The sequence below is a fragment of the Shouchella lonarensis genome (assembly GCF_900096965.1).
Classification (GTDB): Bacteria; Bacillota; Bacilli; order Bacillales; family Bacillaceae_D; genus Shouchella; species Shouchella lonarensis.
Window position 1 is genome coordinate 1 of the sequence record NZ_FMYM01000012.1, and the last position, 57081, is coordinate 57081.

65 protein-coding genes and 3 pseudogenes (1 of these 68 only partly in view) are annotated in these 57081 nt (G+C 42.9%); 4 read left to right on the forward strand and 64 right to left on the reverse strand.

All coding sequences use genetic code 11. The features are described from left to right. Positions 1-721 precede the first annotated feature (721 nt). The 33 genes and pseudogenes from BLT29_RS11605 to BLT29_RS11755 form a co-directional block, all read right to left on the reverse strand. Positions 722-2458, reverse strand: coding sequence for an ABC transporter ATP-binding protein (locus BLT29_RS11605; RefSeq protein ID WP_090776488.1), 1737 nt, complete (start codon positions 2456-2458; stop codon positions 722-724). Then, on the reverse strand, positions 2455-4215 hold the full coding sequence (locus BLT29_RS11610) for an ABC transporter ATP-binding protein (RefSeq protein ID WP_090776489.1): 1761 nt from the start codon (positions 4213-4215) through the stop codon (positions 2455-2457). The genes BLT29_RS11605 and BLT29_RS11610 overlap by 4 nt, the downstream gene beginning before the upstream one ends. A gap of 43 nt (positions 4216-4258) precedes the next feature. Further along, complete coding sequence (locus tag BLT29_RS11615; protein ID WP_090776490.1) at positions 4259-4612, reverse strand: cupin domain-containing protein; 354 nt, start codon at positions 4610-4612, stop codon at positions 4259-4261. 181 nt (positions 4613-4793) lie between these two features. Continuing rightward, positions 4794-6044, reverse strand: coding sequence for an MFS transporter (locus tag BLT29_RS11620; RefSeq protein ID WP_090776491.1), 1251 nt, complete (start codon positions 6042-6044; stop codon positions 4794-4796). A 126-nt stretch (positions 6045-6170) separates the two neighbouring features. Continuing rightward, the gene (locus BLT29_RS11625; protein ID WP_090776492.1) at positions 6171-8036 is read right to left on the reverse strand and encodes a ThiF family adenylyltransferase; all 1866 of its coding nucleotides are present in this window, start codon (positions 8034-8036) and stop codon (positions 6171-6173) included. A gap of 614 nt (positions 8037-8650) precedes the next feature. Further along, on the reverse strand, positions 8651-9043 hold the full coding sequence (locus BLT29_RS11630; RefSeq protein WP_176763912.1) for a sigma factor-like helix-turn-helix DNA-binding protein: 393 nt from the start codon (positions 9041-9043) through the stop codon (positions 8651-8653). Between the two features lie 207 nt (positions 9044-9250). Continuing rightward, positions 9251-9835 carry a DUF302 domain-containing protein gene (locus BLT29_RS11635; protein WP_090776494.1) on the reverse strand — a complete coding sequence of 195 codons (585 nt, stop codon included), beginning with the start codon at positions 9833-9835 and terminating at the stop codon, positions 9251-9253. Between the two features lie 76 nt (positions 9836-9911). Further along, positions 9912-11540, reverse strand: a complete 1629-nt coding sequence (abc-f, locus tag BLT29_RS11640; RefSeq protein ID WP_090776495.1) for a ribosomal protection-like ABC-F family protein — start codon at positions 11538-11540, stop codon at positions 9912-9914. A 169-nt stretch (positions 11541-11709) separates the two neighbouring features. Continuing rightward, complete coding sequence (locus tag BLT29_RS13940; protein ID WP_281241424.1) at positions 11710-11832, reverse strand: hypothetical protein; 123 nt, start codon at positions 11830-11832, stop codon at positions 11710-11712. A gap of 104 nt (positions 11833-11936) precedes the next feature. Then, positions 11937-12287: a DUF4260 domain-containing protein gene (locus BLT29_RS11645; protein ID WP_090776496.1), complete on the reverse strand. Its 351-nt coding sequence runs from the start codon at positions 12285-12287 to the stop codon at positions 11937-11939. Between the two features lie 40 nt (positions 12288-12327). After that, the gene (locus tag BLT29_RS11650) at positions 12328-12906 is read right to left on the reverse strand and encodes a histidine phosphatase family protein (RefSeq protein ID WP_090776497.1); all 579 of its coding nucleotides are present in this window, start codon (positions 12904-12906) and stop codon (positions 12328-12330) included. A gap of 12 nt (positions 12907-12918) precedes the next feature. Beyond that, positions 12919-13670 (reverse strand): annotated as a pseudogene (locus BLT29_RS11655) (amidohydrolase family protein). A gap of 25 nt (positions 13671-13695) precedes the next feature. Beyond that, positions 13696-13914, reverse strand: coding sequence for an NUDIX hydrolase (locus tag BLT29_RS13160; protein WP_141769896.1), 219 nt, complete (start codon positions 13912-13914; stop codon positions 13696-13698). An 18-nt stretch (positions 13915-13932) separates the two neighbouring features. Continuing rightward, positions 13933-14103 carry an NUDIX domain-containing protein gene (locus tag BLT29_RS13165; RefSeq protein WP_141769897.1) on the reverse strand — a complete coding sequence of 57 codons (171 nt, stop codon included), beginning with the start codon at positions 14101-14103 and terminating at the stop codon, positions 13933-13935. Next, on the reverse strand, positions 14100-14570 hold the full coding sequence (locus tag BLT29_RS11665) for an NUDIX hydrolase (RefSeq protein ID WP_090776498.1): 471 nt from the start codon (positions 14568-14570) through the stop codon (positions 14100-14102). The genes BLT29_RS13165 and BLT29_RS11665 overlap by 4 nt, the downstream gene beginning before the upstream one ends. Before the next feature lie 28 nt (positions 14571-14598). Further along, positions 14599-15069 (reverse strand): NUDIX domain-containing protein, encoded by a 471-nt coding sequence (locus tag BLT29_RS11670; RefSeq protein ID WP_090776499.1) that lies wholly within the window; start codon positions 15067-15069, stop codon positions 14599-14601. Then, the gene (locus BLT29_RS11675; RefSeq protein WP_281241425.1) at positions 15066-15461 is read right to left on the reverse strand and encodes a GNAT family N-acetyltransferase; all 396 of its coding nucleotides are present in this window, start codon (positions 15459-15461) and stop codon (positions 15066-15068) included. The genes BLT29_RS11670 and BLT29_RS11675 overlap by 4 nt, the downstream gene beginning before the upstream one ends. A 69-nt stretch (positions 15462-15530) precedes the next feature. Beyond that, a complete protein-coding gene (locus BLT29_RS11680; RefSeq protein WP_090776501.1) occupies positions 15531-16295 on the reverse strand; it encodes a 2-phosphosulfolactate phosphatase in 765 nt (254 codons plus the stop codon). A 23-nt stretch (positions 16296-16318) separates the two neighbouring features. Further along, positions 16319-17164, reverse strand: coding sequence for a GNAT family N-acetyltransferase (locus tag BLT29_RS11685; RefSeq protein WP_090776502.1), 846 nt, complete (start codon positions 17162-17164; stop codon positions 16319-16321). 49 nt (positions 17165-17213) lie between these two features. Then, positions 17214-17411 (reverse strand): hypothetical protein, encoded by a 198-nt coding sequence (locus BLT29_RS11690; RefSeq protein WP_090776503.1) that lies wholly within the window; start codon positions 17409-17411, stop codon positions 17214-17216. An 82-nt stretch (positions 17412-17493) separates the two neighbouring features. Further along, positions 17494-18159, reverse strand: a complete 666-nt coding sequence (locus BLT29_RS11695) for an MBL fold metallo-hydrolase (protein WP_090776504.1) — start codon at positions 18157-18159, stop codon at positions 17494-17496. A gap of 79 nt (positions 18160-18238) precedes the next feature. Then, complete coding sequence (locus tag BLT29_RS11700; protein WP_245701256.1) at positions 18239-18625, reverse strand: NUDIX domain-containing protein; 387 nt, start codon at positions 18623-18625, stop codon at positions 18239-18241. Between the two features lie 49 nt (positions 18626-18674). Then, positions 18675-19262, reverse strand: coding sequence for an AAA family ATPase (locus BLT29_RS11705; protein WP_090776506.1), 588 nt, complete (start codon positions 19260-19262; stop codon positions 18675-18677). After that, positions 19262-20176 carry a phosphotransferase family protein gene (locus BLT29_RS11710; RefSeq protein ID WP_090776507.1) on the reverse strand — a complete coding sequence of 305 codons (915 nt, stop codon included), beginning with the start codon at positions 20174-20176 and terminating at the stop codon, positions 19262-19264. Before BLT29_RS11710 ends, BLT29_RS11705 begins: the two co-directional genes overlap by 1 nt. A 10-nt stretch (positions 20177-20186) precedes the next feature. Next, the gene (locus BLT29_RS11715) at positions 20187-20966 is read right to left on the reverse strand and encodes a class I SAM-dependent methyltransferase (protein ID WP_090776508.1); all 780 of its coding nucleotides are present in this window, start codon (positions 20964-20966) and stop codon (positions 20187-20189) included. A gap of 31 nt (positions 20967-20997) precedes the next feature. Continuing rightward, positions 20998-21669: a Type 1 glutamine amidotransferase-like domain-containing protein gene (locus BLT29_RS11720; protein WP_090776509.1), complete on the reverse strand. Its 672-nt coding sequence runs from the start codon at positions 21667-21669 to the stop codon at positions 20998-21000. Positions 21670-21720: 51 nt separating this feature from the next. Continuing rightward, a complete protein-coding gene (locus BLT29_RS11725) occupies positions 21721-22071 on the reverse strand; it encodes a nuclear transport factor 2 family protein (protein WP_176763913.1) in 351 nt (116 codons plus the stop codon). 21 nt (positions 22072-22092) lie between these two features. After that, on the reverse strand, positions 22093-22593 hold the full coding sequence (locus tag BLT29_RS11730; protein WP_090776511.1) for a GNAT family N-acetyltransferase: 501 nt from the start codon (positions 22591-22593) through the stop codon (positions 22093-22095). Between the two features lie 12 nt (positions 22594-22605). Then, entirely contained in the window at positions 22606-23385 is a 780-nt protein-coding gene (locus tag BLT29_RS11735) for a class I SAM-dependent methyltransferase (RefSeq protein WP_090776512.1), read from the reverse strand. Positions 23386-23523: 138 nt separating this feature from the next. Next, positions 23524-23814, reverse strand: coding sequence for a YfzA family protein (locus BLT29_RS11740; RefSeq protein WP_090776513.1), 291 nt, complete (start codon positions 23812-23814; stop codon positions 23524-23526). A gap of 33 nt (positions 23815-23847) precedes the next feature. Then, positions 23848-24126, reverse strand: coding sequence for a YfzA family protein (locus tag BLT29_RS11745; RefSeq protein ID WP_176763914.1), 279 nt, complete (start codon positions 24124-24126; stop codon positions 23848-23850). A 214-nt stretch (positions 24127-24340) separates the two neighbouring features. Beyond that, positions 24341-24685, reverse strand: coding sequence for a GNAT family N-acetyltransferase (locus BLT29_RS11750; protein WP_245701257.1), 345 nt, complete (start codon positions 24683-24685; stop codon positions 24341-24343). A 79-nt stretch (positions 24686-24764) separates the two neighbouring features. After that, the gene (locus BLT29_RS11755) at positions 24765-25478 is read right to left on the reverse strand and encodes a phosphotransferase family protein (protein ID WP_176763915.1); all 714 of its coding nucleotides are present in this window, start codon (positions 25476-25478) and stop codon (positions 24765-24767) included. Between the two features lie 75 nt (positions 25479-25553). Between BLT29_RS11755 and safA the strand changes: the two genes are divergently transcribed. Further along, entirely contained in the window at positions 25554-26177 is a 624-nt protein-coding gene (safA, locus tag BLT29_RS11760; RefSeq protein ID WP_090776517.1) for a SafA/ExsA family spore coat assembly protein, read from the forward strand. A gap of 32 nt (positions 26178-26209) precedes the next feature. Here safA and BLT29_RS11765 read toward each other — a convergent pair whose 3' ends face one another. The 20 genes and pseudogenes from BLT29_RS11765 to BLT29_RS11865 form a co-directional block, all read right to left on the reverse strand. Next, positions 26210-27100: a DMT family transporter gene (locus BLT29_RS11765; RefSeq protein WP_245701258.1), complete on the reverse strand. Its 891-nt coding sequence runs from the start codon at positions 27098-27100 to the stop codon at positions 26210-26212. Between the two features lie 16 nt (positions 27101-27116). Beyond that, complete coding sequence (locus BLT29_RS11770) at positions 27117-28097, reverse strand: NAD-dependent epimerase/dehydratase family protein (RefSeq protein WP_090776518.1); 981 nt, start codon at positions 28095-28097, stop codon at positions 27117-27119. 12 nt (positions 28098-28109) lie between these two features. Then, positions 28110-28862 carry a hypothetical protein gene (locus BLT29_RS11775; protein WP_090776519.1) on the reverse strand — a complete coding sequence of 251 codons (753 nt, stop codon included), beginning with the start codon at positions 28860-28862 and terminating at the stop codon, positions 28110-28112. Between the two features lie 7 nt (positions 28863-28869). Further along, on the reverse strand, positions 28870-29244 hold the full coding sequence (locus BLT29_RS11780) for a VOC family protein (RefSeq protein ID WP_090776520.1): 375 nt from the start codon (positions 29242-29244) through the stop codon (positions 28870-28872). Between the two features lie 1047 nt (positions 29245-30291). Beyond that, a complete protein-coding gene (locus BLT29_RS11790) occupies positions 30292-30849 on the reverse strand; it encodes a GNAT family N-acetyltransferase (protein WP_437182648.1) in 558 nt (185 codons plus the stop codon). Between the two features lie 117 nt (positions 30850-30966). Continuing rightward, the gene (locus BLT29_RS11795; RefSeq protein ID WP_090776523.1) at positions 30967-32859 is read right to left on the reverse strand and encodes an ABC transporter permease; all 1893 of its coding nucleotides are present in this window, start codon (positions 32857-32859) and stop codon (positions 30967-30969) included. Further along, a complete protein-coding gene (locus tag BLT29_RS11800) occupies positions 32834-33613 on the reverse strand; it encodes an ABC transporter ATP-binding protein (RefSeq protein WP_090776524.1) in 780 nt (259 codons plus the stop codon). The genes BLT29_RS11795 and BLT29_RS11800 overlap by 26 nt, the downstream gene beginning before the upstream one ends. 171 nt (positions 33614-33784) lie before the next feature. Continuing rightward, positions 33785-35695 carry an ABC transporter permease gene (locus BLT29_RS11805; RefSeq protein ID WP_090776525.1) on the reverse strand — a complete coding sequence of 637 codons (1911 nt, stop codon included), beginning with the start codon at positions 35693-35695 and terminating at the stop codon, positions 33785-33787. Then, the gene (locus tag BLT29_RS11810) at positions 35670-36449 is read right to left on the reverse strand and encodes an ABC transporter ATP-binding protein (RefSeq protein WP_090776526.1); all 780 of its coding nucleotides are present in this window, start codon (positions 36447-36449) and stop codon (positions 35670-35672) included. The genes BLT29_RS11805 and BLT29_RS11810 overlap by 26 nt, the downstream gene beginning before the upstream one ends. A 96-nt stretch (positions 36450-36545) precedes the next feature. Further along, on the reverse strand, positions 36546-37595 hold the full coding sequence (locus tag BLT29_RS11815) for a sensor histidine kinase (RefSeq protein WP_090776527.1): 1050 nt from the start codon (positions 37593-37595) through the stop codon (positions 36546-36548). Continuing rightward, entirely contained in the window at positions 37592-38296 is a 705-nt protein-coding gene (locus BLT29_RS11820) for a response regulator transcription factor (protein WP_090776528.1), read from the reverse strand. The genes BLT29_RS11815 and BLT29_RS11820 overlap by 4 nt, the downstream gene beginning before the upstream one ends. A 288-nt stretch (positions 38297-38584) precedes the next feature. After that, the gene (locus BLT29_RS11825) at positions 38585-39475 is read right to left on the reverse strand and encodes a permease (RefSeq protein ID WP_176763917.1); all 891 of its coding nucleotides are present in this window, start codon (positions 39473-39475) and stop codon (positions 38585-38587) included. A gap of 118 nt (positions 39476-39593) precedes the next feature. After that, on the reverse strand, positions 39594-40046 hold the full coding sequence (locus tag BLT29_RS11830) for a MarR family winged helix-turn-helix transcriptional regulator (RefSeq protein WP_245701260.1): 453 nt from the start codon (positions 40044-40046) through the stop codon (positions 39594-39596). 152 nt (positions 40047-40198) lie between these two features. Then, positions 40199-40735, reverse strand: a complete 537-nt coding sequence (locus tag BLT29_RS11835) for a nucleoside/nucleotide kinase family protein (RefSeq protein WP_090776530.1) — start codon at positions 40733-40735, stop codon at positions 40199-40201. Positions 40736-40755: 20 nt separating this feature from the next. Continuing rightward, positions 40756-41343, reverse strand: a complete 588-nt coding sequence (locus BLT29_RS11840; protein ID WP_141769898.1) for a hypothetical protein — start codon at positions 41341-41343, stop codon at positions 40756-40758. Further along, positions 41321-41521: a hypothetical protein gene (locus tag BLT29_RS11845; RefSeq protein WP_090776532.1), complete on the reverse strand. Its 201-nt coding sequence runs from the start codon at positions 41519-41521 to the stop codon at positions 41321-41323. Before BLT29_RS11845 ends, BLT29_RS11840 begins: the two co-directional genes overlap by 23 nt. Positions 41522-41592: 71 nt before the next feature. Beyond that, positions 41593-42348 (reverse strand): class I SAM-dependent methyltransferase, encoded by a 756-nt coding sequence (locus BLT29_RS11850; protein WP_090776533.1) that lies wholly within the window; start codon positions 42346-42348, stop codon positions 41593-41595. Between the two features lie 55 nt (positions 42349-42403). Beyond that, entirely contained in the window at positions 42404-43165 is a 762-nt protein-coding gene (locus tag BLT29_RS11855) for a class I SAM-dependent methyltransferase (protein WP_090776534.1), read from the reverse strand. Positions 43166-43296: 131 nt separating this feature from the next. After that, positions 43297-43902 (reverse strand): YgaN family protein, encoded by a 606-nt coding sequence (locus tag BLT29_RS11860; RefSeq protein WP_090776535.1) that lies wholly within the window; start codon positions 43900-43902, stop codon positions 43297-43299. 95 nt (positions 43903-43997) lie between these two features. Continuing rightward, positions 43998-44438 (reverse strand): annotated as a pseudogene (locus BLT29_RS11865) (Lrp/AsnC family transcriptional regulator). Between the two features lie 143 nt (positions 44439-44581). Between BLT29_RS11865 and BLT29_RS11870 the strand changes: the two are divergent. The 3 genes from BLT29_RS11870 to BLT29_RS11880 all read left to right on the forward strand — a co-directional run bounded on the left by BLT29_RS11870 (position 44582) and on the right by BLT29_RS11880 (position 45933). After that, positions 44582-45139 (forward strand): cysteine hydrolase family protein, encoded by a 558-nt coding sequence (locus tag BLT29_RS11870; RefSeq protein ID WP_176763916.1) that lies wholly within the window; start codon positions 44582-44584, stop codon positions 45137-45139. After that, positions 45130-45327 carry a DUF1272 domain-containing protein gene (locus tag BLT29_RS11875; protein ID WP_090776537.1) on the forward strand — a complete coding sequence of 66 codons (198 nt, stop codon included), beginning with the start codon at positions 45130-45132 and terminating at the stop codon, positions 45325-45327. Before BLT29_RS11870 ends, BLT29_RS11875 begins: the two co-directional genes overlap by 10 nt. Positions 45328-45441: 114 nt before the next feature. Beyond that, the gene (locus BLT29_RS11880; protein WP_090776538.1) at positions 45442-45933 is read left to right on the forward strand and encodes an AraC family transcriptional regulator; all 492 of its coding nucleotides are present in this window, start codon (positions 45442-45444) and stop codon (positions 45931-45933) included. 18 nt (positions 45934-45951) lie between these two features. Here the strand turns inward: BLT29_RS11880 and BLT29_RS11885 are convergent, their stop codons facing one another. The 11 genes and pseudogenes from BLT29_RS11885 to BLT29_RS11935 form a co-directional block, all read right to left on the reverse strand. Continuing rightward, the gene (locus BLT29_RS11885; protein WP_090776539.1) at positions 45952-46431 is read right to left on the reverse strand and encodes an NUDIX hydrolase; all 480 of its coding nucleotides are present in this window, start codon (positions 46429-46431) and stop codon (positions 45952-45954) included. A 194-nt stretch (positions 46432-46625) separates the two neighbouring features. Next, positions 46626-47141: a DUF7878 domain-containing protein gene (locus BLT29_RS11890; RefSeq protein WP_090776540.1), complete on the reverse strand. Its 516-nt coding sequence runs from the start codon at positions 47139-47141 to the stop codon at positions 46626-46628. A gap of 28 nt (positions 47142-47169) precedes the next feature. Continuing rightward, on the reverse strand, positions 47170-48195 hold the full coding sequence (locus tag BLT29_RS11895; protein ID WP_090776541.1) for a serine hydrolase domain-containing protein: 1026 nt from the start codon (positions 48193-48195) through the stop codon (positions 47170-47172). Between the two features lie 20 nt (positions 48196-48215). Beyond that, the gene (locus tag BLT29_RS11900; RefSeq protein WP_090776562.1) at positions 48216-49142 is read right to left on the reverse strand and encodes a GNAT family N-acetyltransferase; all 927 of its coding nucleotides are present in this window, start codon (positions 49140-49142) and stop codon (positions 48216-48218) included. A 50-nt stretch (positions 49143-49192) separates the two neighbouring features. Next, on the reverse strand, positions 49193-50116 hold the full coding sequence (locus tag BLT29_RS11905; protein ID WP_090776542.1) for a phosphotransferase family protein: 924 nt from the start codon (positions 50114-50116) through the stop codon (positions 49193-49195). Between the two features lie 18 nt (positions 50117-50134). Next, positions 50135-50648: pseudogene (locus BLT29_RS14080) on the reverse strand (histidine phosphatase family protein). A 1-nt stretch (position 50649) separates the two neighbouring features. Further along, positions 50650-51153 carry a GrpB family protein gene (locus BLT29_RS11915; RefSeq protein WP_090776543.1) on the reverse strand — a complete coding sequence of 168 codons (504 nt, stop codon included), beginning with the start codon at positions 51151-51153 and terminating at the stop codon, positions 50650-50652. A gap of 156 nt (positions 51154-51309) precedes the next feature. Further along, entirely contained in the window at positions 51310-51894 is a 585-nt protein-coding gene (locus BLT29_RS11920; RefSeq protein ID WP_090776544.1) for a histidine phosphatase family protein, read from the reverse strand. A 146-nt stretch (positions 51895-52040) separates the two neighbouring features. Beyond that, complete coding sequence (locus BLT29_RS11925; protein WP_245701266.1) at positions 52041-52817, reverse strand: arylamine N-acetyltransferase; 777 nt, start codon at positions 52815-52817, stop codon at positions 52041-52043. A 67-nt stretch (positions 52818-52884) separates the two neighbouring features. After that, on the reverse strand, positions 52885-53685 hold the full coding sequence (locus tag BLT29_RS11930) for an aminoglycoside adenylyltransferase domain-containing protein (protein WP_090776545.1): 801 nt from the start codon (positions 53683-53685) through the stop codon (positions 52885-52887). 158 nt (positions 53686-53843) lie between these two features. Next, positions 53844-57081, reverse strand: partial view of an nSTAND3 domain-containing NTPase gene (locus tag BLT29_RS11935; protein ID WP_090776546.1) — the 3' portion only. It continues 374 nt past the right edge of the window; the window shows 3238 of its 3612 coding nt (coding positions 375-3612); its start codon lies off the right edge, out of view; its stop codon occupies positions 53844-53846.

The window sequence follows — 57081 nt, forward strand, 5'->3', positions numbered from 1 at the left end:
GCACAAATGAAGGACGGGTGTACGAGCGTTTTTGCGTGTTAAACTAACTAAATGACCGAGCCATATAACTTGAAATGTCATCGGTCTATCGCTCGATCATTGGCGTTTTTAGTCACACGCAAAATGGCAGAGGGCAAGGGGGGAAGGGTGGAGATTTTTGAGTGGTTTTCTCAAAAATACAACCCGGCCCTTGCCCTCTGCCAAGCCTCACGGAGCTAAATTTCGAAATAATACACGGCAATTATCAGTGCACAATTGTAGAGTGGTGAAATCATTGGTCTTTTAAGGCGCTCGAGAAATTCTTGACACATACGTAGATTTGCGAGCCTTGACGTCTACTAACCCCACCATGTATACTAACAGTAAGCAAAGCATAAAATGAAGAAGACCACGGGTCTAGAGCGCCCGCGGTCTTATGATAGCAAGGTTCCCATTAAGAGGGACAGCTTTTAGGCGGAGTAACTCCACATTCCAGCTGTGGCGCTAGGGTGGAGTTACTCTTTTTTACTGAGAGTAACGATTGACACAACTAACATAAGCGTGGACACTAATAGGCCACAAAACATACCGATCAGTACCGCCGTCTGAAAGCAGGTCATGGCAACACCTCCCTTCTATCGGGAGAGTGCTGTCCGCCCTTGCGTCACCTACACCATCATATCTTCTATTCTAGTATAGTTGACGAGATGGTAAAAGAATGACTCCTTGCAAATGTCTTCCGTTATTTCTTCTCCCCCAACCACACATTTACATCCGCACAAGACTGCCGTACCTCTGCTAATGTTCCTTGCGCAACAATGCTTCCTTCATCCATCACAATCACATGATCCGCCCGTAGTAAACAGTCTTTCCGGTGCGATACGACCAAGTACGTACGATCACGCTTATTTGCGAGATTCTCCCATAAGCGCGCTTCCGTTTGTACATCGAGTGCACTCGACACATCATCTAGCACAAATACGTCCGCCTCACATGCCAGCATCCGCGCGATTGCCACGCGCTGCACTTGTCCACCTGATAGTTTCATCCCGCGCGTACCAATAATTGTTTCAATACCGTCGGGCATTTGCGCAATTGTCTCTGTTAAGACGGCCTCTTCAATAACCCGGGACAAATCAACGTCATCTTCAGACTTGCCAAGCAAAATATTCTCCTTGATTGAAGCGCTAAACAGCGTTGGCACTTGCGGTGTGTATGCGCTATAAGGAGGGCCAAAAAACGCCGCCCGGTCATCTACGCGTTGTCCACTCCAACAAACCTCACCCGCTTGCTTTGGCAATTGCCCAAGCAACGACCGTAGCAATGTTGTTTTCCCCGAACCAACGCGCCCGGTAATGACGGTGAAGCTCCCTTTTTTTATCGTAAGACTCGCGTCCTGCACGCCTAGCGTGGAACCTGGGAACTGATAAGTCAAGCCTGACACCCGTAACTGTTCGAAAGAAGAAACCCGAACCTTTTCCTCCTCATTTACCGGCAGCTGCTTCAACGGTAAAGGCGTGTGCCGGACGAGCGCCTGAGCTTGTTTCTCCCCAAATAACGCCGCCATTCGCTTGAAAGAAATGCTCGTTTGCCGGTAATGAGCCAGAAAGCGTCCGAAAAACTGGGTAAACTCCGTGACGTAGCCAAGATAAAAGACAAACAACACAAAGTCACCGATTTTAAAAGCACCGCTTTGCATCGCTCCTGCTGAGAGCAATAAAATGAGCCCGGTTCCGATCGTCACCGTGTTTGCAAAGACCGCCTCCAAGGCTTGCGTCAATGCGCGATCTTTCACCATCGTCTTTCGCCGCTCTTTGTTCAATGTGTCCATTCGCGCAAGCATCCGTGACTCTGCCCGCGCCAGTTGAATCGCTTGTGACATCGCTGTCATCTCACCAATCGTACTTACGACAGCAGCAGAAGCTTGCTTACTTTTCTCACGATGTGCGCCCAGTCGTTTCATCGCCATATTGGCAATCGCGACAACAACAATGAGTGGTACGAATACGAACAACGTTAATTGCACATCTATTGCTAATAAAAGAACGAGAGAGCACATCGCAAACAAAAACCGACCCACGAAATCTAACGTCCAACTAATCGCGTCTTCTGCTTGCGCTGCATCTTCGCGAAATTGGATGACCATTTGTCCTACTTCTAGCTTCACTGGCTGCGCTAGCACATGAGCAAATAAATTTTTCCGAATGAGCCCGCTCATCATGAACCGGTGCCACACATCAGTCAGCGCTCCCATAAAAATAAACGTGATCCGTCCGCACGCAACGCCCAGTAGTAGAAGCAACAAGCTCCACACACCGATTGTCAAGTTTGCGTCCCCTGTCAATGTATGAAGCAATTCTCGCGTCAACAAACCCGGCACAATCGGGAAAAGATGAATGACGAGCCAAATGAACCCATTTAACACATACAGCCACGGCCGGTACATGATGAGTGCCCACATAAACTGGAATGGCTTCATTGTAACAACTCCTTTCTTCCCCCGTGCAACAACTTGTAAAAATGTGTGTGCGGGGTTGATGCGAGTTGTTCGCGCTTGCCATATTCCAGCACACGCCCGTGGTTGAGAATGAGCACTTCATCAACATGGGCAATCGTCGCTAGGCGATGGGCAATAATGATCGCTGTTCGCCCGGCAAGAAGCCGACGCATTGCCTGGTCGAGCACCTGCTCCGTAGCTGGATCAAGACGCGCTGAGGCCTCATCTAAAATGATTAGCCCCGGGTTAGCTAAAAATACCCGTACCAACACGAGCAACTGCGCTTCCCCAGCCGATAGTTGCACGCCCTCTTCGCCTACATACGTATCTAATCCATGGGGAAGCGTGCGGTACCAAGATGCCAAACCGAGTTCATCAATCACCGTAATGATTTTTTCATCACTGACATGCGGATCAAAGAACGTCACATTGTCACGCACCGTTGCTTTCAGTAACTGTACATCTTGCGTCACAAAACCAACTCGCGCTCGCAAATCGGATTGAGCAACTTCAGAAACCGCCACATCTCCAAGTTTGATCGCCCCTTCATCCGGCTCATAAAAACGGAGCAACAATCGAGCGAGCGTTGTCTTCCCACTCCCGGTTTTTCCGAGTAAACCAAGGACCTTCGTTGCCCGAAGCTGTATATAAATATCCTCCAGTACTGGCGTATCCGCTGCATAACCGAACGACACATTGCGCATCGATACCGACAGCGCACCGTCCGGCAAACACTTCTCACCTTCGTTCCTTATCGTTGCTTGCAGTTGGAATAACGCTTTTACCCGTAAAATACTCGCATCTGCCTTTTGTAAATCCTCCAGCTGGTAACGAATGTGTTCAATCGGTTTGATGAGTAATTCAGTGAAATAAAACACCATCACCACTGTACCAATTGTAATGATCCCAGCTTGAAACAACCATGCACTGAGCCCGAAAGCGACCACATTCCCGAGTGTAAACACAAAGATCGTCGTCATCCACATCGCATAACCACGCACGTGCGCCTGCTTCGATACTGGATACCACTTGTGTAACAACTGTTCAAACTGCCACAACACGTACGTGCGCCCACCGTTGGCACGCGCTTCTTCACGAGCAGCAAGCTGCTCAGTTAAAAAACCGAAAAAATCGCCGATCACTGCACGCAATCGCTGCCAATACGGCACTGCGAGCAGACGCATTTTATCGATTGCCCAAAAGGCAATCATGATAAACATGGTCATCACAACACCAATTCGCCAATCTTCTACTACGAACACGATCAAAATCCCTACAATAAACGTCGTATTTCCTAGTAAGCTGATCACAAAATGCGAGAAGAAATTTTGCAGCACGTGCACATCGCCATCAATCCGCTCAATCATTTCTCCAGTAGAAAATGACTGTTGCTGGGCCCGATCTAATGTGAAATAATGGGCCATCAACTCCGCACGGAGCGCATTGGTTGCTCGCCAACCAACATTTTCGCCCATGTATACGACAAGTACATGGAGCGCTTGCCCAGCTAACGCCCATACGACGAACAAAATGGCCGCACCATACATTTGTGAGATCGAACCACCCGTCCTTGCGAGATCAATAAACTGACGCAACGCAAGTGGGCTAAGCAGTTGACAACCGATGCTAATTAACAAAAGTACAAATACTGCTACAACACGCCACCTCATTGGTCGCATGTACTGATAGAGTAACTGCCCATATGCTTTTATAGGCATTCGTTTTTTCTTATCTATCATGAGTCCCTGCTTTGAATGCTTTAACTTATCATCATTCCCCCTTTTATTTCACCTCGAGCGACGCATGAGGTTGTAACGTTTCTGATTCAACAACAAGCGCCGTTAATCCGACGGCTGTCTTCGTCTCATGTCCTTCACCTTTTTCCCAAAAAACCGCTTCACCGGCGGAGATAGGGAACGACGAGCCTGTCTCGCCGCGTACTTCTCCTTCTCCATCGATCACAAGTAACAGCTGATTCACAACTGTTTCGTGAAAACCGATCATATCGCCTGGCTCAAGATATACCATGCCAACATGCGTCGCACTGTCTGTCATAACCAACTTTGTCATTATAAAATGAGAGTCAAAGTGCGTGACTTTCTTTCCTGTTTCTCGCGAAAATTTAAAGCGTTTCATGTGTGATACCTCCCTCCATATTTTTATTGTTTCCCTACACTATCCTCCCCACTAAAGATAGTGCTTTTAAACATGAAATCCCCCGAATGAAATACTTTTTCAAGTATCTTCATTCAGGGAAGCCTGTTAGAGTACTAACTCTGCTAAAGTGTAAAGTAAGTTATTAATATCAACAACATTCTCAACTTGATTGTTGATAACTTTCTTGTTTCTCTAGCTCTAATTCACATTTTTCTGGCTGCGGGAGTTGCCGCAATAATGGTTGTGTTAACCAGTATAATGACACAAGTATCAGTGCGATCCCAGCGCTAATAAACGGATAGATAGAACCAAATTGTGCACCAATGATTCCACCAAGAAGTGCGCCAAGAGGGGCCGCTAGGGATGATGCACTCATCATAAGAGACATTACACGCCCAAGCAACCTTTCTTCAATACATCGTTGAAAAATGGCCGCTCCCATGACATTGCTAACGCCAATGATCGTTGTGCTAAATCCAGTAAGAATAATGGATACAATTGGGGAAGGGACAATGGCTGCTGCGATCCATGTCACCCCACAAATCATGAAGCCAACGATGGTCAAGTCACCAAATCTGAAGCGACTAAGCTGAGAAGCAGAAGCTGTACCAAGTAACATGCCAATTGATAACACGGCCATATAGACACCATATAAACTCGGTCCACCTTTTTGCTCAGCGATACTAGGTAAATTAACGATAAAAGCCATGAGAAAGGCATTAGCAACAACACCACTTACTAAGAGGCGAGGAATAATGGTTTTTCTTGCATATGTGACACCTTCTTTTAAATCAACCTTGTAATTCCGCATGGTGATTAATAGTGTTTCTTTTTGTGCAGCGTTGCTGACTGCTGGTGCCGTTTTGAGGCATGTAAACAATATCGTCGTCAGTAAATACAAAAAGGCATTGATAAATAGAAGAAGTGGTGCGTCAGTAAAAACTAATAAAGCACCTCCGATTCCCATAAACAAAATGTCCGTCCCTTGATAAGCAACCGACATGTACGAGTTTGCCTTTATCAATTCATTCTCCTTAACAACACGTGGCAACAACGCGCTTTCAGCAGGGTAAGCAAATTCACTGATACACGAAGTGATAAACATGATTAGTAGTAACCAATGAACCGTCAATACGTCAAAATAGTAAAACAAGGGTACTAACAGTAAAAATGCAAATTGCAGAAGCTGTGTCGTAATCAATATCGATTTTAAATTAGTGCGGTCAATATAAGGACCTGTTAAAAATTGAAACACTGAGGGAATCATCGTTAAAAAACCTGCAATACCAGTGTATAAGGTACTTCCTGTTAACTCAAAGGTGAGCCACATCGCGATAATTGCATAAAGACTATCACCAATATTGCTAAATAATCTTCCAGAAAATAATAACCAAAAGTTCGAACCCTTCATGTTATACCTCTTTTCCGTTTTATATCCTATGATCCACTCGGTATAAAGAAGAATTTATCTCCCAATCAATATGCACCAGCAGTTTTGGACTTATCCCAAAAAGAACGTCGGGCTTTAAAAAACCCTTCATTGCCCCAAATGACTTTTAGCAAACAAAGTAACTAGCTTATCAAATTCTGCAAAATTTTGATTCATCGCATACACATACCTATATGAAAACAACGGATCAGAGTTATTAATGTGGTGATTTAAAATTTGTAACAGTTCATCCTCGTGACCCTTAAATCCGTCCCACTTCTGAATAAAACCATTTATATCTCCGTTATAAGTATATTTTTCATATTCACATGCGACCATAGATGTAATATATTCATTTACATTGTGCAAAACAAACGCCCTTGACATCTCATAAATATCTTTTTCATAAAGGTGTTTTTTTAAAAAAGAAATTTGCTGCTTTAAAACAAACGATTCATGGACAAATACATTTTTCTCCCCTTGAATATAAAACAAAGCATGAAACACTTCATGAATAAGTGTATTGAAGGCATGTAAATCGTGTTCATTATTAATAACATTGTTAATAAAAATAAATCCATTGTCATTTACTGTCTGAGGCTTAGCAGACGAAAATAATGTTTTCTTATCTTGGATAAACCCATTATCGACGATCGCTTTTAGTTCAAGAAAATCTTTTTCCGAAAAGCGTTCCTTAATAAAGGTGAACAAACGCACTAAAAGCGCTTCCTTACTGACTTTTTGATCCACCCTCATCTCATCAGTGATCCTGTCTTTATAGTCCATAAACCTCTTAAAATGACTCATTTCATCCCCACGAAGAAAAGGTTCTAATTCTTTGTAAATCGCTTTTCGCTTAATTAGATTGTCATTAAAAAGATTATCTAATGTCAGATCCCTAATCCATTTGTCTTCTGAAACCATTTTGTTACCAACATCATAGAAAATCTGATTTACACTCGACCTCTCGCGTTCGAGTTTATCTTCCAATTGAATTTGAATCTCATTTCCCAAAAGATATTTATTTTTTAGGAAGTCCGCTGTGGAGATTTTCGCATTACTAATATTCAACATGTCATCAAAAATCATTTTTGATATTGTAAGCGCAGAAAATAGCGCATTAAAGATAACCCCATTGTTCTCCGCAATCTCTTGCTGATCACTCATAGATTGATTTTCTGACATCATCTCTTTCAAGACGAACTTATAATCATCCACGTTGATCATACGGGTATATTGCTGAAACACAGCATAACCTGTTAAAATGACCTTGATCTCTGAATTTACTTCAAATACATTTTTTAATAGGTTAATGGTCAGATCAATATCGTCTGCACACACTAATAAATAATTTGTCTTCTTGACATCTATAAGATGAGAAAGGTCATTAAAACCATTTACTTTATTTGCGAACACTTTTAATTGTTTATTTAATTGCCGATAACGCTTCTCTAAAGCTTGAACTTTATACTTTCCGACATCCTCTGGAAAGTAATTTTGCGCATATAAATTCTTCTCTTCTACTTTATCATGATCGATGAGCGTCAAATCATGAAGCCCTAATTTCAACAATCCTTCAGGAATATAGCTCCCACCTGTTCCTACTCCTAAAATACAAATAGACACCTCGTGTAATCGACAAAAATAATCTTCAAACTTAACATATGGAATGCTATCTGTATAAGAACGGAGTCTCATAACTATATGGTCGACCTCTTTAAACACTGAGATATACTTATTTTCAAGTAAATAGTTGAGTGTCATATCAAGGTCCTCTTCTTGATCAAACAAAGATAACTCAATCAATTCCTTACGGGTTTTCGGATCTTTGAGTTGCTTCAACAACTCAAAAAGCAGTTTATTATTCGAAGAACGTATTCCTGTTCTAAGATCTAAATTCGAAAAATAAAACATTATTTCATCTTCTTTTAATACCCAGTACATGCCAGCATGTAAATAATACTTAACTCCCATTAAATATCACCATTTCTTAGGCGGGCGTAAACAAAAGGTACCTCTACCCTCTGTACGCCCTCCTGACTTAATTTTAAAGTAAAAACTCTTCAAGAATCTGCACAAATTTTACTTAAATGTAAGTAAAGCGTCAAACGACTAGATTTAAACATACTTACACTTAACAATGATCTTAACGTTACCATACTGAACTGATTCATTACTCACTTTGTATTCATAGAACGTCATTATTCTCACCTCTTCCTCTATCATTTTAAAAGACTAACTAGCAATTTCGCTTATTTTTCCGCAAATCAATGCAACCGATTAGGTTTAGACATATTTACACTTAACAATGATTGTAACGTTACCATACTGGACTGATTCATTACTCACTTTGTACTCAAAAAATGTCACCACTTTCTCCTCCCCTCCTTTTATATTAGCTCTACGTTACTAACATAATTCAACTATTAAATATACTAATAGGTAATTCAAAAAATCAGCAAACCTAATGTTAAAGATGTATATAACCTAGAAGCTACTAGTAGTATAGCCCGAAAGATAATATATGACCACCCCAAAACGATCGCATTTCGATAAACAAACAGTTATTTCAAAGTCCTTTATCTCCATCAAAATAAACGCAACATAACAGCTAACTTATGTAGCGCCTCTCTTTTTACTCGGCGTCCATGGCTCTCACTTAATAGGGTTTGCTCATATACTTCCGTTGCCGTCAATTTCTCTACCTGCATATAACGCAAAATTAATAGCTTCCTTTCTCTCTCTGACAACTTATTTAAAGCTCTCACTATGCTGGTTATTTGATTTCTCTCTTCTTCACTCAACTTTAGCACACTTCCCCAGCATCCATTGCGTGTACATTCTGACCATTCAAACTGAAATGTTTCCGTTACTTGAAGCATGTCTTCTTCTAACATTGATATAGACCACCAAAAATTTTTTAATAACTCCTCTGTTTTTCTCCTTATTTGCCGATCTAGTTTTCCTTTCTCCCTTTTCACACATACTCCTCCTATCATACCATGATGAAAAATTGTGATAGAGACACCGCTTACAGTAAATTGCAACAATCACACGATGAATCAAGTACCCTCTACCTAACACTCATTTCTTCTCCTCAACAAATAAGGAAAGCCATTTAAGGGAATTAAGTAACTTATAAGTTAACTTTTTTTATCATATCACATTATTTGATGGGTCGTCTATACTTAAATGGCAAACAAACATACGAAGAGATGGTCATAGACAAGAACGTCCAATATAAAGCAGTCAGTCTTTTTATTTTTATCCTCCAATCGTAAAAGAATAAAAGCCCCACTTCCAGCGGTCACATCCACCTCGCACCCCATTGCGAGGGAAAAGATTTTGTTCGTGATCGCTTCGGTTTCTTGCCATGCACCCGGATGCGTCGCAAATGCGCGGGCCGTCCGACCAATGACCATATAATCGTGGGCGGCAATTTTCTCATGCACACATCGCCACTCCTCCGGCGACTGCATCGCCCACGTCACGAGGCGATCCAAATCACAATAATGATAAAAATCATGTCCATACGACTGGGCGAGCGCTGCCACTTTCCGACGCGCATGCGCCACGCCTTTTTTCTCAATGTCAAACACGGTAAAGTTGTGCGCTTTCAATGCATCACGCACACGCCGATCCGTCTGTTCGCTCAACGCCACATATTTTGCCCCTGGATACGTGGCAAGCACTGGCATTGCCGCTACTAAAGGTTGATAGAGCGCACCCGTTGGATCATGCATAATGGTGATGAGTGCGATATCATTTTTCATGTGCAATCACTCTCCACATACTCATCTAGTAACGGATTCTCGGGCTCCATTAATCGTTTTCTCCCCCTTTTTCCGTCTACGCATTTGCCTCTCGCTTCATGCGAGCATAAGCAAAGTTTCCTTCATACCGTGTCAATTTACCATCTTCCAACCAACACGTCACCGGAAACAACTTATTTAAAAAATAACGGTCATGCGAGACGACGACAACCGTCCCCGGGAATAGCACGAGTGCCTCTTCCAATGCTTCCTTTGAAGCAATATCAAGGTGATTCGTTGGTTCATCTAAAATGAGCACGTTATGCTTTTCATACATTAACTGGGCAAGACGTAACCGCATTTTCTCCCCACCACTTAATTGCGCAACTTTCTGGAACACATCATGACCATAAAAGAGAAATTGGGCGAGCTTCCCGCGCGCTTCTCCTTCTGTCACGGCACAGCTCGCGCGAAACGCTTCCAGCACTGTCTGCGTCTCATCCAGCTCTTGGTGATGTTGGGACAAGTACCCGCACGACACTCCTGAGCCGAGTTGTATGTCGCCCGCATCTGGCTCATCCTGCCCAAGCAAAAGACGCAGCAGCGTTGACTTTCCTGCACCATTGCCTCCTACAATGGCTAGCCGCTCGCGGTGGCGTACAGAGAGGGTAGTTCCTCGAAGAATGTGATTACCAGCGATCGTCTTCTCGACTCCATCTATACGCAATACATCTTGCCCACTTCGCTTCTGCTCGGCAAAGGACAATGCCATCGCTTTTTCTTGTGGTGGCCGTTCCAGTTGCTCGATTTTCGCGAGTGCCTTTTCCATACTTTTCGCTTGCCGATGCATTCCCGCATTTGGTGGATTCGCGCGATTGGCCCACTCCTTTAGCCGCTTAATCGTCGCCCGCATTTTTTTTATTTTCTTCTGTTGATCTTCGTATTGTTTAAATTGTAACAACACCCGCGCTTCTTTTTCCTCGACATAATACGAGTAGTTGCCATGATAATGATGCAGCTTTCCTTGTTCAATTTCTACAATCGACTGGACTGCTTCATCTAAAAAGGTGCGATCATGTGAAACAATGACGACCGTGCCCTCGTAGTGCCGCATCCAGTCTGTTAGCCATTCGATCGCCGGCAAATCCAAATGATTCGTTGGCTCGTCCAATAACAACAAATCTGGCTGTTGTAACAACAACTGTGCCAAGCCGACTTTCGTACGCTCTCCGCCACTTAACATGTGCCACTGTTTCCCTAGTAAATCATTTAACTGCAGACCATCCGTCACTCGCCGAATGACCGCATCTTGCTCATAACCACCTTGCGCCGCAAAACGCTCTTGTAATTTTCCGTACTCATTCAGCAATCGCGCTAAACGATTTTCATCTTTTTCTACCGCCAGTTGCTGCTCCAGCACTTGCATCCGCTCTGCCAAAGCCTGTACTTCCGCAAAGACGTCAGACAAAATGGCCAAAACCGATTTTTCCCCTGCGCGCACGGGACGCTGCTCAAGCAGCCCCACCCTAATGTCTTTTTTCCATGAGATGGTTCCTGCCTGCGGCGCTGTTCTTCCTGCTAACAAATGAAGCAACGTCGTCTTCCCTTCACCGTTACGTCCAATCAAACCAACGCGCTCACCTTGCTTCATTTCCCACGATACTTGTTCAAAAATCGTCTTGCCGCCCAACTGTTGTGTGCAAGCATGCATTTGACATACAATCATTTCATACTCCCCCTATACTAATGTCCACAGGAAGAGATTTCGCTGAGATTTTATGCGTACAAACCCTATCGTTCAACATTTTTATAACACAAAAAAGACGCCAGAGTTTACTCCGTCGCCTACTGTCTTTGTCCGTTTGCGAGTAAAAGTCTCTTCCCTGTGGTTTTTCCTATACTGTTGTCTCTTGAAAAAGGACAGACTGGTCCAATTTCGCAACAACTGTGGAAAAAAGAGCATGACAAATCCATAAGTATGCTAATATGGCTGCCTGGCTCCCACATGAAAGATTCATTTTACCCACCTCCTAAAATATGATTACACCGAGCATACACGATCTTGCGCGTGTTGTCTAGAGAAATCAGTGATTTTTTATTTTTGTGTGCTCTAGGTACCTGTTCACATTCGATCAATATGCGTATCCTTAAACTGCGTATCATACTTCAAACCAAATCCACAAAACCGATCCATTCCGATATGCGCCCCCCATATCAACCCGATCTCTAGTAACAATCGTTGCTCCAGCCACACCCCTATAGCGATCAGCATCACCGGAACGACATACGTATGAAATAAATTGTAAACGATGCTACCAACTTTTTGATTGTACATATAGGCAACCATCGATATGTCCGGTACCAGTGCGAGGACGAGAAGGAACCACCACGCACCACCGATGTAAAAATAGAGCCCAACCGCCAACAAAAAGACCGCTAATCCTTCTAATTGGATGATACGTTTGACATTCATTTTCACCCTCCCAATACCTAAAATCTATTCAGACAGATTGCTAACCCACTTCCCACAATCTCGTTACACTTATCATTCTTTCACCTTGAAAATTAAGCTTGTAAATATCCGGCTTGCTCGTATTCAACCAAAAATCGTAGTCATAGAAAGAATCATATGCATTTAAGATAATCGTCATAATATTCCCGTGAATGCCAATCGCAACTTTTTTACCTGCATATCTCGTCAACACATCAGTCATCCCTCGCATGCCACGTTGTTTCGCTTCCTCATTCGATTCGCCACCTGGAAATGTATACGTTGTCTCTTGAAAGACTTTTTTTATGGCTGGAAAAAGGTGCTCTCCAAAGATATAGTCTGGGCCACTCATCTCCCTTTCACGAAAATCTTCATTCGTTTCGATATTTATCCCTCGTTCACGCGACGCATCTTCCAGCGTCTGAATCGCCCGACGATATGGGCTAGAGATCAGCACATTTACACCCTCTTCTTTTAAAACGCGCGCCACTCTTTTCGCGTCAGAAAATCCTATGTCTGTCAGACCTCTCGTTCTTTCTTCCCGTTTAGAACCCCTCTCGGAGGATGCATGTCTGACAAAATAAATTGTTGTTTCTAACATACTGATGTCCCCCTATCTTGACTGTAAATACCACGCCCGCGCATTTTTATATAACACTTTTTCCGCAGCTTCTAGCGGAAGCGCTCTATATACGAGGTTAATATCATCATCACAATACGGTCTTTTCGCCCGCGTCGAAGGCAAATCTGTGCCAAACATGAGCGCATGCGGGTTGGCTTCATAGATTGTACGCAATGCTTCTTCAACGTCAAAATCGACCCTACCGAACCCAGTCGCTTTCACTTTGACTCCTTTATTAACCAAGGCAAGCAAGTGTGGAAGCCCTTCTTTCGATAAGCCGAGATGGTCAATGGACACAGCTGGCAAGCGCTCAAGTATCAATGCAATTTCGGGTAACGAGATTGCGTCGATGTACAATTCTGATGCCAGCCAGCTAAATTGTAGACTCTTCTTGCAAATGCATCTAACCGCGCAATATCTTCAGAACCACCTCGTTTCACGTTAAAACGCAGCGCCCGCACCCCACCATCATGCAATTTTAGGATATCAGCATCGCTTACTTCATATGGTAGTTGCGTCACACCGACAAAATTGTCACCCAGTTGTTTTAAGGAATGTAGCAAGTAAGTTTGGTCGTACCCTTGAAAAGATCCTGAAACAATCGCACCTCCTTCTAGCTGTATATCTTTCGTTCTCTCAAGATATTGTTCATGTGTAAATGCGTCCGGTAAGTAGCCTTGATTTTCGATTAACGGAAACTTCGGGTCAATAATATAAAAATGTGCATCAAATATTTTTGCCATTTTTCTGGTCCCCTCTCTTAATCTCTTACCGCTCCATATACTCCTCCACCAACGTCACAACAGCTGGTGCCATCCACTCTGTTTTCTTGACACTGATCCAATCGACTTCGCTAATTTCAGCACAAGGAGAAATTTCTCCATCCCAATTAGCAGCAAAACAAATTAACTCCACGAGTGCTTCTTCCCCGTAAGCCGGCCCCTTCACTGTGTACAAATAATGGACGCGCTCCTTTTGAATTGTCATATTCAATTCTTCTGCTAACTATACTTCCCTTGTCGCACATTGCACCGGGCTCTCCGGAAATTCTAATTTACCGCCCGGAGGAATAAACCCTTTAAAATCATCGTGTTGGCGGTCGAGTAACAGTACTTGGTTTCCGTCTTGTATAAGACATAATGTGTAGATTGTGTATTGAATCTGGGATTGGATCATCGTTTCAAGCCCTCATTATGAAAATTTTTCTTAAACGCTTGAAGATAACGCGTATCCCCTTTTGTTAAAGGAGATGGCAGCGAGTCTAACGAATAGAAAGACAGTGATCTTGTCTCATCATTATCATCGGATAACGTTCCAGAAAAGCTTTTACATACATACACTGCTGTTACCGAATACAGTTCATCGCCGTTTGGAGCTTTCAAATAATATTCGCGCCCAGAAAATACATTTAACAACTCAAGCTCGTGAACATCTAAACCCGTCTCTTCCTTCACTTCTCGTGTTGCCACTTCTTCAAAACTTTCACCAAGATTCATCAAACCGCCCGGCAACCCCCAGGGTCCATCATGTCGTTCTTGTAAAAGCACCTTTTGTTCTAATTCATCCCACAAAATGACAATCGCGCCTGGTAAAATCAATGGCTTCGTCCCGACATACTCTCGTAGTTCTTTGAAATATTCCATAGCAACGACACTTCCTTTGCAAGTTTGCTTATTGATTAAGATAAGATTGAACGCCAGCTTGATCGACCCAACTAAGTGAACCTTCTTCTAACAGTCTACGTAACTCCTTCTTGGTCACCCACTGGATATGATCAGAACCATCTCCTTTTTTCAATAGCTTTCCCTTCGCTCGGCATCTAAAATACACGCCCATAGAGTTTACAGGTCCTTCAAGCGTTTGATACACCGCATAAGGCGCCATGCATTCAACTGTAAATCCTTCTGTTGATGTCGTTTTCACTTCATGTAAAGGATCTATGATAGATTCAAGCGCAAGACCAGTCTCCTCCTTGATCTCTCGTCGCAGTCCATCAATAAATGATTCATACTCTTCCAGTCTACCACCCGGCAATTCTATCGGGGTTTCGCTTTCATTTTCCTTTACACGTCTTTGCACAAGGATTTCTTCCTCATCATCCACATTTCTTATAATCAACGCTCTTACATTGACATGGATCATGTGGTCACCTCCTTCTTAAACAACACCCGATCGAGCCCCGGTCCATCATAATCTTTGTGCACATAAACACCGTCTTCTAGCCATGGACTTTCTTCCACCTCAAAGCCCATATGTGTGTGGAAAGCAATGGACTGCTTGTTCACCGGAGAAGTGATGCACTTGATTGTCATCTTTTTACGCTTCCCTCGCACCGCTTCAAAAAAGTGTTCATACAACCTTTGCCCAATGTATCGTCCACGGTAATCTGGATGAACACCGACGAAATGAATATACGCCTCATCTGTTTGTGTTTGCGACAAAAAGCCGATGAGAAATGCAACCATGTCTCCATCCTTATCGATGGTGTAGCTTGTTGCGCAACGCTTGTAATTAATGACCGCCAGCGCCGGCAAATGTCTTGCTTAAATTCTCCACGGATAAAACAGTCTTTTGTTTTTTGTCATGATATCTTCCCTCACAATTTAGTTATCTCGTAAACCGTTTTCAAAATACGCGCCTCCCGGGTGCAACACAGGTACGACATTCGTCGTATTAAATTGAGCGCAGAAGGCAATATCATCTTCGTATCCTCTTGCAATCAGTTCTTGCCCACTCCCGCACGATGTGACGAGCTCAGACAGTTCACTTCTACAACCATTAAAAGACGCCATACATACTTGTGCTTCAGGAGACTTTGAGCCTACTAACCCTTTTAATATCGCACCAGCACCGAGGGCATCTTCTATTGCCGGCCTCATGTTGTTCTCATCTTCTCTTGCGTCATCCCAACGTTCACCGCAAGAGACCACCGTAATTGGTCTATTGATCTCTTCTTGTAATTTATTGCAATATCTAGCAACAGCCGCCGCATTTAATAATGAACCAATCACAAGCTTTGGAACTTGCTTGGCAATCCAAGCACAGTGCGCGCCGTTGAGCGAGCTCAACACAAATCGTCGCTCGCGATGTTCTCGTGCAAAAGAAACAGGCGACAACGTTGGCACACCTAATTTAGCCGCTTCGCTCCTACCAGGAAGACACGTTGCGCCAATGGACTGCGCATACATTTTGCCATCTTCATGCAAAGGATACGGGTAGATAACGGCCCCGTTGTGCAAGGCTGCAACGACCGTCGAGGAAAAACTGAGCACGTCGACAATGACAGTGATATCGCCTCTTTTTGCTGCTTCCCTTGCGCCTCTTATCCCCCAATCATGGCGACAGTCAAAGGATCGTTGATCAAACATCGATGCACCTCCAGCCAGTCACATCACAATTTAAAATAATGAACGTAATAAGTTCTGAGTCTCTTAAACCCTACCTTTTCCGCCACAGCCTGGGACGGAAGATTTCCCTTCATACAATCCCAATAAGGCGTCAGTCCTCTTTGGAAACATGCCTGCACGTATGCACAAGCGACGATTTGTGCCAGTTTTCTTCCTTCATATTCCTTTAATGTTTCTATCGCTGTCGAAGAAAACTTATCGGTGATGAAATCCGAGAAGCACACACTCACAACTTTTTGTTCATGAACGATACAATAACCGAAACCTTTTTCTAAGAACTGGTTGATACTCCCCCAATAACCCGTGATCTTCCCCTGTAAAAAGGATAGATTTTCAATCTCATTTGCGTTTAATAGAGAACTGGATATTTCGCATAACTCGTAACCGGATGGTAGCTGATGTGCTTGCAACGCTGCATGACCACTTTCACGCAAAGTATACACGAACTGCTCGTCAGTTTCGATACCCTTATGTTGAAAAATATCTTTCACAGCCTGATCCCACTGCGGAGACGTTCCACCGATTTCAAACCAATCCCAGCTGATCTTTTTTGCTTCAGATTTTATATATCCCTCAATGAAAGGACCAATCTCTCGCTGAAACGTTTGATTCCCACCATCGCCGACCAAACCAAAACCAATGTCATCGGATTTAAACCAAACTAAACCTGTAGATGGCTTGTCCTTGTCATCAACAAAGATTCTTCCCGGATTGTTACCTAAAATAACGGCAGTTGCTAACGGATCATTTTCATCAATTAAATGCGTACATTTGTTAAATTCATTTTTTTTTAGTTCGTAGATCATTTTTTCCTCTTCTTTCTCTCTCATATTATAAGCCTCTAATGAAGAATACAGCAACTGTCATTTTGTATGACCGTTACTGCTCACAAATAAAAGTATAGTCTAGGTATAAAAACGAACTTGAGATATTCACAGCCCCGTCATTCTTCAAACACTCTTCCGTCAATACTTGTACCTCTTGATAGTTAAAATAAACCTTTATCCCCAATAAAAGTCCAGCTAAGATGATCACCAATAATAGCACCAATACCCACGTCCAATGAATACGCCTCATTTACTACTATCACCCCCTTCCTTCTCAAATTCTCATGCGTATCATATCTTATCATCAAGCTATCCATAAAGCATCCATTTCTCTAACTTCTTTGATACCGCGCGACATACGCATCAATCTGTTTATGGGGCTCATAAACGTCACGCCCATGACAAATGCTGACCAACCTCGGTTTCAGTGTCTCAACAACACGACCGCTCGTTACAGCTTGTTTTAAGTCGACAGTGGCAGAGCCGAACGGCTTCCGTAACTGCCCTCCTCGTGACATAAACAAATCTCCGCCGATTAATACATTGTCTGCTTCATGATAATACGCGACATGACCGGGCGTATGCCCCGGGGTGTAAAATGGCGTTAATCCCCCTATTTCTTTGAACATCCCATCAGGCAACACCGGTAGTGTCTCAGCAAGATGAGACGGAACCGCGTGTGTTGCTTTCTTCATTCCAGGATAAGGTTCGCTTCCTTCAAGGTATTTCATTTCACTCACATGCGCATAAACAGGGACGGTGTGTGCCGCGAGAATCTTTTTTAATCCGCCGACATGATCGAAATGACCGTGCGTAAGCAACACTGCTTTTAACTCGCCCCATTTTTCTATCTCTCGCAGCAATCGCTTGGCCATAAAAGGCAAACCCGTATCAACAAGATAGACACCCTCTGTTCCTTTTACAATCCAAGCGCTCACCTTCACCAAAAACCAAGCCTCGACTTTCTTGACATGTGGCGATACATTAATGGTTCTCATGATTTTCCTCCTAATGTCATCATTAAAGTCCGTTTTGCGCAAGTGGCGAGTCTAGGGAGAGCCTCCAATCCCCTATCTATTATTTTAGCTCCTTTATCAAACATAAGTCTACTGCATCAATCACTTCAACTCGTTCCTCTGTATCCCACAGCATGATACCCGATGTTTCCTCGTTTTCCACAAACGGTATGAGTTTTTCGACCATTGCACCGTATACCGGATTATATTTAAGCGTCCCATTCAATATGTTCTTTACCACCATTAGCCCAATAAAGTCCATCTCCGTGACCACTTGTCCCGTTTCTTCATACAACTCTCTTATCGCGCATGCTTTAGTCGTCTCTCCCCTTTCCCTCTTACCCGCAGGTAGTTCCCATTGTTTTCTCCACGTATTATAGCAAAGCAGAAACTTCTCTTGGCATTTGATCACTGCATATGAGCCTGCAACAGGTTGATACTGATCCATCTCACATTCCTCTATGCAAATCAAGTCGAGAAATTGAAAACCATGACTTTTATGACTGATCATCAGATTCACCTAAACCTTCAGCCAAACGGACAATTTCCTTCATCACAACGTCTACATCCCCGCTGTCTTTGATGACAAACAAATGGTCTGCTTCTTCTTTGGTAGGGTCTGTGATATCTTGTTGCTCAGATTCATTCAGTTGTCGCACGAGCACTTCCTCGAAATTCGCATATGACCCTCTAAATATGTTCGTACTGCGGTTGCTTTCGCGCACTCGCTCCAGTAACACCTTATCTGCAAGATCAAAATGAACGAGGATGCGGACAAACTGTTTTCGTGGGAACACTTCTTCTAGCAAATATGCGCGACCTTTCTTACTGCGATTGGCGTTACAAACAATGAAGTGACAATCGCTATGTTCTTTCGCATAATCAACAATAAGCTGCGAAAGCGCATGTTTCAATGTGTTAGGGCCGTGTTTGGGGAGTAATTTTTCGTAAAACGTATTTAAAAATGCAGCGTGGTTGTCTTGGTCAACCACGCAAGCATTGTTCAGCTCTTTTTCTAATGCGCGAGCAAAGGTCGTTTTCCCGCTATGCGTCTTTCCTACTGTCAGCACGACGAGCCTCTTCATCATCCATACCACTTCGGCTTGTCGCTACGGAAGTCGTCATGATCGGCGACAACTTCCCTCGCATACGCCGCAAACATTTCTTCGTCTTCTGATGAGCGATCATTTCGGGTAATCCATACCACTGCTGATACGGCATGCATCGCACTGTACAGCGCATATAATGACCAAAAATGATCCGTTGGTGTTTTTCCACCGTGGTACCCATCAATCACACCAGTTGTAAACGGCGTACTCACCGCTTTTGAAAAGAAGCCAAGTTTACACAAGTCGTGCAGTGGATCGCCCCAATCATATTGCCCAAAATCAATCAAACCTGCAAACCGCCCTTGATGAATGATGATATTCCCTGGATAAACATCATCGTGTTGAAAACGGTTCGGACGTCCTTTCATCAATGTTTCTCTCTCCCGAATCGCGCGCACCAACGTCTCTTTAAATGTGCGCTCAAATGACATCTCTTCAAATGCATCTATATAGCGATCGCTCTTGTTTTTCTTATGCTCATACCACGGTGACACATCCGCTGGTGCAGGACACTCGTGCAGCTGCACCAGCATTTGCCCCGCTTCATAGCCAACGTGATACTGGGCATCTTTACTTAACGTTGGTAACACTTCTTCCCCGTCCACACCAGGTATATACGAAAGTAACATATACGCCCTCACTACTTCAGGACAAGTTTGAAACTTGTATGCCGTCGGAACATCACTACTATACACATCTAATTGCTTGAGCGTTTCAAACTCCTTTCGCCGTGCTTCCTGTTCCTCAATCGGAAAAATCCGTAGTAATAAGCGCTCGTCTAATACATACTTGTCGTGAGTAGAAAACCCTTTTTGAAGCGCCTGTACAGACTGCGCTCCTGTTTCTTGCTTCACTTGTGCCACAATCGCATCATTCGATGTTTGACTCATGTTTGCCCCCTTACACACGCGCAATCCAGATCGTCCACCGATCTTTTTCAATGATTTCTTCTGTCATATCACCGATACTTTTTTCCACATGCGCAATCAATGCTTCTATTTGTACGTCATCTAATTGATGTAAAATCGAACGCCCACGCCGTGTGCGTAAATCATGCCGTAACTCTTCTACATCCGCATACATATCGCGCACTTCCCAAAGGTGATGAGCGCTTACTTCGGTGAAACCGGCTTCTTTTAACGCATGCTGTACTTGTTCATCTGTGAACCGTCTTTTTTCCTCTACTTCTCGCAAGAACGGGAATTTCTCAAATAAATAGCCGCGCAAGTGCGTTGGTGATCCCGGGAGAAAATAGTCTGCCGGCGTGCGGTCTTGAATGATCGCAACCCCGTTTTCCGCACGTAAAGTACGGTGAAATGCTTCAAACGTCGGGCGTAACGTATCCAAATGATGAATAAGCGCCCGCGCCAACAAGACATCAATCGTTCCTCGTTGTAACACGGATAAATCATCTGAAGGTGCGTGCACATAATCAATGTTGCCACCGCTATTTTTTTCGCGGGCAGCCGTTAACATTTTTTCTGATTGATCTACACCGGTCACATGTTTGGCGCCATTCTCTGCAAAAAGCGTTGTATAAATACCACCACCGCAGCCGATATCAGCAACCGTTTTTCCTTCAATGCCGACATGTTCACGAACAAAGTCTAACCATGATTGGTGTCCTTTTCTCTCTGCATAGGTGAAGCGATTTTCAAGTTGATCGAAGTTGTGTTTCATGTGGAAACCTCCTTGTTATATCTCACTGCAATCACTTTACGTGCATTGACTGCACCTCAATCCGCCCTTCCCTCTCTGTATGCACATACACACTACCAATACACGAATATTCGTCCCCTACTTTTAATAAATACGCATCATCGTCAATGCCAAATCCGCGGGTAATATTCGTTTGCCGCATCCCAGCCGACAAGTTGTCTCGATCTTGCCACGCTGTGTAATGAACACTGATCGCCACGTCTTGCAACAGACCGATTCCTTCCTTAATCAGCAATGATTGTGCCTCATTGTCGTTTGGTGAGATGATACAGCACGCTGGTGAAATGAGCGCGCCAGCTGAGAAGCCCATTATCGGTTTTCCTGCTTCATACATTGTCTTGATTTGCCGCGCCACACGGGCATCCGCCGCAAAATATTGCTGATATTTCACGGTATCACCACCGCCAATGATGAGCGCATCTGCTTGTTTGATGGCTTGCGTGAGTGCCTCACTATCGTCCGGGCCAGAAACGGCAAAGAAATCAATGTTGTCGTAACCCGCTTCCATGAGTCCTGACGTGTACTTCGGCATGTACGCTTGCCAACCTTCCCGCTCTAAACTAGCAATTAAAATGTTGCTATCCTTCGGTAAATGCCGTGTAAATATCGCGACAGCATCCGGTGCGATCGGTGGCCCTCCGCCACCAAAAATAAGCGTTTTCATTTACTCCACCCCTTTTCATTGGTTAAGAAAAGAGGGCCAGCGCCCTCTTTTTTAATCACATGTTTTCGTCCCTTGATGAAACACCATTTTCCATTCCTCATTAAACTTTTGCCATATTGAACTTCGTAATGCTTGCTGTTGCGTTTTTTTGTTATACGTCTGAAATGTCACGTGCGCCACCTCCGCTGTAAGCAAGCGCATCGCAAAATGACTCAGTTCCATATCTGCTTTACCAAGGCCGTCCACACAATCCTCATAAGAAAAGACACGCCCAGAACTGCCAAATTCAAAAAAGCTTTCCGCTAGCAGTTCTTTAATCCTAGCAGGATTGTTCCGCACCTCATTGGTAATTAGTGCTTCTTCCAACGACTGTAAATGTGCTTTCAAAGCTGCTTCATTCATCTGACGTCCACACCCATTCATTTAAGACTTACTCGTTGCAAAGCGCTGCACATTGCACAATTCACCGTCATATAACGTTTCCGCTTCCGAGTATGGAATTCCAATCCTTTCATATACCTTTCTCCAAAAAGCAATCGCACGCACGTTTTCTACCATTTGCAAAATAAAATACTTTCCAGGGAATTTCTCAAACACTAACTCTACTGCAGCCTGCGCGACCCCTTTTTTCCGAAAAGCATTGAGGACGAAAAGTTCGTTCACACAATAATCTACCTCATTCGCTGTATACGGCGGCTTATTGATCATGACGAAACCAGCGATACGCGAATCATGGCTGATCAAAAAAGCATGTAACCGCTCGTCTTGTTCATATAAATGCAGTCCCTCATATTCAAAAGCGCCTTGTTCATTTGGTTGCAGTTCCGACGTGTATGCAGACAAATCATGCAAGTACAAGGAAACAAGATTCTTCAGCTTCTCCATATGAACAGGTTGCTGTACCGGGATTAGACGTGTCATCATTTATTTTCACCCTCACTTAGCAGGACTTTTCCACGCTTCAATATAAAAGTACTCTTCCTCCACTTCTAAAAAACCGCGTGCTTCAATTTCCTCGTGCATCTGCCACAACTGTGCGCGGTGCTTTTTCACATCAAAACCGGGTGCTTGCCACGGACAAGCGAGCAAATAATAAACAACCGCGCCAATATCGGTATAGCGCTTTTTCACCATCGCTTCACGCGCCGCTTCAATGTGAAAGCCTGCGTCGCGTAGCGCTTGCGCTGCATTTGTGACATGCCAGTCAGAATATGATGGATCACCTGGCAAGCCTAACCGCTCATTGAGTAGCTCCTCATTCCGTCCACCCACTTGTTGCGTAAGGAAACGTCCGTCAGGCGAGAGGAGTCGCTTCACTTCTGTTGGATCATACGAGTCGTGCTGATTGATGATCAAGTCAAATGCCTCCGCCTCAAATGGAAGTGACGCATCGTCCGCAAAAAACGCCACTTGGACGCCGAGCGGCTCAAGTTCTTTTCGCGCCACCGAAAAGTTCGGCTCGTATCCTTCTGTCGCACAGACAATCGGCGGGAACGCTGATTGCAATTTTGCAAGCCACTCACCGCCGCCTGTGCCCATGTCAAGCAACGCCCGCGCTTGAGGAAGCGCCTCACGTACGAAGCGGCCATAATTCCAAGGTAAGGGATCACTCACCATGCGTTGCGCATTCGTCACAAACGACCAATCCCAGCCAGAAAAATCAGCCTGTACCACTTGTTCAAGTAAATCGTCAAATCGTTCTTTTTTTGTATTCATCTGTTAAACCTCCTATGTTCTTCATCATTTTCTCTTAAATTAGGAAACAATGAAGGCAAAGGAGGACCGCGGCAGCGGTTTTATATGAAACCTTCTGGATTCATACAATCACTCCTAGTACTTTGCTTTATCCCAGCCTTATTCTCCCCACGCTTTCTTAGTAAGTCGAAAAATACCATTTATCAAGAGAATCACACCTAAAATAAGTGTCGCCAAGTTTGCTGCCAGACTTTGATACACATGAAACCATTCTCCCAAACGAATAAAATGAGCCAACTTCTCCGCTACTTTACCCGGGCCTATTAAAGACCAAGAAAAGTATTCCATCACCATGAAAACAATTTGCAAGAGTATAAATAAACCTAGCCAAATAATCCACGGAAGTCTTTCTTCTTTATCATAGTCTACCTCATGATTTATTTCTGTCATTTTTTCTAATCTCCTTTCCCATATATGACCATCCTACGTCTTGTTAACAATCCGAGAAATACCGTTTAGTAAGAGTAGTGCGCCCCAAATAAGCGTCACCAAATTTGCACCTGTACTCTGATGGAGAGTGAACCATTCTTCCAACTGAATAAAATGAGCTAATTGATCTCCAAACCTATTCGCGCCTAGTAACGGCCAAGAGAAATGTTCAATTATAGCAAAAATAAATTGCACTAGTACAAATAAACCTAACCAAATAAACCAAGAAAGCCTTCCATCGTCATGATCTACTTTCTGATTAACGTCTGCCATTTTTGTCTCCTCCCCATTTTCTATATGCTCTCCCGTTATCTCTTTCCTACATGTTAAAGCATAAAATTCTCCCTTCTTCATTGGTCAATCACTCATTGTTATAGTTATATAGTACACTGATGGTATTGAACTTGCAAGCATCGTTTCCACTGCACGATGAAAAGAACACCTCAGCCCAGGTGTCCATTTCTATCAACATTTTTGTTCCAACCTCTTACCGCTCCCGCTTCATCACAAACGCATTTTCCGCTTGCTCAAAACCTACTTTCGGATAATACCCCATCGCCTCTGGTGCAGATAGCAAAATCAAACTACATTCTGCACCAATTGACTCTCGTGTTTGCTCAAGTAACTGCCGACCAACGCCGTCTTTTTGGTAATCCACATCAACAGCTAAGTCGGATAAGTAACAGCAATACGCAAAGTCAGTTAAAGAACGCGCCACACCGACAAGACGATCGCCATCCCATGCGGTGATACATAGCGATGCGGCATCCAGCATCTTTTGTAGTCTCTCCTCGTCATTTACTGGGCGAGTGATCCCAGAACGCGCAAACACCTCTCCTAGTTGTGTTGCAGTAATTTTTGTATCCTTTTTCTATACAAGCATATGAATTCTCCTCTCTTATAAATATTCTCTAACCATGTAATCGCAACCGTGCCCAGCGCTGTACCTCCGCTGGAATTTCCCATTCACCAATCGTTTCCCTGTACCCGTCTAGAAACTTTTTACTCACTTCTCCATCCAACAATGATAATTCGACGACTTTTTCTTCCATAATAGACCTCGTCCGCGCAATGTCAAAACAACGTGCCCCTACCGATGCATTTGTCCAATCAAGTACGGCAATAATCTCGCCCCCACTGATCATCACATTCAAAGGATGATAGTCTAAATGGAGCAACACACGTTCATCACCGCTTGCATATCGCTCTCTCTCAACCTCTGTTAACCACGTGTCTTCGGTAAAAAAATGTGGCGGCACACATATGTCATGTATGTTCGCGTGCATCTGACCAAATTGATACCCGAGCTTTTCTGCGTCGGAAGGGCATTGCTGTAGCGCCGCTAATAACGTGCGTCCCTCGATCCATTCCATCACCGTACACACCTCATCACGAGCGGTGAAAGAAAGAACTTTCGGAATGGGGATGCCGTGCGCCTCTGCATACGCCATGATGCGCAAATCATCCTCACACTTATGGACACGATTAGCGGGCAATAACTTCACTGCATACACTTGTCCACCTTCCACGGTCACTTTAAATACTTCTGCGTCACGGCCGCCTTCTATTTGCTGAATCTCGGCAACGTTAGACACACCAGACATTCTCGCCGCTATATGCTTCATTGTGCACCATTTTCCTCCCTCATCGCTCATCCGTTCCCCTAGACTTTTTCATTCTCGTACACTATAATCTTACGCATGAGATACATAACAAGATTTTCTACCATTCTATTGTTGTCCGTCGCTCTCGTCTTAGGTTTACAAACAGAAGCATCTGCTTCTACGACCCATACGGTTGCTGCTGGGGATACAATGTGGAAAATTGCTGTCCGCTATCAAGTTGGTGTGACTGAAATTATCCAAGCAAATCCTCAAGTGAAAAACCCAAATATGATTTACCCAGGTCAAAAACTTACGATTCCGTCCTCTCCTGCCAATAAACGCTTTGAAGAGGAAGTGGTACGTCTTGTGAACGCTGAACGCGCGAAACAAGGACTGGCACCACTAAAGAACAATTGGGAGCTCTCCCGTGTTGCTCGCTTTAAATCTGAAGACATGCGTGACGCCAATTACTTTGATCACACGTCGCCGACTTACGGCAGCCCACACAAAATGATCAAGGACTTCGGCATTTCTTACCGTGCTTCCGGAGAAAACATTGCAGCTGGTCAAGTAACCCCGCAAGACGTTTTTAAAGGTTGGATGAACAGCCCCGGGCACAAGAAAAATATTTTATCACCGAACTACACAGAAATTGGCGTTGGTTATGCGAAAGGTGGCTCTTATCGCCATTACTGGACACAAATGTTTATCGGGAGGTAAATAAACACATCCCCAGCACGAGTGAAATCACACTACGTAGCTGGGGATTTTTCGTCTTTCTTTTTCTCCATTTTCTGATCCTCCATCGCTAAAAGCACAATTGATCCAAGTAAAATGACCGCTCCAACGATATTTTGAGCGGTGATCGCAATTGGAAAAAAAGGAAATGAGATCACTGCAAGCAGGACAGGGCTAAACGCCCGTGTCACATTCGCAATGGAAAACCGCATGTACTGGAGCGCTTTAAAAAAGAGCAGTGTCCCTACAAAGCCCGTAAAGAGTGAAGATAAGACAATAAAAAACGCACCTTGCCAACGAAAGCCTGTGCTCAAATCATCCGTAAACAGTACATAAACAAGGACAAATCCTAACGCAATCACATTGTTGGTGAATAGTATTGCATTTGCGTTTCTATCTTTTGTTTGTGTCTTCTTAATGTATATATTGGTGAGCGCAAAAAAGAACGTATATATAATCGCAGTGATGACACCAATGAGCAAGGCTGACTCTCCCCCACCTTCACCAACAAACAAAAATGTTCCTAGCAAGGCAACAGCAACGAACACCACCTCTTTTTTCGTCATCCTCTCCTTTAAGATGAGCACCGCTAGTATCACTGCAAAAATCGTGTACAACCGCCCAAGAAATCCGATCATGACCGGCGAGAGTAAACTGATACTTATAAATAACGCAATGACGCCAATCGCATTAAACAATGCCATCCACATCACATCTTTCGCGACATAAAAGACGACTTTATTTCGCGAGATAAGCCCCCATATAAAACTCGCGACAATGACCGTCAACATATTCACCAGGGCTGCTTTACCAGGGGAGATGTGAATAACACCAAACTTTGACATAAGCGGGCCAATTGCAGTAAACACAATTGACGCCGCATTGTACATATGTCCTGTTGCCAAATGACCGCTCCTCTCGTTACCTCATGTTTCTCTCCCGTTGCAAGCAATAGGCAGTCACACGCGCTAACTCATTCATCGCATGTATAGTCGGCTCCTGGAACGCTTGTCTCGTGAACCAATCGTAACTCCGCCTTAAGCCTTCTTCTAACCCAATACGTGGCTGCGGCAAACCATGCTCACGCAATTTATCGGTACACATCTTATACATGACATCTCGAAACGGGAAAAACTGTTTTGCCGTCACTTGTAATAACGCCATTTCTTCTACTGATACAGGCAATAACTGCGTCTCCCCGGCACATCGCGTGCAAGTGCGCACGAGTTTTTCCCACGTGACTTCTTCCGGATGGGCGAGGTGATACGCCTCATTCTCTGCTTGTTCATTCGTTACGGCAGCTAGCATCATGCGAACGACATCGTCTATATGGACGAATTGCACGCGCGTGTCCGTTGCTGGATAAGGGATCGCTTCCCCTTTTTCGACCTGCTGGAAGAAATACGATTCTCTATACAATTCGTTTCCTTCGCCGTAAATATACGGAGGGCGAAAAATCGTAACAGGAACATTGTACTTGTTTTCAAACAAAACATCCTCGGCTTCTCTCTTATCAAGCCCGTACCGACCCCAGTGCGGATTGGCACCACGCAGTGAGTGTTCGTGCAACAATTGCTGTGACGGAAGGTACACTGCACCCGAACTAAGAAACACGTAACGTTGCAATTTGCTTGTCTCTATAACATGCAACACAACTTCAATATCATGACGCGTGTAAGCAGAGATATCAAAAACGTAGTCGTAATGAACGCCCGCTATACACTTCCTTAATGTCTCTGCATCTCTACGATCACATACATGATGCGTCCGGTAGCCGGTGACATCCACCTTCCGCTGCCCTCTCGTCACAAAGTCAACCGTGTACCCGCGGGCAACGAGCCCCTGCAACACTGCTCGTCCAACAAAAGCCGTTCCTCCTAGTACTAGGACATTTTTTGTCATAATGCGTTTTCCTCACTTTCTCATCCCGACCATCCTCGTCAAAACTTCCCGCAAAATCTTTTGATCATACCCCGTATGCTGATGGATCCTTGCTGCCCAATCTGCCACTGTCGGACATGATGGGTCATCAATCAATCCCTCATCCATACTCCAAAAACTACTCCAATCATAAAATTCCCACACAAATGCATCCCCTTTGTAAGGAATTCGACACTTGCACAAAGGATAGGGTTTCAATGTACGTTGAGACAACTCTGCCTGTTGTAAAAAATCATCCATCGACATTGGTTCATTACAAAGCGACTGGGTCGAGACTTTTCCATTCGGTCGGTGATATAAAATGTTGAATCCCTCTTCACTCCGTTTCACTTGTACTTTTGCACCTGCGAAAAAGCCTGTCATACTTTCATTCGTATAGTCCTCACTATTCGGATCAACTAAAATCGGCTTTAACCATTGATAACCGAGGTCACATAAAAAGCGGTTTCCATGTTCATCAAGCGCGATCACCGCCGCATGACCCGGCTCTTTTTCACCAATTGGATACGCTTCAATGCCTTCTTTTTGAAATTCATCGAGTAACCAAAGCGACAAGTCGTAACAATTGCCCGACGTTTTGTATTGCGCTCGATGCGCTTTCATCAACGCGACCGATCTTTGTTTTTTTTCACAACTTTGATGATAAAACCATACTTTCGTCAACGTTTCCATCGGAAACTGATCAAACTTATGCCATACATCTAAAATACTCTTAGGTGGTAGCATCGCACTTTCACCCCTCAATCCGACATAAAAACTCGATCCGGTTCCCAAACGGATCATCGATATAAAAACGTTCCGCACCTTCTAAAGGCTCATCATCCTTTACAGTCACACCAGCTGCTGTAAGTGTCGACCGCAATTCCTCCAAATTCGCGACATGAAACGCTGGGTGTGCTTTCTTTGCTGGCGCAAAGTCATCTTGAACACCAATATGCAGCTGATGCTGACCACAAGAAAACCAGACACCGCCCCGCTTAGCCAAATTTGCTGGCTTTGTTATTTCCTCCATCCCTAATATGCGACCGAAAAAATCTCTCACCTTCTCTTCACTCCCCTTTGGTGCTGCCAGCTGCACATGATCAATGCCTTTGTATTGAATGCCCATTAAAAATTCCTCCCTCATATGATAAATACATAATTTTCTAACTAATAAAGAGCCGTTAACTGATTTCCCACGACTGCGCCTTCTGCCTTCTGAAAACATAGCTTCGCCCCGTCACCCAATTAGCACCTTGCGCTACGAGACAATATATCCCCGACAATCCATGAACGAGCCGCAACATCGATTCATTTTCTTATCAGTTCCTCTGCCACTAGTTTAAAACCCGTTTATTATACTGTCAATCATTCTGCTCGACATGTTTTGACATCACTGAGCACTGCGCATTTTTATGAAATGGCAAAGTTGAAGCGATCATACACTCATGGAATCGAGTAGGAGGGAGCGAAGCTCCCGACCTCTCACACCACCGTACGTACGGATCCGTATACGGCGGTTCAATGATTTGAGTGTGTTTAATCACACCATCTTTTCCTTCAGGTTCACCGCAAGACATCCTATACGATCCTACCTTACCTTCAGATTCCATCCTATTCTCGGGCAGGCATCCATCTTTTGATGTTGTCTGTAGTTGTAGATGTCTCACACCTCCACTGTTTCCAAGATTATCATTGTTCAGCCCTTCACTCCGTAGAGCTACTATGGCTTCTGCTGACTTCTTACAATTCATCACACCATCGCTGGCGTGATTGCTCCTTCTCTGAAGGGGCCCTTGTAAGACCTCCCCGGGTAAGCCTAACCACTTTCCTCCCATATAGGTGCTGGATTTACTGCAGAAGACTTGGGCAGTATCGGACTTTGTTTTGTGTGGCAAACTCGTCCATCTCAAACAGCCTTTTATCCAGTTTCTGTTCGTCACCTCGGGATTTTGCGTCCGGCTTCCTTCAGATTCTGAGTCACCCCAAACACCCTTGCCTTTCGCTAACAGTTCCTACTGCCAAGCCTGTAGCGGACTTTCACCGCCTAGCCGTTAGACATGCCGGGCACACCCAATCACCACGCCTGTGTGGCGCGGTATATCCCGTAGTCACAAGTAGGTGACCGTGTCAATTTAAAAACTGCACGGTCTTCTTTTCTTTCCATAAGCTAAGTTTACTTCTCCACATCGTTATTCCTGTAATAAATAAAATAATCTGCCCATCTGCCATCCTCGTAGGAAAACGCCTTGCGCGTGCACTCAAATTGAAAACCTGCCTTTTCAGCAAGGTGAATTGATGGGGTGTTGTCGGGTGGAATATGACACTCAATGCGATGAAATTGTAATTCCTTGAAAAACACCTCTCGAGCAGCAATCACACTCTCCACCCCGAAGCCAAGCCGCCAAAATTGATTATGAATCGCATATCCCATCATCGCCCATTGATAGTCCATTCGTAAAATCGTGTACAACTCTACCTTCCCAACGTTGACACCATCGCCTTTACGAAAAATACCTAAATGATACATCTCATCACGGCCCGCCTTCGTATCGAAATTACTCACCCATTGTGCAAACCAGGTTTTCGTGTATGTTTCCATTGATGATGGTCTTCCTTGGTCATGCTTCGTGTTGGAAGGAAAGCTATGCGCGACCTGGGTATGCCAGTTTTCATAGTCACCTAGACGATATGGGCGTAATATCAGCCTGTCTGTTTCTGCTTGTACCGTCACTTTTCCCACTCCTTCCTGCTTAGCACCATCATACAATGCTTATATAGTCATTGTCGACCTGAGTCAAATATAAAAAACAGGCCCCCTGCAAATGGGAGCCTGCCGCTAAATTTTATACTATAGATCCTTCAACACTGCTCGGAAATAGAGCACACGTGTAATCAAATAATAACCTACCTGCAGTAACACGTATATCCCAATCACCATTGACGCCTTCATAACATTAATCGGCAACAAGTTATTGACCATGACGTATGCAAATGATGCATGCACCGCCCCTACAATAGCTGGCACAAAGAAGAGAAAACGCATTTGTTGGTCTAAAACTTGTTTCATCTCTTTCTTTGTTGTCCCCAGTCGCTTAAGCGAAAATAGTTGGCGCTTTGTATCCTCAAGCTCCGTAAATAACTTCAAGTACAACATGCTCCCTTGTACAACAAAGAAGAGGAAACTGACAAACATGCCAATGACGATCGTCAATGAGAAGTCTCGCACCATCGTCACATATTCAGAGGCTTTTAACGTAATCGCCCAAGCATCATTTTCATCAAGCGTACCGGCGATAGCTTCAGACACTTCTACTTGATCGCGCCAGTTTTTCAATTCATACCCAATAAAGCGCTGCATGTCTACGTCGTTATTTTGAACAATTTGGTCATAATCTTGGTTAGAGACCACGTACACAGACGCATACGAGAATAGACGCTCCTTATCCGTTTCTTGCACATCATACGTTTCTGCCCTATTGCCAACTTCCAAGTTTAGCTGAGTAGGAAACTTCTCACTAGAGACCAACGTCCCATTCGTCACTACTTTTCCCTGTTCTATCTGTACAGTAGGCACGCCAACGGTTTTAGCTAACTCATTGTAACGTGTTTCTGACAATAAAAAGCCAGAGTAAGGAAATTCGTTCCCACCTTCTATATCTTGAAACGATACATATGGCATCGTTTCATTAATTTGATACAAAACCTCCGCATCATATACATTTAATTTCTCTTCTACCTCTTCCGGGCTAATTAGCGCATACGTCCCTGGATCTTCTTCGACCCATGAAATGGACTGTGGCATACTACTTGTGTCTTCAATGATCGCGTTAAAGATCATATACACAGTCCCTGTCGCCGTCAACACGACTGCACTAATGATAGAGGTCAAAAATAGCATCCGCGCATAATCTTTCAAGCGAAATAAAATATTCGTCCTTGTGATCAAGCGCGTACCTCTCATTAACTGGCTTTTATTTGCATAAAACCGTTTATAAAGTGCGACCGTTCCTTGCGTGAAGAAAAAGTACGTTCCTATGACTGTTAAAATTAATACCGGGAATATTGTTAAATGCAATGTATCCCCTGTTGTCATGACCGCAGTCCCATAACCTCCACCAAGGAGCAGTACTGCTAGTACAGTGAATACCGGTGACGTGATCGGCATGGATTTCGGCTTTCGCGCTGCTTTTAAAAGATCCGTCACTTGTTTGCCACGCATTTTCCAAAATGATAGCAACGTCAACACTTGGAACAGTACGATGAATACAACAACCGTTATGATGAATGCCTTCGGAACAAACGCAAATGACAGCGGACTTTCCACAACCAAAACCGAAGAAATAAAGAGTAAAAACAACTTGGAAAATAACGTACCAAAGAGCAACCCAGCAGCAATCGCTAACAGTGAAAGAATCGTTTGCTCAAAGTAAATCAATTTACGCAACTGCCCGCCATTCATCCCAAACAGAGACAACAAACCAAACTCTCTCGATCGTACTTGTAAAAAAGCTTGATTTGAATAGGTAATAAAAAATACCGAGAAAATGACAATCAGCCACTGTGCTGCGACCATGCTAGATCGCATATGATCACCAATTGAACCATTCATCACATCTGGATGATAAATCACTTGTGCGTACATATGGAAAACGGTGACTGCAAACACACAACTAAGGAAATACGCCGCGTAACGTTGCGCATGACCCGTCACATTTCTACGCGCGAGGGTGCGGAGATTCATGGAAATCACCTCCAAGTATACTGAGTGTGTCTAAAATGTTTTGATAAAACACTTGGCGCTTGTCGCCTTTACGTATTTCTGAGAAAAATGTCCCATCTTTAATGAAAACGACCCGGTCACAAAAACTTGCCGCCGTCGGATCGTGCGTCACCATTAAAATCGTTGCGCCGCGCTCTTCATTCATTGAAGACAATGTATCAAGCACTTGCCGCGCCGCTTTTGAATCAAGATTCCCTGTCGGTTCATCAGCAAGCACCATCGCTGGCTCATGAATAAACGCCCGCGCACACGCAGTACGCTGTTGTTGTCCGCCGGAGATTTCTGAAATGCGCTTGTCAAGGATGTCGACAATATTTAATTGTTTTGCCAGCTGCATGAGCCGTTTCTCCATTTCCTTTAACGACAATGTGTCAAGCGCCAGTGGCAATAAAATATTTTCTCTTACATTCAATGTATCGAGCAAGTTAAAATCTTGGAAGACAAACCCGAGCTCACGCCGGCGAAACAAGGCTAACTTATTCGGTGACAAATCAAGTGGGTTCTTTCCATTCAAAATCATTTCCCCTGCAGTGGGTTTGTCAATCGTCGCAAGCATGTTCAAAAGTGTCGTTTTCCCACTTCCTGACGGACCCATGACCCCAACAAACTCGCCTTCTTCAACACGAAGGTCAAAATCATGTAGCGCTCGGTACGCTAGGCCATCTTTTTTCGGATAATATGTTTTAGACAATTGATTGACTGTTAAAATAGACATGTTCAAAACTCCTTTGTGTTTCACTTGATGGTTCTTAGTATAAACCGCAATAGAATTCTCTCCCATAGAATCATCTTGCAGACAAGCATCACAACCTTACAATGTTGTCATGTTATGTAACGTTTATAATCAGTAAAGACCTCCTACAACGAGGAGGCCTCTATCGCTCGATTAAAGATCTTTCAACACTGCTCGGAAATAAAACACGCGTGTAATCAAGTAGTAGCCTACCTGAAAGAGCATGTACACGCCGATGACGAGCAACGCATTTATCACTAAATTTACCCCCATCATATTGCTTAGCATTACATAGGCAAATGATGCGTGAACACTCCCGACAACAGCTGGTACAAAGAAGAGGAAGCGCATTTGTTGGTCTAAGACTCGTTTCATTTCTTTCTTCGTCATACCGAGTCGATTCAACGAAAATAGTTGGCGTTTCATATCTTCAAGTTCTGTAAATAACTTCAAATATAGCATACTCCCTTGTACAACAAAGAAAAGTAAACTAATAAACAAACCAATCGCGACAACCAATGAAAATGCTTGCATGAGCATCACATAATTGAGTGGCTTTAAAGAAACATCCCACACACGCTCTTCGTCAACCATATCCGCAATCGCTTCAGACACTTCTGCATGCTCACGCCAATCTTTCAACTCATATCCAATGTAGCGCCACATATCAATTTCATTATTTTTGACGACTTGATCATAATTATGATCAGCAAGGACATATACAGACGCATACGAAAGCAGCGGCTCGTCTTCCAACTGCCCGGCATCATACGTCTCCTCTGTATCTCCAATCTCGACGTCTAGCTTTGGGGGAAATACCTCCCAGTCCAACACATGTGCATTTGTTAGTACTTCGCCTTCTTCCACCTGCACTGCACTGACATTAACCGTTTTGGCTAACTGGTTGTATTGTGTTTCTGACAATAAAAATCCTGAACCTGAGAAAGTCACTTCCTCACCAGTAGCACTTCCTTGCGCAGATACATACGGCATCGTTTCATTGATCTGGTATAAAATCTCTGCGTCGTATGCAGTTAGTTTCTCTTCTACTTCTTCCGGATGAATGGTTGCATACGTATCCGGATCCTCTTCCATCCAAGAAATCGATTGTGGCATGCTCCTAGCGCCATCCTCCAAAATCGTATCAAACAGCATGTACACTGTACCAGAAGCTGTTAAAACGACCGCACCAATGACAGACGTCAAAAACAACATGCGGGCATAATCTTTTAATCGAAATAAAATATTCGTTCTTGTAATTAAACGCGTCCCACTCATTAATCCCTTTTTATTCGCATACAGCCGCTTATAAAGCGCCACCGTTCCTTGTGTAAAGAAAAAGTAGGTCCCGATGACAACTAAAATTAACACTGGGAACATCGTAAAAATTAATGTTTGTCCCGTTGTAATGAGTGCAAGCCCGTAACCACCGCCAAGGAACAGCAGTGCAAGTACAGTTAATGCGGCTGACGTTTTCGGCATAGATTTCGGCTTTCTCGCTTCTTTTAAAAGATCCGTCACTTCTTGGCCACGCATTTTCCAAAATGACAACAACGTCAGCACTTGGAACAATACGATAAAAGCAACCACTGTAATGATATATGCCTTTGGAACAAACGCAAAGGCGATCGGATTTTCCACAACCAAAATGGAAGAGAGAAACAGCAAAAATAGCTTCGAAAACACAGTACCCAAAAGCAATCCAACGACAATCGCCAATAGTGAAAGGATCGTTTGCTCATAATAAATCAACTTTCGCAATTGTCGGCCGCTCATTCCAAAAAGAGACAACAACCCAAATTCCTTCGACCGTACTTGTAAAAAAGCGCGATTCGAGTACGCAATAAAAAACACTGAGAAAAGCACAATCATCCATTGCGCCGCAATCATCCCCGCTCGCACATTGCTACCACCGCGGATCTCACCATTCGCTACATCTGGGTGATAAATAAACTGTGCATACAAAAAGAAGACGGTGACCGCAAACACACAGCTAATGAAGTATGCCGCATACCGTTGGGCATGACCGGTCACATTTCTACGCGCGAGGGTGCGAAGATTCATGGAAGTCCCCCCCGAGCACACTGAGTGTATCTAAAATATTTTGGTAAAACACTTGCCGCTTTTCACCTTTACGTATCTCCGAGAAAAACGTGCCATCTTTAATAAAGACAACCCGATCACAAAAGCTCGCAGCCGTTGGATCATGCGTCACCATCAAGATCGTTGCGCCACGCTCTTCATTCATCGAAGCTAGTGTGTCTAACACTTGCCGTGCTGCTTTTGAATCCAGATTCCCGGTGGGCTCATCGGCAAGCACCATTGCCGGCTCATGAATAAACGCTCGCGCACAAGCGGTACGCTGCTGCTGTCCACCAGAAATTTCTGAAATACGCTTGTCAAGAATATCTACAATGTTCAATTGTTCTGCCAGCTGCATGAGCCTTTTTTCCATTTCCTTTAACGGCAATGTGTCAAGTGCTAGTGGCAATAATATGTTTTCTCTTACATTCAATGTATCCAGTAAATTAAAGTCTTGGAATACAAACCCTAGTTCACGTCTCCGAAACAATGCAAGTTGATTAGGGGACAAATCAAGTGGGTTCTTTCCGTTCAGAATCATTTCTCCTGAAGTCGGCTTGTCAATCGTCGCAAGCATATTTAAAAGTGTCGTTTTCCCACTTCCTGACGGACCCATGACCCCAACAAACTCACCTTCTTCAACACGAAGATCAAAGTCATGTAGCGCCCGGTATGCTAAGCCATCTTTTTTCGGGTAGTATGTTTTAGACAGTTGATTCACTGTTAAGATAGACATCATCAAAACTCCTTTATGTTTCATTTGATGGTTCTTATTATAAACAAGGCTACAATCCCCTCCCATAGAATCATCTTGCAAAGGAGCGTGATAATCTTACAATGTTGTCATGTTATGCAACGTTTTTGAAGAAAAAGCAATGGTAACAGTTGTGCCAACACCCTTCTCCGATGTAAGTGTCAGAGAGTGACCGAGTCCTTTCGCAATTGTTTTTGCTAAATAAAGCCCCATTCCCGTTGACTCCTGAAACTTCCGTCCATTCTCTCCCGTGAAAAATGGCTCAAACACGCGCGGCACATCATGTTTTGCAATCCCAACACCTTGATCTATTACATCTAGTAAAATTTGACTTTTTCCTTCCCTTAACTTGAATGTCATCTTTGCGCCTGCTTGTTGTGGTGAATACTTTAATGCATTAAACACAATTTGTTGCAATAATACACGGAGCCACTTCTCATCACTGTAAACAAAATATACGCCTCGTTCACCTTGAATCTCCGGGAAAACCCCGCGACGAATAAATTGGCGCTTCTCTTCATTCACAATACTACTGATCACCGTAATTATATCTACTTTTTCCGCCTTCAAGTCCATCGCAAAATGATCCAAACGTGCTAAATGTAACAGCAACTCGAGCCCGTGTCGGAAACGATCATTCTCATCACTAATTTCATCAAGTACTGTGTCATTTCCATCATTTTTTCCTTGTTGCACCAATAAAGAAATCACTGAGACAGGGGTTTTCATATGGTGAACCCATTGATTGAAAAACAACTGCTGCTGTTCGTGTGCACGTATATACATATCAAGCTTCTCTTCATACTTACGACGCTGTTGCCACTGCCCTTCCTGCCAAAGTCGTGCTTCATATGTTGGCATATGCATATTTTCAAACAAGCCGTCTTGCCCTTCACCTTTTGTATATTCATACAGCTTCTTCAAATATCGCCGGCTTCTCACATATTCAACTATTAGCCAGGTCACGAGCAAAAATAAACATAATAAAAACGCATAAGCAACGACGCCTCGCTCCACCGATGATTCCTTCGTAGAAAAAAATAAGTGAAACACAACCGTTGCAAGTGCTGTATTCAACATAAATAAAATGATCACCGCAAGTCTATCTAACAAAAATGCGCGGATCATAAAGATGCCCCCCAATTGATATTCAAACGATACCCTTGTCCACGTATCGTTTGAATCGCGTCTGTAATGCCTAGTTCTGAGAGCCGTTTACGCACACGTGTCACATTGACCGACAATGTATTATCATCAACAAAATGTACTTCATCCCACAATGCCTCAAGTAGATCATCCCTACTAACAATTTGGTTAGGTGTATCCGCAAGGCGCGCAAACAAACGTGCTTCATTCTTCGTCAAAGCCACAACTTTTCCTTGAAAATGCAACTCATTGCGAGACGGCCAAAAACGTAGCCCTTCCAATTCACGCACCGATTCAGTATTTGGCGCTTGCGCATATTCACCGTATGCGCGTCGCAACGCACTTTTTACTTTCGCCACCACAACATCAAGATGAAACGGCTTTGTTAAATAATCATCGCCCCCATGTTCAATCGCCATCACTTGATTCATTTCATCCGTCCGCGCGGAAATAAACAATACAGGCACATTCGAAATCGCACGAATTTGCCGGCACCAATAAAAGCCATCAAAGTATGGCAAGTTAATATCGAGTAATACAAGATCCGGTTCTACCTCGAGAAACTCGTCTTTAATCGCTTCATACCGCATCGCTTGCGTCACTTGGTAACCATACCTTTGCAAGTGCTCTGCGACAATGCGCCGAATTTGCGCATCGTCCTCAACAATGAAAAGATGATACATCACTCTAAACTCCTTTATGAAAGAACGGGCCTAATATAGTTTGTGCCTCTTTCCTAGGTATTATTTCTTATGTTAATCTTCTCTCGGTCAATTGTCTATTCACCTACCTAAAAAAGGGGCGTCGCTAAAAACGACGCCCCCTCTCCAATTGCCTACTTTTGGTCACGTGGGGTGCAACACGATTGCTTTTCTTTCTCTTTCACTTCCACTACTTTCACGCTACAGCAGCTCTTGTTCTCGCTCTTTTTCCCTTTCAAAAGACTGAAAAATCCCATGTTCTCACCTCCCTTACAGGTTTAACCCTAAGAATAAGTAACCGGCAAACGTTGCCATCGTAAAGATTGCGATCATATACGCCACCATCAGTCGTTTCTTGAAAATACTCGTTAGCATCAGTACTTCTGGTAAACTCGCACCTGCGCCGCCGATAATTAATGACATGACCGGTGCTAACGGGAAACCACCCGCTAAAAGTGCTTGCGTTACAGGTAATATCGTTGATAATCTCACATATAGTGGCATCCCTAAAACTGCTGCAACGGGGATCACCCACCACTCACTTTGATTTTGGAAAAAGGAAAAGACCGACGTCGGTACCGCTTCTTTAATGAATGCACCAATAAACGCGCCAATGACAATGTACAATCCGACAGAACGGATCAGCTTCCACGTCTCACCGATCGACAATTTCAAATGATGTGCCCAGTCGCAACGACGACGCTTCATATCTTCCTCTTCCTGCCCCTCGACAATGACGGCTTTTATTTGCTCCTGGAAATTGAGTCGATCAAGCACATAACCGATCACGATCGAAAATACGACTGTCACAACAGCATAAATCGCTGTAACTTTCCAACCATATACAAGTGCCATCAAACCAAGTACCCAGATATTCAACAACGGAGACGTAAAGAAAAACGTCATCACCGCTTGAAAAGGAACGCCTCTGTTCAGCAACGTCACCATCAACGGAATCGTTGAACAAGAACAAAATGGTGTCACGAACCCAAGCACAACCCCTGCAAAACTCCCTACCATTCCTCTCCCCGATGACATCACTTGCTTGATTTTGTCAAATGGCAGATACGGTCGAATCACATTCATCACAAAAGATACAACAACAAATAGTACCAATAACCCTTTCACTAACTCGTAAAATGTGTGCCATAGACTTGCCATCACATAAAATTCCACCTTTCAATAATTGGTGATTGCAACTAATTCCCACAAGGGAATAGCATATTACCGATGTTCAATAATTGCGTTTTACAACTAATTACCATAAAAGAGCCGCTTGTTAGCAGCAATTGCTTTTCTTCATCGCTTCTAACAAGATGTCAAGACTCTCTAGCACTTGTTCTTTCTTGTCTGCTGGGATGTGAGAGAAAATTCGTTGTAAATATTGTTGCATTTGCACATTTACTTTCTCACCAAACGCTTCTCCCTCCTCCGTTAAGGTTAATTGCACATAACGGCGGTCTGTCTCAGACTGCACACGTTTCACAAGCCCTTTTGTCACAAGCCCTTGTACTTGCCGGCTTAGTGTACTCGTTTCCATACGCAAATGTTCTGCTAACTCATTCAGCGACGGACCATTCAACTTGTGAATGTGCTCAAGCAAGTAACTTTGAATATTTGTGATCCCACAACATGATGCGCCTTCCTTTTCTAAAAAGACCATATTCCTTGCTAACATTTGCAACACATCGCGTATTTGTGATAGTCCTGGTTGTACACATCTGTTATTCACTCATCTTCACTCCTCCAGTTAATTAGTTGTATAATGCAAATATAGAGCACTTCTGATGTCCTGTCAAGGGAAAATCTGAAGAAGGTAATGTTTATGCAATGATGCGTTGGCCACTACTTTTTTGGTAAAATAGTGACCAACTAGATGACTCGTCAACTCTCAGTGCTTCTTCGTTTATGGATCACACCAACCATTTGACGAACAATCTCGTCCACAGCAGATTGTCCGTTCATCATATCATCTGCGCTCGGCTTTACGACATCATTCATATGTGTGTACGCTTTTCTACTCACATTTAAATAGTGGGTACAATCATCCACCAACTCACTCATTAAATTTGGCGGTTGGCGAATGATTCTCCTTGCAAACGCGATATCTAGTGGCGTATCAATATAGAAGGAGAGGTCAATCAAGTCCCTCATCTGCGTTTGTAAATACGAAAACGGATAATCTAAAATGATGAAGTCACACTTCTTGCGATCACGTAATATGTTTATATCGCGAATGATCGGATCCACCTTCCACTCATCATAGTTTGCCCCATTTTCTATCCACTGGCAGAGATCACTCGGTCCTTCTAACTCGTAATCATCGAAGTGTAGCACGTACGCATTCGGCAACTTGCTCGCTAAAGCACGTGCCACTGTCGTTTTCCCTCCACCCGAAACAGCGGCAATCGCAATGATCATAGATGATGCTCCTTCCTCGGTCAAACAGCAACATTCTCTTTATCTTTTGTTAAACGGTTCATTTTAACTTTCACATAGCAAGCAATTAGAAAAGCAATTACCATATTTGCCGCCACATTGACTAGTAGCATCATCAGCGGAATATCTACACGCGGTGCAACAAAATGGTTCATGCATAAAATGAGACCTATCATTAACACAAAATACACCGATGCCATCGTTATCTTCGGTAAAACATCATCAAGTTGGGCGAACTTTATTGAGAGTGGCAATAATAATACCGCACACGCAAATGAAATTACAGCGAACCAGCTGACTACGGCAACATCATACTCAGGAACCCATTCCGATCCAAGTCGAGCGATCACGTTCCAACCGATGATATAACCCCCAGTATACATAAATAATGTAAAACCACCAACGAAGAAACCCTCTATCGCGAGACCTAGGATATCTTTTTCTCCCATCTTTCTCACTTCAAACATGACATAGATGCCGACAGCTACAACTAACATCGCTATCATCATGTACAACTGCACCACTGGAACTTCCCCGGTGAAAATTCGTCCCAAAAACTTTACAAACTCAATGAATCCCATTATTATCATGCCTATGCACCTCTCTACCACACGAACTCAATCGACGTTCTTTTTTCTTAGAAACCCGCTTCCATTCAGAAATATAAATCGCAACTAAAATGAATGCTGCGCCTACCCACTCAGCACCTCGCACAAGCTCACCTAACAACCACAACGAAAAAACCGTTGCGCTGCTCCGATTGCTCATAACGTGTCTATCCATTGATATTTGTTCATATGTCTCCTAGTATGTTGTGAGTGAAAGCCTGCGCACAACCTTCATTTTTTTAATTTAAACACGATATAATTCGGACGCCTCAACTTTGACGCAGCTGAAGGATGGGCTTCTATCATCTCTTTAGAAGGCTTCGGTTCAATGAGGCCCTCTAAAACAAATCCTGTTCCAATTAAACGACTCATATAACTTGTCAGTGTTCTGTGAAAGAATAACATGTTTTCCTTTTCACCAAAGTCCTGCTCATAAGCACCTTCATAAAAATACTTGTCTACTTTCCAGTGTAATATTTCTCCATCTTCTCCTCTTTCCCAGCCATATTCAGGCGTTGCAAAGCACGGGTGCAAAATCGAAAACACAAATGTTCCACCGGCTACGAGTAGCCGGTACATTTCTTGAAACGCTTTTTCATCATCAGCCAAGTCTTGAATGACCATATTGGATACAATACAATCAAAACTTTCTGCACGCAAAAAAGACAAGTCTTCGCAATTCCCCTGTCTATAGTTAATTACGAGTGTTTCCGGTGTTCGTTCTTTCGCAATCTCTATCATGTTTGTTGAATAATCGACGGCTGTAACCTCAGCCCCGTTCTTGCAAAAGATTCTACTTAAATAGCCTTCACCACACCCAGCATCTAATACCCTCTTTCCTTTAACATCTCCAATAAGAAAAAGAATGGTTGGGTTTAAAAGCCATTCACGCCCTTTATCTCCTTGCTCTGTCTGCATGGCCGCATAAGCTTGAGCAAAACCATTCCACCTTCGAATTGATTCTTCCGTTCCCATACTTTTTGTCACAGTTATCTCCCCTTAGGTTGTTTCTCTCTTAAGAAACCTTTTTAGCAGCAACTGTTTATCCTCGTCTTCTTAACTTGAACACAATAAAGTCTGGTCGCCTTAACTTTAATGCCGCCTCAGGGTGCGCTTCCAATATCTCTTTGGAAGGCTGTGGTTCGACGAGCTCTTCTAAAACAAATCCTGTTTTCGTTAACGTATTAACATAGCTTGTAAGCGTCCTATGGAAAAATAACATGTTTTCCTTATCACCAAAATCTTGCTCATATGCACCCTCATAAAAATATTTATCTACTTTCCAGTGTGACGGTTCTCCATCTTCTCCTCGCTCCCAGCCATATTCAGGTGTCACAAAACACGGGTGCAAGATTGAAAATACAAATGTTCCGCCCGCTACGAGTAAGCGGTGCATTTCTTGAAATGCCTGTTCATAATTAGCTAAATCTTGAATGACCATATTGGATACAATGCAATCGAAGCTCTTTGATTGTAGAAAAGATAAGTCTTCGCAATTCCCTTGTTGAAAAGTAATCGCATCCACTTTTGTCGTGCGCTTTTTCGCAATGTCTAGCATACTCGTTGAATAATCAACAGCAGTAACCTTTGCACCTCTGTTGTCTAACATTCTACTTAAGTACCCTTCTCCGCATCCAGCATCTAAGACTCGTTTCCCTTTTATATCTCCAATAAGTGAAAGAATTGCTGGGTTTAAAAGCCATCTCCGACTTAAGTCTCCTTGCTCTGTCTGGTCTGCCGCGTACGACTTAGCAAAATCATTCCACCTTCGAATTGATTCTTCCGTTCCAGCATTTTTGATCATCATTATGCCTCCTGTCTATTAACGCCAAACGCTTTTCTAGCGTAAAACGATCAACGTCCGACGTCAATCGTTTTGTTAAGCTCATTAAGAACCTCTTTGTGAATAAAACTAAATACATCACTACATGTTCCTCACTCTTTCACCCACTCAACACGAATCATAGCAAAAGTTTTTCCTCGGCTCCGTAATTCCTCCATTCCTTCCTCTGTATTCCAATTTGATGATGCTCGATCATCTGTAGTCCAGAGAAATAACGGTGTGCTTTCTGCAGTGGTATCAAGCCTATCTGCCGGAAGGTAACCTTTAAAGATGCTTGCACTGTATGGGATACTTGCCGAAGTTTTATAGCTACCAGAACCGTTTGCTTGCACAAAGAATGAAATAGAGACATCATCATCCTCATCTAATTGCGTAAACTGATAAGCAAAAAACAATTCTTCATCTGTAAATGGGGCTTCGACATTATAGGAAAAACCACCTAGTTGCTGTGAGGTATCCTCATTTAGCGCACCGTCTTCATACACATCTAAGTAGAAATTCATTTCCTTCACTGTGTCTTCCAGCACAGACGTCTTAAAAGCAAGTGCACCATCTGTAGTTAATCCCAACAACCGATCCTCTGTCTTATTCCATTCAATCGGCTCAAGAAACGATTCATCTTGTTGCCGTTGCTCTGTACAACCACTTACTAATAACAAGCTTGCAACAATTCCCCAACATGCTGTTTTCATCATCATGGCGCTTCTGCTCCCGTTCATATAGGATTATATTAACTTTACTTACTCATATTAAAACGCTTCCATGATTGCGTCAACGCTAAGATGCCATTTAATTAAACGTTTGTTTCATCTTCTACCAATGGTTTGTAAGGGACCGGCGAAGATAAATTAATTAACGTCGATGGATGACCAAAGGCCATCGCTTCATCAATGAACTGCTCTAGCACTTCCACTTATTCGACCACCACTTTGACTAAATAACTATACTGACCAGCTAAACGATGACATTCAATGACGCTTTCATGCCCGATACAAAAATTCCGAAAAGCTTCACACCGGCTCGTTTCCATCAACACAAACGCCATCACATGCTTGCCGACTTTTTTTGGGTCAATCATCGCCCGGTAACCACTAATCACTTGCTTATCCTCTAGTTTTTGTACCCGCTCCTTCACCGCTGGCACCGACAAATTCACTTCTTTCCCTAAACGCGTCATCGACATCCGTCCGTCTTCTTGCAATTGCTTCATGATCTCCCAATCAATCTCATCCATTTTTCCACCTCAAATCATTAGGAAATTGCACATAGAAACCTTTAAAACAGCATGCATGTGCGTTTGAAAACCAAAAAAAGTACATTCTTACTTTCTATCATACTTGTTACACTACATACATCAAACAAAAAGGACTGATACCCATGAACAGCGCACTACTTTTAGTCGATGTGCAACAAGCATTTGATGATCCGAAGTGGGGACAGCGCAATCATCACGACGCAGAAAAAAATATTGCCCTCCTTCTAGGCGAATGGCGAAAGAAAAAAGCACCTGTTATTCACATTCAACATCATTCAACTCGCCGGCACTCTCTTTTCTATCATGAACATCCCGGATTTTCTTTTAAAAATGAAGCCCAGCCTATCAACGGTGAGGAGATTTTCCGAAAGCAAGTGAACAGTGCTTTCATCGGCACCGGACTCACATCGTATTTGCGCAAGCAACATATTGCCGCTTTAACAATCGCGGGCTTCACCACCCCTCACTGTGTATCCACAACCGCACGGATGAGCGCAAATCTTGGTTTTCAAACAACCGTCGTTTCTGATGCCACTGTCGCATTTCCTTTACAATGGGGTGAGGCACGCTACACCGCTGAACAAGTTCACGAAGCTTCTTTGCTCACGCTGCACGAAGAATTTGCCACAATCACTTTGACGAAATCTCTTATAAAAGGACGTGAGGAATCATGGCATTGATCATGAAAAACGCATGTGAATCATGCACAAAAACACTCGCACCACACGAAGTTGCTTATATTTGCATACATGAATGCACCTTCTGTCCGGCGTGCACAAAAGAAATGACTTTCGTTTGCCCCAATTGCTCAGGAGAACTTGTCAAAAGGCCGTGTGGGATAGACGCACAATCAAATTGCTCGCTCTAATATCGGCACACTCTCGCCATTTTAATATTTTTTAAAAATACAAATGAATAACTTTTTATAACATGATAGCATGAACCATGTAACCAAAATGCATACAGAAAGGAATGACATGCGATGGACAGAAACATCGAAGTACTTCCTCTATACCACATCGCTTATATACGGCAAATCGGCCCTTATGGTCCTTCCAACATGAAAGCAATCGCACAAATCAAAGAATGGGCACAAGAAAAAAACTTACTCACTGGCTCTGCCATTATACTTGGTATTGCTCGAGACAATGCAAAAGTGACGCCCCCACAGAAATGTCGATATGATGCCTGTATCGTTCTGGAGCATGATCACCAGATTGACCATTCCCTTCTTTACGACGAACTTCCTGGTGGTCAGTATATGGTCTTCACACTTGAACATACGGCTACAGCCGTGCAAGAAGCATGGTGCAACATGTTTCAAGTAATAGAGGACAATGGTTATGGCATTGATGACAAACCGATTTTGGAGCGATATACCGGGGAAATGATACGCCAAAACAAGTGCGAAATATGTGTCCCTGTCAAACCAATCCAGTCACCAGAAAAGAGCTATCCTTCACACCCCGGATGAGCTCCTCTTCCACATCACTCAGTTCTCTTTTTCCAAACGGATTAAATCTGGTAAATAATCACTACGGATGACTTGCCACTTATCACAATCGTCCTCATTCACCCCTACTATTGTATGAATCGGTAGCCAGAAAAATTGAAATACCCAACCATTATCTTTTCCGTCACATTTGACGACATATTCCCAACGATCAGGAATGAGCCCATCTTCTTTCTCTTTAAAATGGTAAACAAATCTCCGTTGATACTCATTTCTATACGTGGAAAAATACTTGTACACACCAATCCGTCGGACATATTCAATGTTTGTTAACCCTGTTTCTTCAAATACTTCCCGCACAGCAGCCTCTTTTTCATCTTCATTTTTCTCCACTCCACCGCCTGGCACGTGAATATCTGACTCCGGATCATCGCGATGCTTATATACAAGTAACTGCCATTCTCCGTCTCGGTACCGCGTTATGTAAGCAAGTGCTTTTTTTACTTCAGTTGTTTCCATATGGATGCTCCTCCTAATGTTATTCGTATTCAAAGATGTTACCTATACACTTGAGAAAGCGCGACCACAGCAGCATACCTCAACAAAAAAATGTTTTCAAGCCCTAAACATTAGGACGAACAGGATAAACACTTTCCCTCGCTCAGGCGCCACGTATTGTGTATATAATGTTTTATAGTTGTTTAGTAATGATTTCATGTGGCCTCTTCATCATCGAAATAGGGGATGTGCTCTGGGATGTGCTGCAAGAAATATTTTAGATCAATATGAAAATAGCCCTCAATATCTTCTCGTAGCCTCTGCTCTAACGCACAAAACGCTGCAACAACGTAATCTCTTTCAAACACATTATGAAGATCGGCCTCTGCCCATATAGATGTCACCTTTGCTTGATGCGAAAATGGCCACAATGAAATTAACGCGCCATCTTCATACTCCCCGTATTCAATCGTATAGTAATGAAACTCGGGAACAAAATTATCCCTTACCTTTGTTTTCCACTCAAAAAGAGCCTTGTAGAATTCCAAAATGGCTAGTTCTGCCTCGAAGTATCGCTCATCATTTATCTTGATGATGAACAAAGCTTCTACAGCTAAAATAGATGGGACATCTGCTCTCTGTTTATTTGATATACTTTCGCTTTTGCTAGTGAATTCGTATTCGAACGTTATATTGTTTGCATTTGTATGCTTGGTTTCTATTATGTTCATATTTCTTTTATTCCCCTCCTGTTTCCGGTCACTCCGAAAACAACCTATCCACTTCCCATACAATCGGGACAACGTGTTGTTCTACATTTGCTAAAATGTGCGTCTGTGTTTTCAATTTCACATTGACAGATGAATGCATTCTTACTCCAGGATCATAACCAATGCTGAGATATTTATAGATTTCATCATTCTTCTTCAAAATCCGAACCCCATAACCATAATACAACTCACCCTCAATATTTTCATAAGGCGTCAATAATTTTTCCTGATAATCCGGGCCTAGTAGTTTTCCAGCCCATAAGCCATTCCAAAACTTTTCAAGATCCAATACGGTTGTAAACGCGCCTCCGTCTGGCCCGCCAACAATTGGAACGGAATAAATGTTGGTTTTCCAGCTATTATCCTCTTCACTGTCAATGTATCCGAGTGCTGTTCGTTCTGGCAGTTGATCCATCCGAAAATAGCCAGAGTCTGACATCTCACAAGCACGAAAGATATGCTCCTGCACATAGTCTGGAAACGACTGTCCCGATACTTCCTCGACAATTAAGCCAAGTAAAATATAACCAGCATTGCTATAGGAAAACGTTTCCCCTGGTTGAAACTTCATCGCATTGTCCTGAAACATTGGCAAAAAATCAGCCGGCGATTTGATTGCATACATCGGAACGGCTTTCCACAACTCTTCAAAGTCACTCATCACTTCTTCATCAAAATAATCTGGTATCCCTGAGGTGTGCGTTAATAAATGATGAACGGTGATGCTTGGATCAAAGTGCGGGAATGAAATCGATAAACACTTATTTAGATACGTGTCGAAGGTCAGCATTCCTTTCTCGACGAGCTGACATATCGCGACTGCAGTGAACATTTTACACCCAGATGCCATCCCGAATCTTGTTTGCAAGGTGATCTCGATCTGCTCGCTCCGATTCGCGAGACCAAATGCGCCTTCATAACGTGTGTGCTCACCTTGTACAAATACGGCGCCAGAAAACGGCAACTCTTCATCATAGCCTTTTATAAATGTTTCAATTTTTTGTTGAAATGTCATTCAAATCAATCCTCTCTATACTACTTCCCCTTCACACCACGATACACCTCAAGCAATTCCCCCACAGAAATATTGTTGATTTTCATCCCGGTGAGGTCACAGTTGTTGATCTCCACATTTTTGAGCGTACAGTTTTTAATCTCACTTCCCGTTAAATCACATCGCTCAAATAAAAGTGGTTCGTTTTCCGCCCCTAGATCTGCATCGATAAAACGAACACCTGATAGTGTCGGCAAGACAAATTCACTACGAGAGAAATTCAAATCAGCAAAGTAGGCATTAGTGAAGTTAATGTTTTGAAATTTCGATTGACTCATGTTACAGTTACTCACATGGCTGTTCATTAAATTGCTTGTACTATAAGCGCTATTTTCTAAATTAACCTCGTAAAAACTCGTTCCGGCCATGTTACAATGCTCATATTTTGTATCTGGCCGCGTTTCACTTTGAATGACATTTTCTTTTCTCGCAGCGTTCATATGTTTTGTATAACCATGTTCATCTGCTGTTTTAAACGTAAGTTCGAAGCCCATTTTTTCGTAAAAATGGTGATTGCTTATTTGACGACTCGATGTTTCCAAGTCCCATACATGCACATCTGCAAATACCTCTTCAATAAAACGAATAGCTTTGCCACCAATTCCTTGGTTTTGATAAGACGGATCGATAAATATACGATCAATTCTTCCGTAAGCGCCACCAGAAATGGTGACAATCACACCACCGATGATGTCTTTCCCATGCATAATCTTGAAATAATTTAGCTCGTTAATCATATACCAAGTCATTTCATACGCGTCATATCGTGGCGGTTGAATATTAGGATCAACGACATGTGGTTCGTCAGCCAACCACTTGCTCGCTTCTTCGTCAAACACCGCTTTTATTATTGCTGTTAATGCTCGAGCATCATGTTGCGCGGCTTTCTCTATTGTGATCGTAGACATGTAGGTTTCCTCTTTTCGAAATTCATTTCGTTTCCTAAGCTGAACATCCATCAAAACCTCCGACAAAAACGCGCCAATCCCGCAACCGAGCGCCTCCTAAGCCTACGCAAGTCATCGTTCATCTCCGGCTGTTTATCTACCCAAGCAATCCCTGCTAAACATTCCAACGCTTGATAGAAATTTAATCTCACCATATCCACAGGTTGCTTTGCTTCCTTTTCCCAACCCCGCAAAAACGCGTGCTGACAGTCCTCACGTTCATCCTGCAGATCATACCATTGCAATTTCGCCAAGTCCCACAGCGGGTCTCCGATCGCCACACCTTCGAAATCTAGCACACCCAGTATATCACTTTCATCTGAAGTGATGTGGAGATTCCGAAAACCATAATCACAATGAATGAGTGTCACCCTCTCTGGCTCTGCCAACGTGCGCACTTTCTCCGCAATCGCTGCAAAATATGTTTCCAAGTGCTGCGCGCTATCCTCTTCTGAGCGCTTGACCCTCCCGATCCACTTTTTTACCTGGCTTTCCATGTAACTTCTCCAAGAAAACGCGCTCAGCTTGTCCTCATTTGATCGCTGCCAAAAACAAGCCGCGTCTAATTCCTCCGCTGATAAAGCAAACTGCACTTCTGCTAACAGACACCCGATTCGTTCCATTAAAAAAACTTGCTTTCTATCATCGTAATTTGAAAATAACGGCTCAAGCGGCTTCCCTCCTAACCATTCTTCAACAATGACAAAATGATCACCCACTTTTCCCGCGTCTACTACTTTCGGCACGCGCACACCTTTCGCGTGGAGCCGTTTTAAACTATCAACTTCTCTTTTAAACACTTCTTCACGTGTATGCACTTTCACCGCCACAAGTTCGTTCTGGCGTTCGCCTTTGTAAACCACGATATCCGGTCGTGTGACGATTGTATCGATGAATTTCACATTCCACATGTCACCCATCCGCGTTTTGTCCATCGTCTTCACCGGATCCTCTCATGCAAATTCATACCGATAATACGCACCATTTCCAGAAGCATACCTCATGATATTTCCATCTTCCGGTATCCCTTTAAAGTAGGCACCAATGCTGCCAGTCGTACATTTATGACCTGATAGTAAGATGTTTCGCTCTCGCCCCTTGTATGTCTGCTCTAACTCTTTCATGAAAGAAAATATTCTTTCGATATACTGTTGGATATCTTCCACCCCTTGATACACCGTCGGGTCTGGAACAATGCCTGCCATCACGACTTCCTCTACCTTTAATCGGTCAGCTTCCCCTACATCACCCGTCTATGACTGCGCTCGTTCCTGTCGCGATTTCTGCCGTTTGTATCGCCCGTTCTTGCGGGGAAGCGTAAACAGAATCGAATGTGATGTGCTTTAACTGATCTCTCAAACTTTCAGCTTGTTCGATTCCTGTTTCATTTAACGGTAACCCCTGCCTCCCTTGCATTCTACCTTCTTTGTTTAAATCGGTTTGCCCGTGTCTAATGACGTAGATCATATCAAAGCCCTCCCTTTTCCAACACCGCGCGAATAAACGGCGCTTTTCTCCTCGTATATTCCGAGCGTTCCGTAGCATCCACGGCCAGCGCTTGTTTTAATTGCTGATACGCCCTTGCTGCTTCTTGATTTTCTCTTAAATAATCGCGAAAAAAGAGGAGCTGTAACCACATTTTGCTGCCATCTTCATAGATGTGCAAATGGTGTGTGCCAGCCCCAAACGCTCCTCTTCTGAAAAACAACCGCTCGTGATCATGCGCTTTTGGCACATGTTCAAAGCCAATCTCATATAGTTTCTTGATAACCTCTTCATCAATATCCGTTAGAATGCGCACAGTCACACCGATATCAATGATCGGTTTTGCCATCATACCTGGTATCGACGTACTACCAACATGTTCGATTCTCTCTATCTTTTCGCTCATCGCACAAGCAATGGCTTCTTTCGCCTGAAAAAAAGCTTCTGGCCACGCCGGATCATATTTTACAAGTTTTACTTGACTCATCTTTCCCCTCCATGTCAAAATACAGCGGGCTGAAACTTCGCTAACAGTAAGCGAATCCAGATGAAATGAATGATGATCGCCCTAAGCACACAAACGGTGTATGCAACTGTATCGTTAAAGCTATAGAAAAACGCTTGCGTAACCTCTTAAATATATTTATAGATGAGTAGTACTATTCATAAATCTAATTAACCGTCCTCTCTCTGTATACTCCAAATAATAAATTCCTGTATCACCCGTAAAGAAATAGACATTATGAATAGCAGACAACTTTAAGAAACTCTCAATCAACCTCGATATCATTCCTCCATGGGTAACAATGGCAATCCGTTTATGTGACGTGCTTTCTTTTTTAATGTATGAAAAAACGGCTTCAGCACGCATACGAAACGCTATTGCACTCTCACCAATATTACCGAGTTTTTCATGGGGGAGCAGGGAAATCGGATCCTCTAATTCTGCAAGTGGCCTTCCAGCTAGATCCCCATTGTTTTGTTCCATAAGATCAGGCAAATATTCTACTGGACAGTGACAGACGCCCCCTAATATCTCAGCTGTTTTTTTCGCTCTTTGCAATGTACTTGCCCAAATTTTTTCTGGAGGAAATTCACATAAGACACGATCTGACATTCTTTTCACCTGTTCAATTCCTTTATCAGTCAAGGGGAAGTCTGCACGTCCTTCATGGACATTGAGGATATCGGCTTGTGATTCACCGTGACGAATTAAAATTATTTCCATAATAACTCCTCTTTTCTTAGTTATTCACGTAAGGTAATAAATGATATGTGCCAGCCCCAATACGTGTAAGACAATTGCTTAACGTCAATTATGCGCACAGCTCCTCTCTTCTCAAGCAGCAATATAGAACCGCATACAGAAAACATTCATGACTTTGTCGCAAAAATATCGACGCCAAGACCATTTAACACAGAAACTGCTTCAGCCACTGGTAGTTTTGGTAACAAAAACTCTTCTGCAATCACTTTCTCAATCTCTTTCACAGATTTGAGCGTGTGACGAACCGTCTTCCCATCTGCATAGCGAATACCAAACGTATTGTTCACTAGTGACACACTTCTCTCTTGATCCGTTTGCCACTTCTGACAACGTAAAATCGTCATAAATGTCGTCCCCGCTTGATTCGATGCCGTCATCACAGCGCGAAAGTCCGCGACCTCGCAGCGTTTGTTCGCCTGAAAAAACCACGTCTTCCCGTTCTGTTCGCCATTTACAAACCGCTCGTACTTGAACTGTTGCTCATGCATGTTCACTGGCAAAATATGCACACAGTCTCCACCAAATACAGCGGCGTTATGAGACGTATTGTTTAAGTTCACTGGACGGAAAAACGGTGCCGCAGCCCCGCAATCAACGTAGTATTTCACTTGATCAATGGTGACAATGATACCCACATGCTCCTCACCGAGCATAATGAGGTGACAATCAAAACCTAACGCCTCTAACAGCGCAAATAAATTCACGTTCAACGTATAACACGTGCCACCATAATGAGCGTCTTGATGATTTTCCACAAATGTAGAAAGAGACGGCAAATCTTTTCCATCTTTAAAATAAAGGAGCTTACTAATATTTTCGAATGGAAACGTATTAAGGTGAGCTACGCAAATGCGCGCTAGTAACTGATATGTCGGTGGTTCCAATCGGTATGTTTAAACAATCCATATACTCGTTAATGTGTGGCGTATGAATTTGCATCGTGGTTACCCCCTATTTATTTAGCAACCTTTTCACACTGCTCGCAATATCATCTCTCACTGCTAGCAATTCCCCTTGCTCAAAATCATCGCTACTTTCCTCGCCCGAGTAACGATCAATCACTTTCTGAATCGTAGCAGTCATTCCTTTTGGCAATGATCGTAATCCCCACTGGCCAGCTTCTTGCTTCGATGAGATCACACCTTCTTGCAAATACCACAACACCCTCAATAAATTTAATGTGCAATAAACCGGATCTTTCTCAATGTCTACCAAACACGCTTCAAAATCACTCATAATCGCAGCAACGTAATGCGCATGCGGAATTGCCGGAAAGACTTCGACAATCGGTGCGCCTTCTACACAAATACCTCGTTCAGTTGTAATAGTGATATGTGCAGCTAAATCAGCATCCGTTTTAAGGTGATCATTTAAATATTGATTGGTTCCCATATCCAAATCAGCTTCATACCGCTCCCGCCAATATTCACTGTAATGAAAGTCAAATGGAGAAGGATGCACCCAATTTTTCAGCTGCTTTACATTTAAGCAGCTCATTTCAATCGGAAAAGGCTTGTTGGAGCGCTTCAGCAATAATTGCGCCAATTCCCTCTTTGCTTGAACCGCCATCGGTGTGATCGTCACAATGAGAATGTCAATATCACTATTTTTAGGATGAAATCCTCCCATTGCTAAAGAGCCATGCAAATAAAAACCGACGAAGTCTTCCTTTAAAACTTCTTTCGTCTCACATAAAAGATTCATGACAAAATCCTTTACATCTATTGCACACGATTCCCAACTATTCATCATGTCTATCTTTTACTCCCTCATGGCAGTGATGCGAATCAAACATCCCCAAGTCCGTTGCCTTACACACCACGTGCGCACGAGCCACTGGATTTTCTGTATCCACATAGTAATCTTCCCCTCGCCAATACCTTACACTTTTGCAACCTTTCTAACCCTTATTAATTAAAGGACACATACTTTCTAGTCTTAGGGTCACGAACATAAGAATCAAGTCGAATGCAACCATTAGCGGCCATCGACTTTTCTACTTTCTCACATACCTGAAAATATGAATCCCACAGAAAATCACACACACCTAAGGACTTCAGAACATCAAACCAATCATCGTTTCTCATACATTCAGACATACACAGTTCATACTCACATTCATCCCCTATAGTCTCCCTTAAGGAACCCTGTTCCATAATCAACTGTCCTAAACGTAACAATAAATCCTTCTTATTTTTGTTGCTATTTTCCTCATCATCCCAACTCATATAATCCTCCAACGCTGTTAAATCATGGTCAATAAAATCTAATGCAGAGATTGATAAACCGTTACACGATGATCCTGATAAATATGGAAGCAATGTGACTTGAGAGATTTTAAAATTCAACTTGAGCTCAAGAAACTCAAATGTAGAAGAACATATCTTTTTGAGACTACTCACATCAATGGCTGATAAGTATTCTTTTAAAATCGGGATCAGATAATGATGGTTAAATGCTTCTAAATCTAATTCTGAACACAGTAACCAAATATCATGCTCAATATCTCGAAATTCCTCTTCTAAATCTAGGAAATTAGCATAATTCCGTTTCCTCTCTCCCTCATCTGAGGAAAGCATTTTCTTCGTCGCTAAATAAGCTTGCAATCCTACAGTTTGAAACTCGTACCATTTTCCTTTTCGAGATAGGAATGAAAAAGATAACAGAGCATCCAACTCGATGTGACCAGATTCCAACTTCGCTCTAATAGATGGATGTTTTCTAATCTTATTCTCAGAAAAGATAACTCGCCCACTCTCCATCATGTCAAATGCAAATTCATGAAGTGCTTCAGCAATACAGTTTGGATCAGTAGTAGAGGATGCATCACTAGACCCCTCAATGAGATAAGACGCAAACTTTCGATAAAAATCAGCGCTTGATAGCGGAAAATGTTTCTCTTTATGATAGAGATCTACAAAAAGAGATAATGTATCTAAATCGGGGGAAATCGTCCAAATATACCACGGGATTTCACTTTTGAATAATCCAATCAATTCTTCTGCTATCGCTTCTTCTTTCACAGTTTTCCTGATAAAATTGATCACATCTTCCTCTTCAAGAAATTCTTTTGTTCCTCCTAACAGTGCAGCTTTTTCTTCTTCCATCAATTCCTCTATTTCTTGTTCATTGTATTCATCTTCTTTGGTTTCTGTAGGAGTTTCATCACTTTCTTCCAACTGATCTTTATTGTAATCATCATCTTCAAACTCATCGTAACCCGCAATCATCCTTAAATCTTCTCTGTACCCCTTGTCATCATCCAATTTATAACCCTTCAGAACCTGTGGATAAACGATATCTATTAAGAAACTAATTCGATTATGTTCACAATCAGACGCAAAGAAATCCACGTCACTATATAACACGCCCATGATATCACGCTGAATTGCCTGATAGTGCACTTTGTTGAACTCAGCAAATTCGTTTGGGAAAGCCTTCTCAAATTCATGCAGATTCAGGAAATGTTCTGCAGACCTAGAACGATCATAATAGTCTTGAATCAGTGACTCTCCATCGAGGTGAACGTCTAGGGGAAATGACAATGTAATTAGTTTGATCAAATGAGGGAAGACTGCCATATCATCATAAGAAAACGGATACTCACCTTCATGCAGATGGATACATAGCTGCTGAATTTTATCTCTCAAGAACGCATCCATTTCAGTGCTTTCGTTTACACCAAAATGCCATAAAGTGTCATACACCTTTCTCACAGTACACTCGTGTGGAGCCTCATAAACAGATGATGTATTCTCAAACACGTCACCGTAGGCATACGAGTATTTTAAATAATCAAAATCTGAAATGATTCTTTCACAAAGCTCAGTTTCCAACGTTTTAGATAAACATTTCTCTCCTCGATGACAGAAACGCTCTCCTGACTCATCCAATACATCACTCTCTGAATGAGCGACCCTAAATATAGAAAGAAGTTGATTAAAGAAAGGACAGCCACGAATAAGAATCTTCCCATATTGATGCATATTTTCATTCAAATGCTGATATAAAAAATCCTTAATAGAGGGATTCTGAAATTTAACTAAAAGGCGCTGTTTTCCATATTCATTGTAAAAACTACGCAAAGTGAATGATGAATCCTCTGAGTAAGTATTAATCATCGTTTTTTCTAATTGAGTCATGATACTGCTAAACTCGAGATCCTGAATTTTTTCTCCACTCTGTTCCCAAGCTTCTAAGCAAGCATGATAAGAGTCCTGCAGGTCACTTACTCTCATCGGTTGAGACGACAAGAATAAGATTAAAGCCGTTAATTGCGCTCCATATGTTTGTTTCATAAAAATACTTTTCCAAAAACTTTCCGGATCATCCAAATAACTCATAAATTCCTTAAAAAATTGTGTTGGAGAACACTCCTCCACGCTCCTTTCTTCTTGCTCGAGTAAAACTTCAATCATTCTTGGGTTATAATTCTGATGATGAATGATTCGCGTATAATTATCTGCTATCACTTTGACATAATCCCATTCAAGATCTGAAAAATACAGGTGATTGAATAAGATTTTCCCTTTAATCGCTTCTGAGTAATCATCTAATTTAAGTAAAAGCTTACCTCTCTCGATCACCCTTCTTAATTTTTCATTTTGATATTGAGCTAACCCTTGCTGCAACACATATTCACGTGAAGTTAAGATCAGAATCTTATCATCTGAACTAGAAATAAAGTTTATAAATTCCATTAGATTTTTTTCTTCTTTAAGTGGCAGTTTTTCGTCTTTAAATATGTCTCCCCAAAAGTCATCAAAAAAGAACACTTGTTTTTCATCTTCTTTGTACATACTCCAAGCTGTCTCTACCGTGTCTGCATAAATAAATCCTCGATATCCCTTACGCTGTAAAAAATACGCAGATAGACAGCGACCTAATGTTGTCTTGCCGATACCAGGCTCCCCCGAAATCAGAACATATCTATGTTGCTCTAAAATATTAATTGCTCTCTCAAAGTTATGACTCGAGACAAAAACTTTCACTGCCCGTTGTATTTCCTTTAACTCACGCTTTGACTTATTCAAGACAGAAGAATGGACCACTTCCCCCAACATATCCATCAAAATGTTCGTGCTACTTATCCAAAGTTTATTATGCTTACATTCAACATGATGATATTCTTCTTTCCCGAGTAACTTA

What these genes read in the sequence shown, in the direction of transcription:
- BLT29_RS11605 (WP_090776488.1), bottom strand. Translation starts at nt 2,458, where the DNA reads ATGAAGCCATTCCAGTTTATGTGGGCACTCATCATGTACCGGCCGTGG.
- BLT29_RS11610 (WP_090776489.1), bottom strand. Translation starts at nt 4,215, where the DNA reads ATGATAGATAAGAAAAAACGAATGCCTATAAAAGCATATGGGCAGTTA.
- BLT29_RS11615 (WP_090776490.1), bottom strand. Translation starts at nt 4,612, where the DNA reads ATGAAACGCTTTAAATTTTCGCGAGAAACAGGAAAGAAAGTCACGCAC.
- BLT29_RS11620 (WP_090776491.1), bottom strand. Translation starts at nt 6,044, where the DNA reads ATGAAGGGTTCGAACTTTTGGTTATTATTTTCTGGAAGATTATTTAGC.
- BLT29_RS11625 (WP_090776492.1), bottom strand. Translation starts at nt 8,036, where the DNA reads ATGGGAGTTAAGTATTATTTACATGCTGGCATGTACTGGGTATTAAAA.
- BLT29_RS11635 (WP_090776494.1), bottom strand. Translation starts at nt 9,835, where the DNA reads ATGAAAAATGATATCGCACTCATCACCATTATGCATGATCCAACGGGT.
- abc-f (WP_090776495.1), bottom strand. Translation starts at nt 11,540, where the DNA reads ATGATTGTATGTCAAATGCATGCTTGCACACAACAGTTGGGCGGCAAG.
- BLT29_RS13940 (WP_281241424.1), bottom strand. Translation starts at nt 11,832, where the DNA reads ATGAATCTTTCATGTGGGAGCCAGGCAGCCATATTAGCATACTTATGG.
- BLT29_RS11645 (WP_090776496.1), bottom strand. Translation starts at nt 12,287, where the DNA reads ATGAATGTCAAACGTATCATCCAATTAGAAGGATTAGCGGTCTTTTTG.
- BLT29_RS11650 (WP_090776497.1), bottom strand. Translation starts at nt 12,906, where the DNA reads ATGTTAGAAACAACAATTTATTTTGTCAGACATGCATCCTCCGAGAGG.
- BLT29_RS13160 (WP_141769896.1), bottom strand. Translation starts at nt 13,914, where the DNA reads ATGACAATTCAAAAGGAGCGCGTCCATTATTTGTACACAGTGAAGGGG.
- BLT29_RS13165 (WP_141769897.1), bottom strand. Translation starts at nt 14,103, where the DNA reads ATGATCCAATCCCAGATTCAATACACAATCTACACATTATGTCTTATA.
- BLT29_RS11665 (WP_090776498.1), bottom strand. Translation starts at nt 14,570, where the DNA reads ATGGAATATTTCAAAGAACTACGAGAGTATGTCGGGACGAAGCCATTG.
- BLT29_RS11670 (WP_090776499.1), bottom strand. Translation starts at nt 15,069, where the DNA reads ATGATCCATGTCAATGTAAGAGCGTTGATTATAAGAAATGTGGATGAT.
- BLT29_RS11680 (WP_090776501.1), bottom strand. Translation starts at nt 16,295, where the DNA reads ATGTTTGATCAACGATCCTTTGACTGTCGCCATGATTGGGGGATAAGA.
- BLT29_RS11685 (WP_090776502.1), bottom strand. Translation starts at nt 17,164, where the DNA reads ATGAGAGAGAAAGAAGAGGAAAAAATGATCTACGAACTAAAAAAAAAT.
- BLT29_RS11690 (WP_090776503.1), bottom strand. Translation starts at nt 17,411, where the DNA reads ATGAGGCGTATTCATTGGACGTGGGTATTGGTGCTATTATTGGTGATC.
- BLT29_RS11695 (WP_090776504.1), bottom strand. Translation starts at nt 18,159, where the DNA reads ATGAGAACCATTAATGTATCGCCACATGTCAAGAAAGTCGAGGCTTGG.
- BLT29_RS11700 (WP_245701256.1), bottom strand. Translation starts at nt 18,625, where the DNA reads ATGGATCAGTATCAACCTGTTGCAGGCTCATATGCAGTGATCAAATGC.
- BLT29_RS11705 (WP_090776506.1), bottom strand. Translation starts at nt 19,262, where the DNA reads ATGAAGAGGCTCGTCGTGCTGACAGTAGGAAAGACGCATAGCGGGAAA.
- BLT29_RS11710 (WP_090776507.1), bottom strand. Translation starts at nt 20,176, where the DNA reads ATGAGTCAAACATCGAATGATGCGATTGTGGCACAAGTGAAGCAAGAA.
- BLT29_RS11715 (WP_090776508.1), bottom strand. Translation starts at nt 20,966, where the DNA reads ATGAAACACAACTTCGATCAACTTGAAAATCGCTTCACCTATGCAGAG.
- BLT29_RS11720 (WP_090776509.1), bottom strand. Translation starts at nt 21,669, where the DNA reads ATGAAAACGCTTATTTTTGGTGGCGGAGGGCCACCGATCGCACCGGAT.
- BLT29_RS11725 (WP_176763913.1), bottom strand. Translation starts at nt 22,071, where the DNA reads ATGAATGAAGCAGCTTTGAAAGCACATTTACAGTCGTTGGAAGAAGCA.
- BLT29_RS11730 (WP_090776511.1), bottom strand. Translation starts at nt 22,593, where the DNA reads ATGATGACACGTCTAATCCCGGTACAGCAACCTGTTCATATGGAGAAG.
- BLT29_RS11735 (WP_090776512.1), bottom strand. Translation starts at nt 23,385, where the DNA reads ATGAATACAAAAAAAGAACGATTTGACGATTTACTTGAACAAGTGGTA.
- BLT29_RS11740 (WP_090776513.1), bottom strand. Translation starts at nt 23,814, where the DNA reads ATGACAGAAATAAATCATGAGGTAGACTATGATAAAGAAGAAAGACTT.
- BLT29_RS11745 (WP_176763914.1), bottom strand. Translation starts at nt 24,126, where the DNA reads ATGGCAGACGTTAATCAGAAAGTAGATCATGACGATGGAAGGCTTTCT.
- BLT29_RS11755 (WP_176763915.1), bottom strand. Translation starts at nt 25,478, where the DNA reads ATGAAGCATATAGCGGCGAGAATGTCTGGTGTGTCTAACGTTGCCGAG.
- safA (WP_090776517.1), top strand. Translation starts at nt 25,554, where the DNA reads ATGAGATACATAACAAGATTTTCTACCATTCTATTGTTGTCCGTCGCT.
- BLT29_RS11770 (WP_090776518.1), bottom strand. Translation starts at nt 28,097, where the DNA reads ATGACAAAAAATGTCCTAGTACTAGGAGGAACGGCTTTTGTTGGACGA.
- BLT29_RS11775 (WP_090776519.1), bottom strand. Translation starts at nt 28,862, where the DNA reads ATGCTACCACCTAAGAGTATTTTAGATGTATGGCATAAGTTTGATCAG.
- BLT29_RS11780 (WP_090776520.1), bottom strand. Translation starts at nt 29,244, where the DNA reads ATGGGCATTCAATACAAAGGCATTGATCATGTGCAGCTGGCAGCACCA.
- BLT29_RS11795 (WP_090776523.1), bottom strand. Translation starts at nt 32,859, where the DNA reads ATGAATCTCCGCACCCTCGCGCGTAGAAATGTGACGGGTCATGCGCAA.
- BLT29_RS11800 (WP_090776524.1), bottom strand. Translation starts at nt 33,613, where the DNA reads ATGTCTATTTTAACAGTCAATCAATTGTCTAAAACATATTATCCGAAA.
- BLT29_RS11805 (WP_090776525.1), bottom strand. Translation starts at nt 35,695, where the DNA reads ATGAATCTTCGCACCCTCGCGCGTAGAAATGTGACCGGTCATGCCCAA.
- BLT29_RS11810 (WP_090776526.1), bottom strand. Translation starts at nt 36,449, where the DNA reads ATGTCTATCTTAACAGTGAATCAACTGTCTAAAACATACTACCCGAAA.
- BLT29_RS11815 (WP_090776527.1), bottom strand. Translation starts at nt 37,595, where the DNA reads ATGATCCGCGCATTTTTGTTAGATAGACTTGCGGTGATCATTTTATTT.
- BLT29_RS11820 (WP_090776528.1), bottom strand. Translation starts at nt 38,296, where the DNA reads ATGTATCATCTTTTCATTGTTGAGGACGATGCGCAAATTCGGCGCATT.
- BLT29_RS11825 (WP_176763917.1), bottom strand. Translation starts at nt 39,475, where the DNA reads ATGGCAAGTCTATGGCACACATTTTACGAGTTAGTGAAAGGGTTATTG.
- BLT29_RS11835 (WP_090776530.1), bottom strand. Translation starts at nt 40,735, where the DNA reads ATGATCATTGCGATTGCCGCTGTTTCGGGTGGAGGGAAAACGACAGTG.
- BLT29_RS11840 (WP_141769898.1), bottom strand. Translation starts at nt 41,343, where the DNA reads ATGATAATAATGGGATTCATTGAGTTTGTAAAGTTTTTGGGACGAATT.
- BLT29_RS11845 (WP_090776532.1), bottom strand. Translation starts at nt 41,521, where the DNA reads ATGAGCAATCGGAGCAGCGCAACGGTTTTTTCGTTGTGGTTGTTAGGT.
- BLT29_RS11855 (WP_090776534.1), bottom strand. Translation starts at nt 43,165, where the DNA reads ATGATCAAAAATGCTGGAACGGAAGAATCAATTCGAAGGTGGAATGAT.
- BLT29_RS11860 (WP_090776535.1), bottom strand. Translation starts at nt 43,902, where the DNA reads ATGATGATGAAAACAGCATGTTGGGGAATTGTTGCAAGCTTGTTATTA.
- BLT29_RS11870 (WP_176763916.1), top strand. Translation starts at nt 44,582, where the DNA reads ATGAACAGCGCACTACTTTTAGTCGATGTGCAACAAGCATTTGATGAT.
- BLT29_RS11875 (WP_090776537.1), top strand. Translation starts at nt 45,130, where the DNA reads ATGGCATTGATCATGAAAAACGCATGTGAATCATGCACAAAAACACTC.
- BLT29_RS11880 (WP_090776538.1), top strand. Translation starts at nt 45,442, where the DNA reads ATGGACAGAAACATCGAAGTACTTCCTCTATACCACATCGCTTATATA.
- BLT29_RS11885 (WP_090776539.1), bottom strand. Translation starts at nt 46,431, where the DNA reads ATGGAAACAACTGAAGTAAAAAAAGCACTTGCTTACATAACGCGGTAC.
- BLT29_RS11890 (WP_090776540.1), bottom strand. Translation starts at nt 47,141, where the DNA reads ATGAACATAATAGAAACCAAGCATACAAATGCAAACAATATAACGTTC.
- BLT29_RS11895 (WP_090776541.1), bottom strand. Translation starts at nt 48,195, where the DNA reads ATGACATTTCAACAAAAAATTGAAACATTTATAAAAGGCTATGATGAA.
- BLT29_RS11900 (WP_090776562.1), bottom strand. Translation starts at nt 49,142, where the DNA reads ATGTCTACGATCACAATAGAGAAAGCCGCGCAACATGATGCTCGAGCA.
- BLT29_RS11905 (WP_090776542.1), bottom strand. Translation starts at nt 50,116, where the DNA reads ATGGACAAAACGCGGATGGGTGACATGTGGAATGTGAAATTCATCGAT.
- BLT29_RS11915 (WP_090776543.1), bottom strand. Translation starts at nt 51,153, where the DNA reads ATGAGTCAAGTAAAACTTGTAAAATATGATCCGGCGTGGCCAGAAGCT.
- BLT29_RS11920 (WP_090776544.1), bottom strand. Translation starts at nt 51,894, where the DNA reads ATGGAAATAATTTTAATTCGTCACGGTGAATCACAAGCCGATATCCTC.
- BLT29_RS11930 (WP_090776545.1), bottom strand. Translation starts at nt 53,685, where the DNA reads ATGATGAATAGTTGGGAATCGTGTGCAATAGATGTAAAGGATTTTGTC.